46 protein-coding genes, 9 pseudogenes and 1 riboswitch (2 of these 56 only partly in view) are annotated in these 57,671 nt (G+C 57.4%); of the genes and pseudogenes, 23 read left to right on the plus strand and 32 right to left on the minus strand.

What is annotated here, in order from left to right; all coding sequences use genetic code 11:
• From CPY51_RS15700 to CPY51_RS34085, 4 genes are all read left to right on the plus strand, one after another.
• Positions 1–139: the 3' end of an electron transfer flavoprotein subunit beta/FixA family protein gene (locus CPY51_RS15700; RefSeq protein WP_111161160.1), read on the plus strand. 608 nt of this gene lie to the left of the window's left edge; only the last 139 of its 747 coding nucleotides appear in the window; the start codon falls outside the window, past its left edge; it ends in the stop codon at positions 137–139.
• 18 nt (positions 140–157) lie between these two features.
• Positions 158–1,087, plus strand: coding sequence for an electron transfer flavoprotein subunit alpha/FixB family protein (locus CPY51_RS15705; RefSeq protein WP_111161161.1), 930 nt, complete (start codon positions 158–160; stop codon positions 1,085–1,087).
• 238 nt (positions 1,088–1,325) lie between these two features.
• Entirely contained in the window at positions 1,326–2,660 is a 1,335-nt protein-coding gene (locus tag CPY51_RS15710; RefSeq protein ID WP_420820702.1) for a HAMP domain-containing protein, read from the plus strand.
• A complete protein-coding gene (locus CPY51_RS34085; protein WP_420820703.1) occupies positions 2,585–3,232 on the plus strand; it encodes a methyl-accepting chemotaxis protein in 648 nt (215 codons plus the stop codon). The genes CPY51_RS15710 and CPY51_RS34085 overlap by 76 nt, the downstream gene beginning before the upstream one ends.
• Positions 3,233–3,305: 73 nt before the next feature.
• Here the strand turns inward: CPY51_RS34085 and CPY51_RS33450 are convergent.
• The 11 genes and pseudogenes from CPY51_RS33450 to CPY51_RS15765 form a co-directional block, all read right to left on the minus strand.
• Positions 3,306–3,416, minus strand: a pseudogene (locus CPY51_RS33450) (HIT family protein); the annotation flags it as partial.
• A gap of 28 nt (positions 3,417–3,444) precedes the next feature.
• A pseudogene (locus tag CPY51_RS33455) lies at positions 3,445–3,699 on the minus strand (DUF6118 family protein).
• A gap of 76 nt (positions 3,700–3,775) precedes the next feature.
• The gene (locus CPY51_RS15720; RefSeq protein WP_111161162.1) at positions 3,776–4,693 is read right to left on the minus strand and encodes a DMT family transporter; all 918 of its coding nucleotides are present in this window, start codon (positions 4,691–4,693) and stop codon (positions 3,776–3,778) included.
• Positions 4,683–4,937: a hypothetical protein gene (locus tag CPY51_RS15725; RefSeq protein ID WP_195909539.1), complete on the minus strand. Its 255-nt coding sequence runs from the start codon at positions 4,935–4,937 to the stop codon at positions 4,683–4,685. The genes CPY51_RS15720 and CPY51_RS15725 overlap by 11 nt, the downstream gene beginning before the upstream one ends.
• 345 nt (positions 4,938–5,282) lie before the next feature.
• Positions 5,283–6,926, minus strand: coding sequence for an MFS transporter (locus tag CPY51_RS15735; protein ID WP_111161164.1), 1,644 nt, complete (start codon positions 6,924–6,926; stop codon positions 5,283–5,285).
• 201 nt (positions 6,927–7,127) lie between these two features.
• The gene (locus CPY51_RS15740) at positions 7,128–8,564 is read right to left on the minus strand and encodes an ISNCY family transposase (protein ID WP_244598691.1); all 1,437 of its coding nucleotides are present in this window, start codon (positions 8,562–8,564) and stop codon (positions 7,128–7,130) included.
• A gap of 131 nt (positions 8,565–8,695) precedes the next feature.
• The gene (locus CPY51_RS15745) at positions 8,696–9,709 is read right to left on the minus strand and encodes an IS30 family transposase (RefSeq protein ID WP_111161165.1); all 1,014 of its coding nucleotides are present in this window, start codon (positions 9,707–9,709) and stop codon (positions 8,696–8,698) included.
• A 129-nt stretch (positions 9,710–9,838) separates the two neighbouring features.
• Positions 9,839–11,467: a Na/Pi cotransporter family protein gene (locus tag CPY51_RS15750; RefSeq protein ID WP_111161166.1), complete on the minus strand. Its 1,629-nt coding sequence runs from the start codon at positions 11,465–11,467 to the stop codon at positions 9,839–9,841.
• Between the two features lie 256 nt (positions 11,468–11,723).
• On the minus strand, positions 11,724–12,425 hold the full coding sequence (locus tag CPY51_RS15755) for an HAD family hydrolase (RefSeq protein WP_111161167.1): 702 nt from the start codon (positions 12,423–12,425) through the stop codon (positions 11,724–11,726).
• An 11-nt stretch (positions 12,426–12,436) separates the two neighbouring features.
• The gene (locus CPY51_RS15760) at positions 12,437–13,279 is read right to left on the minus strand and encodes a phosphodiesterase (protein ID WP_111161168.1); all 843 of its coding nucleotides are present in this window, start codon (positions 13,277–13,279) and stop codon (positions 12,437–12,439) included.
• Between the two features lie 439 nt (positions 13,280–13,718).
• On the minus strand, positions 13,719–14,531 hold the full coding sequence (locus tag CPY51_RS15765) for a MurR/RpiR family transcriptional regulator (RefSeq protein ID WP_111161169.1): 813 nt from the start codon (positions 14,529–14,531) through the stop codon (positions 13,719–13,721).
• A gap of 461 nt (positions 14,532–14,992) precedes the next feature.
• Here CPY51_RS15765 and CPY51_RS15770 point away from each other — a divergent pair, with 461 nt between their 5' ends.
• Together CPY51_RS15770 and CPY51_RS15775 are read left to right on the plus strand one after the other, a co-directional pair.
• Positions 14,993–15,811: an SDR family NAD(P)-dependent oxidoreductase gene (locus tag CPY51_RS15770; protein WP_111161170.1), complete on the plus strand. Its 819-nt coding sequence runs from the start codon at positions 14,993–14,995 to the stop codon at positions 15,809–15,811.
• A gap of 195 nt (positions 15,812–16,006) precedes the next feature.
• Positions 16,007–17,035: pseudogene (locus CPY51_RS15775) on the plus strand (IS110 family RNA-guided transposase).
• Positions 17,036–17,423: 388 nt separating this feature from the next.
• Here the strand turns inward: CPY51_RS15775 and CPY51_RS15780 are convergent.
• Positions 17,424–17,768, minus strand: a pseudogene (locus CPY51_RS15780) (IS701 family transposase); the annotation flags it as partial.
• A gap of 144 nt (positions 17,769–17,912) precedes the next feature.
• Between CPY51_RS15780 and CPY51_RS15785 the strand changes: the two are divergent.
• Positions 17,913–18,299, plus strand: a pseudogene (locus CPY51_RS15785) (transposase); the annotation flags it as partial.
• A 183-nt stretch (positions 18,300–18,482) separates the two neighbouring features.
• Here the strand turns inward: CPY51_RS15785 and CPY51_RS15790 are convergent.
• From CPY51_RS15790 to CPY51_RS15810, 5 genes are read right to left on the minus strand one after another with little or no spacing between them, the layout of a single operon-like run.
• Positions 18,483–19,859 (minus strand): aminotransferase, encoded by a 1,377-nt coding sequence (locus CPY51_RS15790; protein ID WP_111161172.1) that lies wholly within the window; start codon positions 19,857–19,859, stop codon positions 18,483–18,485.
• Between the two features lie 26 nt (positions 19,860–19,885).
• Complete coding sequence (locus CPY51_RS15795; RefSeq protein WP_111161173.1) at positions 19,886–20,947, minus strand: ABC transporter ATP-binding protein; 1,062 nt, start codon at positions 20,945–20,947, stop codon at positions 19,886–19,888.
• A 6-nt stretch (positions 20,948–20,953) separates the two neighbouring features.
• A complete protein-coding gene (locus tag CPY51_RS15800; RefSeq protein WP_111161174.1) occupies positions 20,954–21,802 on the minus strand; it encodes a carbohydrate ABC transporter permease in 849 nt (282 codons plus the stop codon).
• Positions 21,799–22,707, minus strand: coding sequence for a carbohydrate ABC transporter permease (locus CPY51_RS15805; RefSeq protein WP_111161175.1), 909 nt, complete (start codon positions 22,705–22,707; stop codon positions 21,799–21,801). The genes CPY51_RS15800 and CPY51_RS15805 overlap by 4 nt, the downstream gene beginning before the upstream one ends.
• A gap of 9 nt (positions 22,708–22,716) precedes the next feature.
• A complete protein-coding gene (locus CPY51_RS15810; protein ID WP_111161176.1) occupies positions 22,717–24,012 on the minus strand; it encodes an extracellular solute-binding protein in 1,296 nt (431 codons plus the stop codon).
• Positions 24,013–24,144: 132 nt separating this feature from the next.
• Between CPY51_RS15810 and CPY51_RS15815 the strand changes: the two genes are divergently transcribed.
• Entirely contained in the window at positions 24,145–25,317 is a 1,173-nt protein-coding gene (locus CPY51_RS15815) for an ROK family transcriptional regulator (RefSeq protein WP_195909541.1), read from the plus strand.
• 49 nt (positions 25,318–25,366) lie between these two features.
• On the opposite strand, the pseudogene CPY51_RS15820 reads toward CPY51_RS15815, so the two are convergent.
• A pseudogene (locus CPY51_RS15820) lies at positions 25,367–25,500 on the minus strand (AAA family ATPase); the annotation flags it as partial.
• A 391-nt stretch (positions 25,501–25,891) separates the two neighbouring features.
• Between CPY51_RS15820 and CPY51_RS34090 the strand changes: the two are divergent.
• On the plus strand, positions 25,892–26,152 hold the full coding sequence (locus tag CPY51_RS34090; protein WP_111161179.1) for a hypothetical protein: 261 nt from the start codon (positions 25,892–25,894) through the stop codon (positions 26,150–26,152).
• 356 nt (positions 26,153–26,508) lie between these two features.
• On the opposite strand, the gene CPY51_RS32305 is transcribed toward CPY51_RS34090, so the two are convergent.
• Positions 26,509–26,928 carry a hypothetical protein gene (locus CPY51_RS32305; RefSeq protein ID WP_146260135.1) on the minus strand — a complete coding sequence of 140 codons (420 nt, stop codon included), beginning with the start codon at positions 26,926–26,928 and terminating at the stop codon, positions 26,509–26,511.
• A 45-nt stretch (positions 26,929–26,973) separates the two neighbouring features.
• Here CPY51_RS32305 and CPY51_RS33465 point away from each other — a divergent pair.
• Positions 26,974–27,087 (plus strand): annotated as a pseudogene (locus CPY51_RS33465) (IS30 family transposase); the annotation flags it as partial.
• A 118-nt stretch (positions 27,088–27,205) separates the two neighbouring features.
• Here CPY51_RS33465 and CPY51_RS15850 read toward each other — a convergent pair.
• The 8 genes and pseudogenes from CPY51_RS15850 to CPY51_RS15885 all read right to left on the minus strand — a co-directional run bounded on the left by CPY51_RS15850 (position 27,206) and on the right by CPY51_RS15885 (position 35,334).
• Positions 27,206–28,588, minus strand: coding sequence for an aminotransferase (locus CPY51_RS15850; RefSeq protein WP_111161182.1), 1,383 nt, complete (start codon positions 28,586–28,588; stop codon positions 27,206–27,208).
• Positions 28,589–28,629: 41 nt separating this feature from the next.
• Positions 28,630–28,914, minus strand: a pseudogene (locus CPY51_RS15855) (SDR family NAD(P)-dependent oxidoreductase); the annotation flags it as partial.
• Between the two features lie 230 nt (positions 28,915–29,144).
• A complete protein-coding gene (locus tag CPY51_RS15860; RefSeq protein ID WP_111161184.1) occupies positions 29,145–29,933 on the minus strand; it encodes an SDR family NAD(P)-dependent oxidoreductase in 789 nt (262 codons plus the stop codon).
• Between the two features lie 43 nt (positions 29,934–29,976).
• Positions 29,977–30,813: a metallophosphoesterase gene (locus CPY51_RS15865; protein ID WP_111161185.1), complete on the minus strand. Its 837-nt coding sequence runs from the start codon at positions 30,811–30,813 to the stop codon at positions 29,977–29,979.
• A 59-nt stretch (positions 30,814–30,872) separates the two neighbouring features.
• On the minus strand, positions 30,873–32,153 hold the full coding sequence (locus CPY51_RS15870) for an ABC transporter substrate-binding protein (RefSeq protein ID WP_111161186.1): 1,281 nt from the start codon (positions 32,151–32,153) through the stop codon (positions 30,873–30,875).
• A gap of 98 nt (positions 32,154–32,251) precedes the next feature.
• Positions 32,252–33,076: a carbohydrate ABC transporter permease gene (locus tag CPY51_RS15875; protein ID WP_111161412.1), complete on the minus strand. Its 825-nt coding sequence runs from the start codon at positions 33,074–33,076 to the stop codon at positions 32,252–32,254.
• Positions 33,077–33,100: 24 nt separating this feature from the next.
• Entirely contained in the window at positions 33,101–34,027 is a 927-nt protein-coding gene (locus CPY51_RS15880; protein WP_195909542.1) for a carbohydrate ABC transporter permease, read from the minus strand.
• Complete coding sequence (locus CPY51_RS15885) at positions 34,024–35,334, minus strand: ABC transporter ATP-binding protein (protein WP_244598693.1); 1,311 nt, start codon at positions 35,332–35,334, stop codon at positions 34,024–34,026. The genes CPY51_RS15880 and CPY51_RS15885 overlap by 4 nt, the downstream gene beginning before the upstream one ends.
• Positions 35,335–35,468: 134 nt before the next feature.
• Between CPY51_RS15885 and CPY51_RS15890 the strand changes: the two genes are divergently transcribed.
• The 8 genes and pseudogenes from CPY51_RS15890 to CPY51_RS15930 all read left to right on the plus strand — a co-directional run bounded on the left by CPY51_RS15890 (position 35,469) and on the right by CPY51_RS15930 (position 44,341).
• Complete coding sequence (locus tag CPY51_RS15890; protein WP_146260136.1) at positions 35,469–36,338, plus strand: MurR/RpiR family transcriptional regulator; 870 nt, start codon at positions 35,469–35,471, stop codon at positions 36,336–36,338.
• Positions 36,339–36,446: 108 nt separating this feature from the next.
• Complete coding sequence (locus CPY51_RS15895; protein ID WP_244598694.1) at positions 36,447–37,178, plus strand: HAD family hydrolase; 732 nt, start codon at positions 36,447–36,449, stop codon at positions 37,176–37,178.
• 354 nt (positions 37,179–37,532) lie between these two features.
• Positions 37,533–38,030: pseudogene (locus tag CPY51_RS15900) on the plus strand (IS110 family transposase); the annotation flags it as partial.
• A gap of 652 nt (positions 38,031–38,682) precedes the next feature.
• On the plus strand, positions 38,683–39,711 hold the full coding sequence (locus CPY51_RS15910; RefSeq protein WP_420820704.1) for an ABC transporter permease: 1,029 nt from the start codon (positions 38,683–38,685) through the stop codon (positions 39,709–39,711).
• Positions 39,712–39,721: 10 nt separating this feature from the next.
• Positions 39,722–40,555, plus strand: coding sequence for an ABC transporter permease (locus CPY51_RS15915; RefSeq protein ID WP_111161192.1), 834 nt, complete (start codon positions 39,722–39,724; stop codon positions 40,553–40,555).
• Entirely contained in the window at positions 40,552–41,550 is a 999-nt protein-coding gene (locus tag CPY51_RS15920; protein ID WP_111161193.1) for an ABC transporter ATP-binding protein, read from the plus strand. The genes CPY51_RS15915 and CPY51_RS15920 overlap by 4 nt, the downstream gene beginning before the upstream one ends.
• Entirely contained in the window at positions 41,547–42,572 is a 1,026-nt protein-coding gene (locus CPY51_RS15925) for an ABC transporter ATP-binding protein (protein ID WP_111161194.1), read from the plus strand. Before CPY51_RS15920 ends, CPY51_RS15925 begins: the two co-directional genes overlap by 4 nt.
• 191 nt (positions 42,573–42,763) lie before the next feature.
• Complete coding sequence (locus CPY51_RS15930; protein ID WP_111161414.1) at positions 42,764–44,341, plus strand: ABC transporter substrate-binding protein; 1,578 nt, start codon at positions 42,764–42,766, stop codon at positions 44,339–44,341.
• Between the two features lie 450 nt (positions 44,342–44,791).
• On the opposite strand, the gene CPY51_RS15940 is transcribed toward CPY51_RS15930, so the two are convergent.
• Entirely contained in the window at positions 44,792–46,237 is a 1,446-nt protein-coding gene (locus CPY51_RS15940; protein WP_111161068.1) for an IS1182 family transposase, read from the minus strand.
• A 63-nt stretch (positions 46,238–46,300) separates the two neighbouring features.
• Between CPY51_RS15940 and CPY51_RS15945 the strand changes: the two genes are divergently transcribed.
• Entirely contained in the window at positions 46,301–46,879 is a 579-nt protein-coding gene (locus CPY51_RS15945; RefSeq protein WP_111161069.1) for a nucleotidyltransferase family protein, read from the plus strand.
• Positions 46,880–47,405: 526 nt separating this feature from the next.
• Here CPY51_RS15945 and CPY51_RS32845 read toward each other — a convergent pair.
• Together CPY51_RS32845 and CPY51_RS32310 are read right to left on the minus strand one after the other, a co-directional pair.
• A complete protein-coding gene (locus tag CPY51_RS32845) occupies positions 47,406–47,549 on the minus strand; it encodes a hypothetical protein (protein WP_195909544.1) in 144 nt (47 codons plus the stop codon).
• 20 nt (positions 47,550–47,569) lie between these two features.
• The gene (locus CPY51_RS32310; protein ID WP_146260137.1) at positions 47,570–47,800 is read right to left on the minus strand and encodes a hypothetical protein; all 231 of its coding nucleotides are present in this window, start codon (positions 47,798–47,800) and stop codon (positions 47,570–47,572) included.
• Between CPY51_RS32310 and CPY51_RS15955 the strand changes: the two genes are divergently transcribed.
• Positions 47,784–49,247 (plus strand): cobyric acid synthase, encoded by a 1,464-nt coding sequence (locus CPY51_RS15955; protein ID WP_111161196.1) that lies wholly within the window; start codon positions 47,784–47,786, stop codon positions 49,245–49,247. The two genes, CPY51_RS32310 and CPY51_RS15955, sit on opposite strands and share 17 nt — an antisense overlap.
• A 46-nt stretch (positions 49,248–49,293) precedes the next feature.
• Here CPY51_RS15955 and CPY51_RS15960 read toward each other — a convergent pair whose 3' ends face one another.
• Complete coding sequence (locus tag CPY51_RS15960) at positions 49,294–49,680, minus strand: cupin domain-containing protein (RefSeq protein WP_111161197.1); 387 nt, start codon at positions 49,678–49,680, stop codon at positions 49,294–49,296.
• 59 nt (positions 49,681–49,739) lie between these two features.
• On the minus strand, positions 49,740–51,530 hold the full coding sequence (locus tag CPY51_RS15965) for a chloride channel protein (protein WP_111161198.1): 1,791 nt from the start codon (positions 51,528–51,530) through the stop codon (positions 49,740–49,742).
• Positions 51,531–51,728: 198 nt separating this feature from the next.
• A riboswitch (cobalamin riboswitch) is annotated at positions 51,729–51,878 on the plus strand.
• A gap of 406 nt (positions 51,879–52,284) precedes the next feature.
• On the opposite strand from CPY51_RS15965, the gene cobU reads away from it, so the two are divergent.
• The 3 genes in view from cobU to cobN are tightly spaced (at most 9 nt apart) and all read left to right on the plus strand, a layout consistent with a single transcriptional unit that may run on beyond the window.
• Positions 52,285–52,809 carry a bifunctional adenosylcobinamide kinase/adenosylcobinamide-phosphate guanylyltransferase gene (gene cobU, locus CPY51_RS15970; RefSeq protein WP_111161415.1) on the plus strand — a complete coding sequence of 175 codons (525 nt, stop codon included), beginning with the start codon at positions 52,285–52,287 and terminating at the stop codon, positions 52,807–52,809.
• A 5-nt stretch (positions 52,810–52,814) separates the two neighbouring features.
• Complete coding sequence (gene cobW, locus CPY51_RS15975; RefSeq protein WP_111161199.1) at positions 52,815–53,864, plus strand: cobalamin biosynthesis protein CobW; 1,050 nt, start codon at positions 52,815–52,817, stop codon at positions 53,862–53,864.
• A gap of 9 nt (positions 53,865–53,873) precedes the next feature.
• Positions 53,874–57,671: the 5' portion of a cobaltochelatase subunit CobN gene (gene cobN / locus CPY51_RS15980; RefSeq protein WP_111161200.1), read on the plus strand. It continues 243 nt past the right edge of the window; only the first 3,798 of its 4,041 coding nucleotides appear in the window; its start codon is at positions 53,874–53,876; its stop codon lies beyond the right edge, outside the window.

Raw genomic sequence — 57,671 nt, forward strand, 5'->3', positions numbered from 1 at the left:
GCCTGGCGATTTCGGCGTCGATGTGACTCCGCGCCTCAAGGTGCTGAAGACCGAAGAGCCGTTCGGCCGCAAGGCTGGCGTCAAGGTCGCAAGCGTCGAGGAACTGGTCGGCGCGTTGAAGACGGCCGGCGTGATCTGATTTCGAGGAGACAATATCATGGCTATTCTTCTTCTGGCGGAACACGACAATGCCAGCCTCAACGACCAGACCGCCAAGTCGCTGACTGCCGCAACCCAAATAGGCAGCGATGTTCATATTCTGGTGGCGGGATCGGGCGCCCAAGCGGCCGCCGATGCGGCGTCACAGCTTTCCGGCGTTTCCAAGGTGTTGCTGGCCGATCATGCGGCTTACGCCAACAAACTCGCCGAGCCTTTGGCGGACCTGATCGTTCAGCTTTCCTCATCCTACGATGTCATCATCGCTGCAGCCACGGCGTCGGCCAAGAATGTGCTGCCGCGCGTTGCAGCCCTTCTGGATGTCGCCCAGGTTTCGGAAATCATCGAGGTGGTTTCCGCCGATACATTCAAACGGCCGATCTATGCCGGCAACGCCATCCAGACGGTGCAGTCGAGCGACGCCAAGAAAGTGATCACCGTGCGCACCGCCTCCTTCCAGGCGACCGGCGTCGGCGGCTCGGCATCGGTAAAAAGCATCTCCGCTGCAGCGAATTCCGGCCTTTCCGCCTTCGTGTCTGATGCATTGTCCTTGTCCGAGCGTCCGGAACTGGCATCGGCCAAGATCATTATTTCGGGCGGACGCGCACTCGGTTCGTCGGAAAAGTTCCAGGAGGTCATCCTGCCTGTCGCCGACAAGCTCGGTGCGGCCGTCGGGGCAAGCCGTGCGGCCGTCGATGCGGGCTATGCCCCCAACGACTGGCAGGTCGGCCAGACCGGCAAAATGGTCGCTCCCGATCTCTACATCGCAGCCGGCATATCGGGCGCGATCCAGCATCTCGCCGGCATGAAGGACTCGAAGGTCATCGTCGCCATCAACAAGGACGGAGAGGCCCCGATTTTCCAGGTCGCAGACTACGGCCTCGTCGGTGATCTCTTCGACATCCTACCGATGTTACACGATCTTTGCTGAGCACAGCGCTGGCGTCTTCACTTCAATCGAATCGATCGGGCGAGCAGAGATCGAATATCGGTCAATCAAACTATCGCCAGCTAGGGGTTCAACTCTCTTTTCTCCTGCCCTCCCAGGCAACTTGGCTGTCGTCGAATTCGAGTTCGGCGGCAGCCATTTTTTTAAAATTCGAGACATCAAACCATCAGAACCGAACATCCGTGCGCCGTGAGTGACACCGGGCTTAGAGGAGTGGCTTGTGAAACACGTTTCCATTGTCGGCAAGTTCTTTATCATCATGGCTGTTTTTGGTGTCACGGCGCTGGGCCTGACGCTCTATCAGAGTCGGCAAATACTCAAGGTAAACGATAGCTACCAAGGGCTTCTCGACCGGGATGCATCGGCAGCGCTTCGCTTGACACAGTCGACCCGAAGTCTTGAAACAGCGCGTGCCAGCATCAGCGACTTGGTGATGACGCGGTCGAAAGAGGCGAGGGCGCGCGCAGAAGCTGGCCTGAATGACGCGCGAGAGAACTTCGTCAGGTTCACGGATCTGGCCGTCCAGGCAGTTCCAGAGCAGAGCGAACTGCCGAAGTTGAAGGCGGATGGATTCTCTGTCCTGACCGACACGTGTGGTGCAGCGATCGCTGTGGCCCGCGGCGCGACCAGTGAAGCCGAGCTTGCCATGGTGCAGCAACTCTATCTCACTTTATGTCAACCCGCTTTCGCTGCCATTTCACCGAGATTTACGTCCGTGACGGAAAAACTCGCGTCGGACGGAGAGAAAAAGCGTGCTGATGTTTTACGCGTCGTCCGTGACACGTCAGTGCTGAGTTTGGGAGCAGCTATGACGGCACTGCTCTCCGTTTCATGCTTTGGTTTCCTCGCGATTCCCTCCTGGTTGGTCAAACCGATCAAGCAGATGGTTTCGACGATGAAGGTCATTGCCGACGGCGATCTGACGTCGTCCGTTGAGGGAACGATCCGCCGTGACGAGATCGGATCGATGGCCCGCGCAGTGCAAATCTTTAAGGACAACGAGTTACGGACACGGGATCTCGAAAAGGATGTAGAGGCCAGTCGTGGCGCAAACGAGATCGAACGTGCGCGCATAGCCGAGACCGAGCGCCAGCGGGCACATGATATGGCGGAGGCCACGGCCGGGCTGGCTGAGGGCCTGAAGCAGCTCGCCGGCGGCAACCTCGTGTTCAGGCTCAACGACAATTTCGCTGAGGATTTCGAACCGTTGCGCGCAAACTTCAATGCTGCCGTTACCCAACTTGCCGAAGGTTTAAGAGCCGTGTCCAACGCCACCCGATCGATCGATGACGGCGCGCAGGAAATTAGTTTGAGCGCACAGGACCTGTCCCGGCGGACTGAGCATCAGGCAGCTCGCTGGAGCAGCCTGCTGCCGCTCTGGATCAGATCACCCAAAACATCGCCAACTCCAGCACGCGCACGGCGGAGGCTCGACACGTTGCGATCGAAGCGAACAAGTCGGCGCGTCACTCTGGGGAAGTGGTTTCCAGCGCTGTCGCGGCGATGCAGCGCATCGAGCACTCATCCTCGCAGATATCAACTATTGTCGGCGTGATCGACGAAATCGCGTTTCGGACCAATCTCCTGGCCCTCAATGCAGGCGTCGAGGCCGCACGGTCGGGCGAGGCCGGAAAAGGTTTCGCGGTCGTTGCCCACGAGGTGCGCGAGCTTGCTCAACGCTCCGCGCACGCCGCAAAGGAGATCAAGGACCTCATCCTCAATTCGGTTGACGAGGTCAGCGGTGGCGTCAAACTGGTCCGCGATACCGGCGAGACGCTCAAGATCATCGAGGAACAGATCGTGCTGATCAACACTCAGCTTGATGCCGCCACAGCGGCTTCCAACGAGCAGTCCGTAACCCTTCCCGAGGTCAACCGGACAGTCAATCAGATGGATCAGGTTACGCAGCAAAATGCTGCGATGGCCGAGGAATCCACGGCTGCAAGCGCGGAACTTGCCATCGAGGCAAAGCGGTTGCGCGGGATTGTTTCGGAGTTTCAAATTGACGCGAGTGACACGACTGACGGTCGGCAAACCGGTGATACAGATCCGGACTTAGCGTCTTCGCCAGTTCATGCGATACTAACACAGGTTGCGCAAAGACTTGGGATCGCAAGAGACGTTTAAAGGGCGGAAACGCTGTCGGTCGTGAATGCGGTACATGCGTCCACGTAGTCTTTGGGGCGTGGGCCGTCTAGTCTAGTTCATTCGTGGACGCCTTGGAGCTGACCATCAGATAACCCGGCAGTGCTGAATTGATCCGGTGATTGACAAGCCAGTGCTCTGTCTCGTGAATCCGTGAATCTGACATTCTGAGGGAATTTCCGGAAAATGTATTCCTATCGTCCCGGCGCTACCACTGTGATCGTGCATTTCTGTTCCTTGCCGGCCTTGGCTGCGGCCCCCCGGCTTGCCGCCACCTCAGCCTTGTTCGTCTCAACGAACTGATCGGCCGCCGACACCCGATGCTAGACCTCCGGACTGTCGAACGCCATCAGGTTCATACCGGCGTGCCAAGGAGAGTCCGCCATGACGAAGCTGGCGACACGCGGCGCGGCGGAAAACGGCAACAGGCTCGGCAGGAATAGACGCATGAATCCGTGTTATGGCTCCCGTCGCGAATCCGGTTTCTGCTCGAATTGAATCGCAGACTTTGGCGGCGTTCGAATCTCAGGATTTCTGCGAGAGAGCGCGGCGTTGGCCGAAGATAAATGGCCACCCGAGGTTCACGCCGAGTCCGGCGAGCAGGATCAGCGCCAAGCCAACAGCCTGCATTGCGGTGACAGAGCGATCAAAGACGAAGAAATCAGACAGCAGGGCAGCGGCAGGGTTCAGGAAGGATGCAGCGGCAATGACGGTGGTGGGCACCCTGGGATAAGCCGAATACAGCAGCACATACACGATGCCGGTATGGATAACGCCAAGCCCAATCAGCCATCCCCACACGGGGGCATAGCCGCTCTGAAGCGTCGCCACATTGAGAAACGGCAGGAAGGCGATGCATCCGATCAGGCAATGGACCGCGCTGAGCACGTCCGGCTTCACGCCCTTGACCGCGCGCGTGGTCAGCGTCGTGGCGGCGTAGAAAAGCGAGGCAACGAGCGCCAAGCCGACGCCGATCAGCCAATTCCGGTTGGTCTGCACATCCCCGAGTTTCGGCAGGATGGTGAGGACCAGGCCGAGGAACGCGAGGCATATCCACCCGATCTTGTGCCGCGAGAGCGCCTCGCCCAGAAGCAGTCCGCCGGCGAGCACGATCCAGAAGGGTTGCAGATGATAGATGATCGTTGCGAACCCTATCGAGGTTCGATGGAATGCCTCGAACAGGGTCAGCCAATTGAGCACGAGGCAGATGCCGCTCCCCAGCACGAGTGGCCACAGCTTCCGCTCAATGGAGAAAAGGCTTTTCAAGCCACCCTTCAGTGATAGCCATCCGATAAGTGCCAACGCTCCGAACAAGCAGCGGAAAAACACCACGTTGAAAGTCGGCTGGCCGGACGAGACGGAAAAAAGCCCTGCCGTTCCGGACAGAGCCATGCCTACGGAGAGCATGATTGTTGCCCGTGTCAGCCCCACTCTAGATTCCATCTTTCCTCCATTGTCGCAAATATCCCGCCGCGAGGATCGTCTTGGTGGTCAAGCCTGTACCGGCGCCGAGTTCCAGCAGTGGCAATCCGGACCTTGGGTTGACCACACTCGCCATTCGCCGCGCGGTATGGATCGATGTCGGAATGACGGCGCCGACACCCTTCTTGTCCTTCTGCCAACCCTTGAAGAACTGCATCTCTTCCTCGAACCTCTTGGCGAGGCGCTGCTTCAGTCCAAAAACCATATCTTCTCCCTACGACGGCTATTTGCCGGTATATCAGCGAGGTGATATGTGGCTGCCGTCGAAAAAGGTCCGACGACAGCCACGGTGCCTTGGGAGGCGGACGGGAAAGAAAATCTGGTTGAGCTCAGCGCTGCGTGAACGCGCGGCGAAAAAGCGGCTGCCGTTGGATCAGGGTCAACGGCAGCCGAGTGGGCCTGCGCAGCAAGGGGTACTGCCGTACGCAGGTCTGGAGCTGATGCAGGCGAAGTTTTAACGGCCTTGGTCGAGGTGATCTTCGCCAGACTTTTAGGCCCGGAAGCCCGCTGCAAGCACAGCTGTTCGTTGGGTGATGGGTTCATGTCGACATCACCTCAGGGGCCGCGAAACGACTTCGATCGGCCGAGTGCGGGCTGCGTCCGTCGTGCGCTCGATCGAAAGCACCGTCTGCGGCGGAAGCTCTCCATCATGCAGGGTCTGAAGCCGCTCGACGACGCCTTTATCCGCAGCCGTGAGCCGATGGTTCAGGCGAAGAAAGTCCATCCAGGTTGGCGTGCGGAATGTCTCCGTCCAAACAGACGGCGTTTGCAGGTTTCGCTGGAGGGTCCAGTTTCGTGCACCGGCGCGGCTTTGAACGTGCCGTCTGGCGCGCATGCAGCCCAGAAACGCCTCGATGTTGGCTTCGGATATGGAGTACTCGATCTTGACACCGATCGGGCCACTCCTGGGCTTGAGAGCGAGTGCCAGTTCGGGGGCAAGAAAATCCGAACTTTCCTGGTCCGCTTCTTCCCACGGACGCACCGGGAACAATATCCCCGCTGCTGCGACCAGCAACAACGCCCCTGCGGCGCCTTCCAAAGCTGTCGTCAGGGAGTAGTTCTGGGCGACGGTTCCCCAGACCCAGCTGCCGGCAGCCATGCCGCCAGCGCTCAAGGCGTAGTAGATCGAGAGCGTGCGACCGACAACCCATCTTGGGCTGGCCAACTGCACCGAGACGTCGATGCCCGTCCAGGTGATGAGCCAGCCCGCACCCCCGAGTGCCAGCGCAAAAGCCGCCACGGCGATCGACGATGTCAGGGCAAGGCAAAGGCAGCATGCTGCACAGGCAAGAGAGGCGACCGCCACCAGCTTGTTTTGAGACATGATCCGTCGGAGGAAGCTGTTGCTCATGCCGGCGATAAACGCCCCCGTGCCGAAGCCGGCCAACAGAATGCCGTAAACGATTGGCCCGCTGTTCAACTGATCGCGGACGACGAGAGGGAGCAGCGCCAGGATGGAAATGCTGGCCAACCCGAAAAGGGTCGCTCGGGCGACCGCTGACCTAATCTCAAAGGACATTGCCGTGAAGCGCAGCCCGTCGTGAATAGCCGTGGTCATTTTCTCACGCGGGAGAGGCGAAGCGCGAACGTGCCATTTGGTGCGCCAAATGGCACCAAGCGGCGTCAGATCGCACAGCGCGGCCAGGGCGAAAGCGGTGAGCGGTCCGAAGAAGGCCAGGATCACGCCCCCCAAAGCCGGACCAACGCTACGCACGATGTTGTATCCAACAGACGTCAGCGTCACCGCGGCCGGAATGTCGCGCTTGTGCAGGATATCGCCGATGGAAGCGTGCCAGGCTGGATCATTCAATGCAAAGCCGCAGCCGGCGAGGAAACCCAGTCCGAGGATGAGCCAGGGATCGATAAATCCCAGGTAGACAGAAATCACCAGTGTCGTTGACGCCAACGCTAACAGGCAGTGTCCCGCAAACATCACCCATCGGCGGCTGAAATTGTCGGCGATGGCACCGGCGAGGATCGACAGGAAGAACACCGGCAACGTGGACGCGGCCTGCACGAGTGCAACCATCAGATCGGACGCCGAAATGGTAGCCATCATCCAACTAATGGCCACCGTTTGCACGAGCCAACCGAGACTGGATATTTGTGAAGCCGTCCAGATCGAACGAAACACCTCGTTCCGAAGAGGCGCGAGGGTCGCTGAACTGGACCGATGGGGATCTACGTGCTGCATGTCTCTCTTACTTTCAGGCCTCCCAGCCTCGTTGCTGCGACGCAGCAGGATATCCGGCGCCGCCCGAAAAACGGCGGCGAAATGCGGTCATCTGGCGCAGGAAACCGGCATCAATCGCCAGATACTTACTGGTGGTTCTGGGCGTTACGGTATAATGTTGCAACCAAGTAGAAATGTCGCATGTTCTGCAAAGTAGAAATGTCATCCCGACAGACGCCGAGGCGCGTCGCCGGGCAGGGCGGAGACCTCAATATCGCAGCCCTGACCGGCCACTGTAGAAGGAGCACTTGCCACTTGTTCACGGGCGCGGCGATCAATCATCTGGTCAACCCAGCCCTTTCGTCCAGGTGGTTTGCGGCCACGTTTTTGATAGCCATTGACCTCACTGTTGGTCTTCACCTTGGGGGGTGGCAGAAACTGATCCTGTCGCTCCTTGATAAAGGCAAGGACATCGCCGAGTCGCTTGCTCTCGGTAATGGCAGCATGGGTGACGCGCTGCGCACTGTCGAAGAGCGTATAGGGCAGGGTAACACCCTTCCAGCGAACCTGGAAACGCCCATCCGCAAAGGCATAGAGATCAACATATTTGCCGACCAGACCCCGTGTGACCTCATTCTCCTCCAGCATGACCCGCTGGCGCTCGAAGGAGAACGTCAGTTGCTGCCCGACGTACCGTTGTTCTCGCCGGCATAGGATCTCTTGCAGGCTGTTGGGCGCAATGTTCAAGGGCCGGTGCAAATTGTCTGCCTTGATGGGCTCGATCGCAAACCTGGCGTTGAACCGCTCAATGAAGCCGGGCAGGAAGGCGTTCCCGGCGGCGATGTCGCCGATGCCGGCAAGCCGCAACTCCTTGACCAGGCGGTCCTGCAAGGTGCGATTGACGCGCTCGACGCGGCCTTTGGCCTGGCTCGAATTGGCACACAATATCTCAATGCTGAGTTCCGACAGCGCCCGGCCGAACTGGGTCATAGCTTCACCACTCTTCACGTCCGTCTTCCCAACCCGGAACACCGAATGCTTGTCGGAGTAGAACGCAACCGGACGGCCGTGTGCCTGGAGATACAACTCCAGCGCCGCAAAATAGCTAAAGGCGCTTTCCGAGCGGACAAACAGCAATTGCATCAGCCTTCCGGTGGCGTCGTCAATGAACACCAACAGCGTGCACCGATCGCCACGATCCTCGAACCAGCGATGATCGCTGCCGTCGATCTGGATCAGCTCGCCATAACATTCACGCCGCAGCCGCGGCTGGCGAAACGTCCGGCGCTGCTTTCGCGACAGCCACAAGCCGGCCTCCGCCATCCACTTGCGCAGCGTCTCGCGTGAAACGCCGAAACCATGCTCAGCCAGTTTCTCCGCCGCCAGCGTCGGACCAAAGTCCGCATAGCGCTCGCGGACCAGCTGCAGCGCGAGCTCACGCACGCCGTCGTTGATACGGTTGTTCGACCGCCGGCCGCGGCTGCGATGACGCAGCGCCGGCGCGCCTTCGAGACAGAATGTCCGCACGATCCTTTGCACCTGGCGAACACTCAGCGATAGAACAATCGCCGCCGACGCAAGCGTCCGCCGCCGCTCAAGCACTTCTGACAAAACCTCGATACGATGCAGCTCGCGTTCACTCATTAAAATCAATCCCAAATCTGCTTCCAATCCTCGTTGCAATGAACGAGAGCAGGGTTGTCACAACGACATTTCTACTTTGCAAATACCGGACATTTTAACTTTGCGGTGTGGGTTCTAATTCAAATGCAACGGCGGGGTGGGGCAGGCTATTCCGGCAGCGATACAATTTCAACAAGCTGCTCTCTGAACACTTCGGTCGGGGTTCTGTAGTCGAGACATTTTCGCGGGGTCGTGTTGAGACGCTCGCAGATTGATCGCACTGATTGCTGCGGCAGTGACAGGAGATCCGTGTCACGCGGCAGGTAGCGGCGCACTCTTTTGTTCATGTTCTCGACAGAGCCTTTCTGCCAGGGGGCTTGCGGATCGCAGAACCATGCCTTCGTCCCCATCCCGGCCTCCAGATCGCGCCAGGACACGAACTCGAAGCCCCGGTCGAAGGTGATGCTTTGTCTTGCCGAATGCGGCAGTGCTGACAGCTCATTGATCAGACGCCCCATGATCGGTTTCGATTGCCGGTCATTGTTGCGGAACAGGACGGTGTAGCGGCTCTTGCGCTCCACCAGTGTGGCAATATTCGCCTGGCCGTATTCCTTGCGAAAGATCATCAAATCACCCTCCCAATGGCCAAACTGGCCACGGTCATTGATCTGTGCGGGACGGTTGCGAATGGCCATAAAGTCCGGAAACACAAGGCTTCTCGGCCTTCTTGCATAGCGCGGCTTTCGTTTGCGCCGACGCTCGGGCAGGTGACGGGCAAGCGCCTGGGATTGGCCATCTTCAGAATAGACGTACCGGTAGATCGTCTCATGGCAGAGTCGGTGTTGAGCATCAGGCTCTCGCTTCAACCGGCCGGCGATCTGTTCGGGCGACCAGCCGGCTTTCAAACGATCGATGACGACATGACACAGCTGCGGATGCTGATGCAGCTTGCGATACGACCGCCGCCGCTGTTCATAAAGAGTTTGTGCTGTCACATGCCAATAGCCATCAGCCTGCGGGACTTCCTTGTCGTGCCACCAGTTGCGTCTGATCTCGCGGTGAACCGTGGAGCGGTGACGGCCAAGAACTGATGCAATCTGGGCCAAGCGTGCCTTGGCCTGCAGCATCTGCGAAACGATACGCCGTTCATCCATCGTCAATTGCGTGAAACTGCGGGGCATTCCATCCTCCTGAAAACAAAGAGGGTTTTGTACGTGTCGCAATTGAAAATAGAATGTGCCCGGCTACATATAACATATCGCATAAGGTATCTTATGGAACTTATGGAGATTTCAGCCTGTACCGAGCCATCATCCATGAGCTACCATTCGGCTTTCACGCAGTTCACCTTGTCGTTTCAGGATCGGATAAGCAATGGCGGCGATATGAGCGTTGATGCGCTTGAGATCGCGCAGGATATCGAGATGTAGCGAACTGGTCTGCATGCTGTCGATCATCCCGTCGCGCAGCCGTGCCATGTGATTGGCAGCCGACCGTTCCTCTAGATGGCGGATATCGACCTTGGATTCGACAAGTTGGCGGGCAAGCTGCACATCGCCGGTGACCAGAATGCTCTGGGCCAGCCGAAGGTTTTCCAGTGTCACCCGATAGAGTTCCTCGATCTCGGAAGCGCCTTCCGCCGAGAAGCTCAGCTGGTTGCGGATTTTCTTATCCACCAGGTCGCGCAGGTTTCGGTCAACGATATCGCCAATGTGCTCGAGATTTGTAGCATAGCCGATGATCTCGTTGGAGCGCTGCTCGTCCTTCTCGTCCAGTGCGGAACTGTTCAGCCTAGCTAGGTACAGCTTTACCGCGCTGTTCAGCCGATCGACCTCGTCGTCCATGGCGGCAATGCCGGATGAGCGGGCAGTGTCGTTCTTTCTGAGCGCTTCGAGGTTCGTCTGCAGCATCCTGGTGATGCAATCGCCGATGCGAAGTGTTTCGCGGGCAGCACCGGCAAGTGCAAGGGCTGGCGTGTCGAGGCTTTCAGGATCGAGATGACGCGGCCCGCCCTCGATCTCCGTGGCTTCCGGAAGGATGCGGCGCATCAGAGCAGATAGCGGCCGCAGCACCGGCAGCATGATCACGGCAAGAAGGATGTTGAAGGCGATATGGGCATCGACGACGAGTGCTTCGGGTCCGTGGCTTAACTCAGACAGAAGCCCTGCGGCTATCTCGATAAACGGCAGAACAACGACGCATCCGATCAGCCGCACCAGCATATTGCAGATGGTCACGCGACGAGCCAGCGCACCATAGTTCAGGGTTCCGAGGACAGGTGGGATGGCGCCGCCAAGATTGGCGCCGAGCACCAGCGCGATACCGAGTGCAGGCGTCACGGTTCCGCTTGCGGCCAGCGACATTGCCAGCAGCACGATTGCGAGGCTGGATGAGGCCGCGATCGCAAGCACCGCCGCGACGATCACCGCAAGCACTGGCACCGCATCAAGCGATGCCATCAGGGCGACCAGTACATGGGAATGCTGCATGGGCTCCGTCGCCTGACTGAGAAGCCGTAGTGACAACAGCATCAATCCAAGTCCGAGAACGGCGCGCGACAGGCCTTTGGCGGGCTTGGAACGGCTGAAGCCGAAAGCAAACACGCCGGCCGCGATCATCAACGGTGCCAGGAAGTGCAAATCGAATGCGAGGATGCGCGTTATCAGGCTCGTGCCGACATTGGCGCCAAGCATGATCGCCTGCGCCATCATCGAACTCATAAATCCGCTTCCGGCAAATGAGGCCGTCATCAGCGCGGTGGCCGTGCTGCTCTGCAGAGCGAGGGTCGCGAGAAGACCGACGCCAAAGGCTAGCAGCCTGTTCCGCGTGCCCGCGCCAATCCACTTGCGCAGACGCACGCCGAAAGAACGGATCACACCGGTTTTTACTAGCCGAAGACCCCATATCAGAAGTGCGACTGCACCGATAAGATCAGGCATAAGATATGACCTCCAATTTAGTCTCGGCATAGTAGGACTTCTCGTACAAGTCAGCCTAAGTGACTGCACAAAGAGATCGATCTGCGATTTACTGAAATATACGCTCTTAACTCGAACAAGCGCCGTTCATCGAGACTGGAGAGATACACATGAAATCTCCAGCCAGCCATCCTCCATGTTTTGCAAAAACGAGGACAATTTTCGATAATTATTTCACTCTCAATTCCGTCATCAAATTCCGTTAACGGATGCATAATTAAGAATTATGAACCGTCCGGCGTCGGAGGCTTGTGTTGCCAAGTTCTTCAATGAGTCTGGGGATGTCCGTCCAACTGTTGACAACCGCGTGCGCACCGAGTTCGGCAAGCCTTTCAGCGTGGCCCGCAAGGCAGTGAGCGCCGCCAGTGAAGCCAATCACGATCATCCCTGCAGCAATCCCCGCTTTTACTCCGGCTGCGCTATCCTCGACTACGCAGCACCGATCTGCCGAAACTCCCATATCAGCTGCGGCGTGTAGAAACAGATCCGGTGCTGGTTTGCCGTGCTCCACAAGTACTGAACTATAGATTGAGGGATGGAAATATTGCTTTAGTCCCGTTACGGACAATGCGAGTTCAAGCTTCTTTGGGCTGCTGCTGGATGCCACGCATTTGCGTACACCTAGCGATTCTAAAGTCGCTGCGGCATATGGCAAAGGCAGTAGGTCCGCGGCGAGTGCCTCTTCCACCCTCTGCGTCACTCGTGTGGCGAAATCGCTTCCTACCGAGCGGCCCGTTTCAAGTTCAATAGCCCTTATCATGTCGGTTTGGGAAACGCCCGCAAATCGACGAAGCACCTCGTTCAGCGTATAATCGGAGAACCCTCTGTCGGCAAGTTCCTCTGCGTCGACACGGCAAGCGAGTACTTCGCTATCAACAAGGACGCCGTCACAATCGCAGATCAGCAGTTCAAATGGCATTCTTCGTTCCTTTACGAATGGCTGTTTCTGAAAATTTCGATGGCTCCGGCCCCTCCGTCACCGTCTGCATCTTCCTTGGCAATGATGTCGGCAGACAGCGCTGTCTGCATCGGATGCACGATGATCCGACGTCCCTCCACCAGCAGGACGTCGTAGCTAGGCGGACGGTCCACATACGTCGCGGTCATGCCGCGAAGCGTCGTGCGAATTGGATGGCACGTACCGCGAGATGCCGAGAAAGAGCGCAAACCCGATTGTCCGAAGACTGGAAAGTGGACATGCCCGAACGTGACGTGAGAAACGCTGCTGTGTTGATCGAGAAGTCGCTCCAAGTCTCCGCCATTTCTCAGCAGCATCGCGTCGAAGTACTCGACGCCCAACGGGAACGGAGGATGGTGAAGAAAGATTAGTGTTGGAGCTTCGGGGTTATTCTGAAGCTCATTTTCTAACCAGTTCAGACGTTTTTCGCAGAGAAATCCTGCGCTTGGTTGATCCTCGTCAAGTGTATCAAGCATTACAAGCCTGCCGCCGGCGAAGTCGATCGCTCCTTGGACGAAACCATTGCCGTCATCAAAGGCATCATCAAATACTGCCCGAAATGCCGCCCGTTTGTCGTGATTTCCCAGCATCAAATGGGTCGGTACGGATATAGCGGTCAGTATTTCTTTTAATCGGCGATAAGAGGTCTCATCTCCCGCATCAGTTAAGTCACCGCTTACGATGCAGAGATCCGAATTCGAATGCTCAGTATTAATTATGTCGATTACAGAAAGCAGGCGCGCTGCTGGATCAAAGCCTATAACGCGCTCGCCAACTGGACACATGTGGATATCTGAAAGATGAATGATTTTCATCGTAATACTCAGTTTCTAGACGGGGGAACTTGGCTGGGCGCGATCTCCAGTAAGTGAGCCGTTTGGTTTTCCTGGCACTCGTACTAGACGGCGATCGCCGAAGTGACTTTTGCGCGTGATATGATGACGGATTGGCTTAAACCTCGCCCCTCCGGACAATGTCAGCCGCGTAATTTGTCTAATGAAGCATCCACCTACTACAAGCCAATCCGGATCGGTCGCTTCAGGTCGGAGAATGTGGAATTGTAAGGCGCGGCTGGAAAAAAATCCCAGACAATTTGAATTCATCGGATCCCTAAAGAGGTCTTTCGCTTACAAACAAGCATCGCGAATTTATGCTCTATTCGGATAGTGGGCTTATATTCATGCATTCGATTCGGATTGGCATATCGAATGACGTGGAGCATTACTTCATTCAATCGGACATGTAAATGGATTGTTACTCCACTATGTCCGATTGGGGCGAAATGAGCGCTGCAAGCGCTTCCGCGAGATAAACGGCCCTCGGAACCGAGTTTATGAAACCGCCGTAAGCAGGAATGTTCAGCTTGGCCATCAGCAGAACGGCGTCCGCGTGCTTTGCCAAAGGACTGCGGGCTTGGCAGGTGACCGCCACAGTGAAAGCGCCCGCTGATCGCGCCACCCTTAGGAAATCGAGAGTGTTTGCTGTTACTCCTGATTCTGAAATCGCGATGGCAGCAGATGTTGGACCGAGGCCGTTGGCAACTTCGTGCGCCAATGTGATATCCCTGATCGCGTGGGCATTTAAACCGGCACGCAGGAGCCTATAGGAAAATAACTCTGCTATGATTCCAGATACGCCCGATCCAAAAAGGTCGATTCGATTGACCAATACGAGTCGAGAGGCGATCTTCTGAAGGACGGATTGCTCAGTTAATTCAACCGTCGCAACGATGGAGCGCGCCAGTTCGTGGCCTAATTTTGATAGGCTGTCACCATCGCCCGTATTATGAATATCCGGCTGTCTTTGCCTGACCGCCAATTCCGCTGCAAGTGCCAGCTTGAAATCGGAAAATCCGCTGAATCCTGCCAATTGGCAAAGCCTGACAATACTCGCTTCGCCTGCCTTGGAAAACTTGCTCAGATCCTTTAGCGAGAAGCGAACTACTTTATCGGCATTTTCGACGATGTAAATCGCGGCTCGGGCAGTAGCCGTTGGCAGATCGGGGATGCTAGCCTCAAGATAAGCGAGCGCGCCAGGGTCATTCCTCTTTGCCTTCACGTTAGCCACTAGAACACCTTCCCCACCATATCGCCAATTTTCCGTCGCGTCCGCTCGACTTCCACCAGCGATGTGTGATGGACAAACAACGATTATGAAGCAAGCTTATACGGAAATGTGGAGTTTTACACCAGTGACACGCGGTGTTGATTAGCGTATGCTTGCTCGAACCCCGAACCCATATCTCGCGAACAGCAAAATGAAATCGGTTACGGAACACCTTTTGTTTATGTCGCGCATAAGCCAGAGCGTCGGTTAAGACGTGATGCGAGCTAACCAACACGTCGTCTAAGCTGAATGTTACTCTGACTGTTTACTAAAATTGGTTAGATATATTCGGGTTTAGCTGATTAGATCTCATTGCTTTACTTCTTGCGGTGCAACTGTGTACCTAGGTGTAGTGAAGCCAGTAAGTTCGCACGAACGTAATAATAGCGCTTTGAGGGCGCAAATCAGGAAACGGTTGGCAGATGACGTTATTGAATAAGACGGCGGTGGTCACGGGTTCAAGCCGTGGCATCGGTTTTGGGATTGCAAAAATCCTCTTGGAGCGAAATATGAATGTGGTGCTGAACGGGCGTGACATTGACACCTTATCCAGTGCGCATGCCAATCTTGGAGCCTTGCGTGGCAAAGCAACTGTTTTCGCGGGAGATGTTTCCGATCCTGGAAAAGCTGAGGAACTTGTAGCTCACGCAGTTGAGCATCACGGCGGTATTGACCTTCTGGTTAATAATGCTGGTTGGCCGGATCCGGTAGCCCATTTTCTTGAAATGACAGATGAGCATTGGGATGCGGTTATGAAGGTCAATCTTAAAGGCGTGTTTCTGTGCTCGAGAGCTGCGGCCCGTGTAATGGCGGAGTCTGGAGCGGGCTCAATTGTGCACATCTCCTCTATGGCCGCCCTACAGGCGCATCGTAGTATGGCCGCTTACGATGTCAGCAAAGCCGCGGTTGAGGGACTCACACGGTCGATGGCGCTGGATCTCGCGCCCTTCGGGATAAGGGTCAATGCTGTGAGCCCAGGACCGGTTCACGTGGGAGACGCTCCAGAAAAAGACGACCGTGCACCCCTTGTACCACTTGGAAGAGTTGGGCTTCCCTCGGATATTGGAAAGGCGGTAGCATTCGTCGGATCCGACGAGGCCTCATTTATAACCGGCGAAACAATATATGTTGATGGCGGCTTTCTGAAGCAACTGCGGCCACCTCAATTGGATCTCGCATGGCCTGAAGGTATTGAATCTCGATTGTCTACTATCGGTGATGTTAGAAGGAGCCAACAGTAGCTGGTTGTTATTAATATCTGGGTACGAATATTCAGAAATAATTCAAAGCTGGGACCTGCGATAATAAATAAGTCCTGATGCCGTAATGGGCCGGCGCTTCGGAGACTGTAGCCAGATTGGTGGCTGTCCCTCAGAGTGACGATGTTGAGACGGGGTCCGAGCTGGTCGACCCCAAACATCAAGCGAGGAACAGCCATGGACTACTATGCTGGAATTGATGTTTCTTTGGAAGCAAGCAGTGTGTGTTTGGTTGATGCTGCGGGCAAAATTATCCGTGAGACGAAGGTAGCGAGCCAACCGGACGCGCTGATCGAACACTTTGTTTCGTTGGAGTTTGCTGCAAAGCGGGTCGGCCTTGAAGCAGGTCCCTTGTCTCAATGGCTGCATGAGGGCCTGACGAAGGCTGGCTTTGATGTCGTTCTGCTGGAAACCCGCCATGTGAAGGCTGCCCTGTCGGCGATGATCATCAAGACCGATCGGAAAGATGCACGTGGCATCGCGCAATTGTTACGGATGGGATGGTATCGCACTGTACATTCGAAATCGCCAAGCTCTCAGGATGTCCGGGCGCTTCTGACCGGTCGCAAACTGCTGCAAGCCAAATTGCGGACGTCGGGTTGAGCATTCGGGGCATTTTGCGTGGCTACGGCCTGAAGGTTGGCGAAGTGAGCCGTGGCCGGATCGAAGCGCGAATATCGGAGCTCGTCGACGGGCATTCGGTGTTGAAGACGATCATTGGTGCTATGTTGCAGGCCCGTCATGCGCTTTGGACAGAGTTCACCAAAATGCATCGTGAGATGTTGAAGATTGTCCGCCAGGATCGGGTCTGCCAACGGCTGATGACCACGCCCGGTGTTGGTGCACTTGTGGCGATTACCTATCGTTCGGCGATCGACGACCCAAGCAGATTTGCAAAATCTCAAACCGTCGGCGCGTACTTCGGGTTGACGCCGAAGAAGTACCAATCAGGCGAGACGGATCTGTAAGGTGGCATCAGCCGGGTTGGTGATACGATGGTGCGCCGCCCTTTACGAGGCGGCTCACATTATGCTGACCCGTGCCACCAGGTTCTCTGCGCTGAAACGATGGGCAGTCGATGTGGCAAAACGGCGTGGCATGAAGCGCGCCAAGGTGGCGCTTGCCCGCAAGCTTGCGACCATCCTTCATCGTATGTGGGTAGACGAGAGCGAATTCCGCGGGAGCAAAGAAGCCTCAGCGGCATAGATAAGACGGTATCGAGACGAAGCCGTGTAAGGTCTCGTCTCCCAAGGTCCCGTTACCGGGACGAGAGCCTGGCAAGGTCGTAAGTAGTGCTGTGATGCTTTGGCAATCACGCCGCCTAGTTGACCTGCCGGTTCTGATCTTATGGCATGGTGTGGCGACCTTCGTGTTGACCACGGACAGAAGCATGATCCTGGTGACGAGATTTTGGTGCTGAGGGACTTGACGAACAAAGGCCCATTACAGAAGCACTACAGTTGCAATTTGGAAATCAGATGAGCTCGTTGAGCCGCCGCCTGATGGGCGCGTCTCCAGCATGACCAAGCGAGGTTTATGCGACGCTGGGCGAGCCTGATGGCGATGCGCCGGACTTCCTGGATAGACCAGTGGATCAGATCCTGATGGTCGGCATCCGCGGTCTTTTCTGGGCCGTCACGTCATTGGCGCGGTACCTGATCACCGTCATCATGGCGAAGGCGAGCATGACGAGGGAGACGTGGCGATGCCAGCCATGCCATGACCGGGTTTCGTTGTGGTCGAGGCCGAGCTCGTTCTTTGCGGTCTCGAAACTGTCTTCGATCGCCCAGCGATGGCCTTCGACGGAAACCAGTGTCTGGATACCAGTCCCGGCCGGGCACCATGTGGTGAAGAATGCGAGATCGCCGTCGCTGATATTACGCCGGATCAGGAGGCCACGGGTCCAAAGCCCCGATTTCGTCTCGTTATATTCGTCGGCAGTATCACGTGCCGACGTCCCTGATGGCACAAGGCATGCTCGAAATGTTGCATCAACCCGCCTCGTGGGACGGACGACACCAACGATGAAAATGGCTGCCGCCGAAGAGTATATTCGGCGACAGCCAAACGCCCTGGGAGGCTGGGAGCGATCTGCCCGAAGAAGGGCAAAGGTGCCGGTCTGGTGCTGCCCTATTGTGATACCGAAGCCATGCAGGATCATCTCGCAGAGATCAGCCAGGCCGTCGATGATGGCGCGCATGCTCTACTCCATCCTCAACAGGCCGGATGGCACGTGACGCCGAAGAAAGTGCCCGACAACATCACCCTGATGTTCTTGCCGCCGCGCTCACCAGAACCGAACCCCGTCGAGAACGTCTGGCAATATATGCGCGACAACTGGCTATCGAACCGCATCTTCAAAGATTACGACGATATCGTCGAACATTGCTGCGCTGCCTGGAACAAGCTCGTCGATCAGCCCTGGAATATTATGTCGATCGGTCACCGAGAATGGGCGCGTCGGTCATGATTGCCGCTCGTTGGTGTAACAACCGTCATTCCATGGACCGGCGCGAGCTGCAATGAGCTTGTCGTGCGGACAGTGGATTGCTCAACGAAATAGTCAGCAGACACCTTTTCCATTCAGACGCTATGATTTGCATCGGCTTGGACCGCATGTCGCTGACCTGACCGCAGCGCACAGGTGTCAAAGTCAGACCCCAAGCTCCCCCTCAAGTTCCTTCAAGCTCTTATCGAAGATGTCAGCCAGTTCATCCGCCTCTTCCTCTGTGAGAATGAGCGGCGGCGCGAAGCCAAGCACGTCTCCCATGCAGCGGGCAATCAGGCCATTCTTGTACGCGATCCTGTCGAACATAGCGCCAACCTGCTTGCTTGCGGGGAAAGGCTCGCGTGTCGTTTTGTCCTTCACGATTTCGATGCCAAGCATCAGACCAGCACCGCGAACCTCGCCGACGATAAGTGAAGTTTCCGCAGTCTTCTCGAAGCGCGCCCGCAGATGCTTTCCGACCTTCTTGACGTGGTCGGGCATTCCGAGTTCCTCGTAGATCTTTATCGCTTCGGAAGCCACTGCCACACCGACCGGATGGCCGGAGTTCGTGAAGCCGTGGCCAAAGGCTCCGCCCTGGTTGTTGAATTCCGCCACCGCCCCATAGATTTTCGGCGACAGGACAACGGCGGAAATCGGGAAATATGACGAGGACAAGCCCTTTGCCAGGGCCATCATATCAGGCTTCATTCCGACCAGGTCTTTCCCGAACCATTCTCCCGTGCGCCCAAATCCGCAGACGATTTCGTCGTCCAGGCAAAGAATGTCGTACTTGTTCAGCACGTCCTGGATCCGCGGGAAGTAGCCACTCGGCGGCACGATTATTCCGCCGCCCGCGTAGACCGGTTCCGCGATAAAGGCGGCAACCGTATCCGGTCCTTCGCTGAGGATAAGCTGCTCGAGTTCTTCAGCCAGTCTCTCGACATAGGCCCCTTCGTCTTCACCTTCGCACATTTCACGATACGGGTAAGGCGCCAACGTATGAAGGAAGCCCGGCAGCGGGAGACCAAACTCCCGGTGCATGAACTCCAGACCGCACATCGACGCGGCTGCGATCGTCGAACCGTGAAAACCGCGGTTGCGAGCGATCACTTTCCGCTTTGCAGGCTTGCCGTGGACGGTGTGGTAAATCCAGGCCAGCTTGACCATCGTCTCGTTTGCTTCCGAGCCAGAGGTAGCGAAATAGGTTTTGCCGCCTTCCATACCAGTTAGCTCAACCAGCTTCTCCGACAGGTCGGTTGCGCCCGGGCCGGTTCTCTGGAAGAACGTGTGATAGTACGCAATCTCATGGTACTGCGCGTTGGCAGCAGCGATCAGCCGTTCATTTGAGAACCCAAGGGTCGCACACCAAAGGCCGGCCATCCCCTCGATGTAAGCTTTTCCAGCGCTGTCAAAGACGCGCACTCCCTCTCCCCGTGTAACGACGAGCGGCCCCTGCTCCTCGAAGCGGCGCGGATTGGTCTGAGAGTGGAGCTGGAACTTGATGTCGCGTTGGGCGATAGAATTAGATAGAGTCTGTGTCATGGAGTTGCCTCACGGTTTTGGTGGCGTCAGATGCGCTGACCGGTTGCCTGATCGAAAATGAAGAGGTGGTTCGGATTGATGTCGATGCCGATGGAACCGCCTGGCGAGAGGCGGATAAAGCCTGGTACGGACGCGGTGATTTTCCCGCCTGCCCAGCGCAGGGCGACGTGGGTCGAGGGGCCGACAGGCTGGACGAAGAGAACTTCCGCCCTCTCGGGAAAGTCGCCAATTCTAACGTGTTCCGGGCGAATCCCAACCTCGACCGATCGACGTCCTTTCGGCAAATCGGAGCGCTCGAGCCCAAGCTCGCAGCTACCTAGCCGGATCTTCGCTACATCGGCCGTGACGTCGAGTTTTCCAGCCATTAATTCGATCTGCGGATTGCCGATGAATGTCGCGACGTAACGCGTGCGTGGCCGTAAATAAATCTCATCGGGCGAACCGAACTGCTCGACCTCACCCTTGTACATCACGGCGATGCGGTCGGAAATCGAGAGGGCCTCCTCCTGGTCGTGCGTCACAAAGACCGACGTGACGCCAAGCTTTTTGTGAAGTTCCTTGATCTCGACCCTGGTTTTCACCCGCAACGATGCGTCCAGGTTCGAGAACGGCTCATCAAAGAGGAAGAGGCGCGGCTCGCGCACGATGGCGCGCCCGATTGCCACTCTCTGCTGCTGCCCGCCGCTGAGCTGGCCCGGGAGCCGGCCGATCACATGCGATAGCTCAAGCGATGTGGCTACGGCTCGCACACGACTGTCGATCTCTGAGCGGGCCACGCCGCGCATTTTGAGTGTGAAACCGATGTTCTGTGCAACAGTCATATGCGGATAAAGCGCATAGTTCTGAAAGACCATGGCTGCGTCGCGCTGAACGGGCGACAGCTCGTTGATGCGCTTGCCGTCGAGGAGGATGTCGCCAGACGTGCAGTCTTCCAATCCGGCAATCATGTTGAGCGTCGTGGTCTTGCCGCATCCGGAAGATCCAAGCAGCGTAATGAACTCACCCTTCTCAATCGAGAGATTGATGTCTCTGCAGACGTTGACGCTTCCGAAAGACTTGGAGACATTCTTGAGCACTATGTGAGACATGAAGAATTATCCTTTTGCCATGCCATCGGCAAAGCCACGTATGATCTTGTTGCGAAAAACGATCGCGAGCAGCACGACGGGCAGGACGCTGACGGCGGCTGCCGCCATCATCTGACCGAAAACGGTCTGGTATTGGCCGGCGAAATTCGCGATCACCAGTGGAAGCGTCTGGGCGCTTTGACGGGTAAGGATCAACGCGAAGAAGAACTCGTTCCATGCTTCCACGAATGCGAAGACTGCGGCAGCGGTAAGCGGAGGCACGGAGATCGGCAGGATGACGTACCAGAATGTCTGGATCACTCCCGCGCCGTCGATCGCGGCGGCACGTTCGATACTGGGAGGGATCGCCTGGAAGAAGCCCCGGAGAATCCAGATCACGATGGGCAGGTTGAACGAAAGATAGACGACACCCAGCGTCAGAACGTTATCGATCAGTCCGAGCTTGCTGATCAGAAGAAAAAGCGGGATCGCGATCGCAATTCCCGGCAGCATCTGAGTCGCCAGAACGATGAAGGCGATCGTGTTGCCATGCGGGACAGATAGCCGAGCCAGTGCGTAGGCTGCGGGTGCGCCAAGCGCGATCGCAATGGCGGTCGAGAATGCCGAGACGACAAGCGAATTGAAAATACCTCGTCCCATCAACGCTGCCGAATTCATAACGGCCAGGAAATTTTCGAGCGTCAGGTTCGACAGCGAAAGGTCGATCGGGCGCGCTATCAACGCCTGCTGCTTCATCACGCTGGAGATGATCATCCAAAGGATCGGGGCGGCCGACCAGATGACGAACAGCACGAGGCAGGCGCAGATAAAGAGGCGAAACAGCGGACCACCGGTTCTATGGCTCTGAAAGCTCATCGGACGGCTCCTCCGCGTTTAGTCGAGACCAGCAGTACGTAAACCACGGCAAGAGCGAACGTGGCCACGAAGATGAGATTGGCGATCGCCGCCCCCATTCCGATCTGAAGGAAGTTGAAGGTGGTGCGATAGGCGAGGAAGTTCAGAAGGACTGTGCCGTCGGCCGGACCACCGCGGGTCAGAACGAACACGATGTCGAACACGCGCAGCGACCAAATGGTCTGGAGCACGACGGCGATCGCTATTGCACCTTTCATTGAGGGCATGGTCACGGCGAGGAAGGTCTGCACCCTGTTTGCGCCATCCATATAAGCGGCCTTGTACAGCGTTTGCGGAACCCGCTGCAAACCGGCGAGAAGCAAGAGTGCGATGAAGGGCACTGATTTCCAGACATCGGCAAGAAGGAGGAAGTTCAGCGCCGATCCCGGCGTACCCAGCCAAACATGGGTCCTGTCGATGACCCCGGCACCCTGCAAAATCGTGTTCAGAATTCCGTAGTTGGAATTGAGGATCCACTTCCACAAAACGGCATTGGCAACCGGGGCAATAGCCCAAGGAACGATCAGGAGAATGCGGAAGAAGCCGCCCTTCCCGAGAGGGTGCTGTAGCAGAACCGCGATTGACATCGAGATCGCGATGACAAGCACCACCTCCATGAAAGTGAAGTAGGCGGTGTTGGCAAGCGCCTTGAGGAAAGTGCCGTCCTGAAACATCGCCACGTAATTATCGAAGCCGACCGGGGTCTTCTCCAGCGCGCCGGCTGCAAGCCGGACGCGCTGGAATCCGAGAACGAACGACTCCAGGATCGGATATCCCAGAATGGCGGCCAGCACCAAAAGCGCAGGCGCGATGAAGAGGACGCCGGCGAGAAGCCGGTGCTGCTCAAAAGTTCGAAAATGTGTCATCGTACTGGCTCAGCCGCGCTGCTTCACGATCGCAGCGACGAGGTCGCTTGCTGAATTGATCGCCTCGGCGGCAGTCGCGTTGCCTTGCAAGGCCTTCTGAATTTCGGTTCCGAGCGCTTGGGTCACCTGGGTGTAGTCCGGGGTGACAAAGCTATTATAAGGGTGCTTTGACTGCTCCAGAACTGTCCCTGCGATGGGGAGCGCATGCTGCACCTCGGGGTCATTCAGCACCGAGAGCCGGATTGGGAGCCAACCGGTATCGAGCGCTTGGCGTTTTTGCACTTCCTTGTCGAGGTAGAACTCAACGAGCTTTTGCGCTTTCGGAATATTGGCGCTGCTCTTGGCTATCACCCACGCGTCCGTGCCGTCGATCGAGGCGCTTCCGGCCGGTCCCGCGGGAAGGATCGAGCTACCGACTTTCCCAACGATAGTCGATTGCTTCGGATCTTCCGCGGCCTTCCACATGAACGGCCAGTTCATCATCATCGATGCACGACCGGACATGAGCACGTTGCTTGCGTCATTGATGCCGACATAGGATATCGAACCGGGGTCGGTTCCTGCGGCATTGAGGTCCATCATCATCTGAAGGGCCGCGATGCCTTCGTCGCTTTTGAAGATCGGCATCCCGGCTTCGTCGTACATCTTTCCTCCCGCCTGCTGGAGGAACGCCATCCAGTACGATGCCGTGCCGCCGATGCCGGCAGGATCACCGTAATTTGCCACAAACCCGTATCTTTCGTCGCGGGTCAGTTCCTTGGTGAGGCGCTTGAAATCGTCCCAGTCCTTCGGCGGTTCCTTGATGCCGGCTTGCTCGAAATGCTCCTTGTTGTAGAAGAGCGTCAGGAGCGACAACGTGAATACAGCGCCATAACGCTTGCCTTTCCAGGCCACTGTTTCAAAGCTGGACGGGGGCATGTCTTCGACCAGTTCCTGCGGGAGACTATCCGCAAACGGCTCAAGAAACGATGCAAACTCCGGAACCCATCCGGACATATAGAGGATGTCCCAAGGGGCTGAGCCGGATGCAAAAGCTGTTGCCATCCGGTCATGCAATTGGGCCCAAGCCAAAAGATCGTAAGCAACGTCCGATCCGTTCGCCGCTTTCCAGGCCTCAAAGGCCTGAAGCGCAAATTGCGCCGCGCCAGGCGGTGCGGGATCAGGCGGCAAAGGACCGAAGACATTCAGAGCGCCAACCTGTGCCTCTGCAATTGATGAGCCGGCAGCATGCATGGCGAGAAACGAACCGGCGGCGATGGCGGATCCCAGGAGCCGCCGACGTGTCAATGGAAATTGCCTTGTCATTTTTGTTTCCCTCTGGTGTTTGACATACGGAATGTGGCAGAAGGAAAATCGACCGTCAATAATTATTCTGTCAACTTGACATATTAAAGGTGACACATGGTATTATCCGCAACTAACGCATTGAAATCAAAGATGATAAATTTGTGGGTGGTGTTCGACGAGGTGCGTAGAAGCGGGCCACTTCCGAGGATCAGAATTTCGGACGCGACCGGGCTGTCGCGGCAAGCCACCTCCGACATTGTCGAGGAACTTATCGCTCAAGGCTTCCTTCGCGAGGAAAAGAGTGCGGAACGCAGGGTGGGTAAACCTCCCGTTCCGATCGCGCTCAACCCGAAGGGCGCGTTTGCCTTCGGCTTCCACGTCGACGAAGGTCGGCTCGCATGCGTGGAGCAAAACCTCCGCGGTCAAGTCACCAGGAGTGCGGAAGTCGCGCTGGTGAAGATGGAAATCGAACTTATCGCGGGAGCGATCAAGGAGAGAACGGAAGAATGGCTGCAGGACACACGTTTTCCAAAGTCTAAATTTCTCGGAATCGGACTTGCGACACCAGGACCCTTTGGTGCGAACGTGATACGCCCGCCCCATCTCGGGAACTGGGACGGGGCCCTGCTGCGGGACCGCCTCGAGACAATGCTCGAACAGCCCGTAGTCCTTGCCAATGAAGGTCAATGTGCAATAACCGCCGAGGGCTACTTCGGAGAGGCGACTGCCCAACTTACCGATTTTCTTTATATCTCGCTCGGAAAAGGCCTTGGCAGTGCGGCCATGATTGAGCACATGGCATTCGGCGGAGCCTTCGGCAACGCGGGCGAATTCGGACATACCATCGTCATCCCAAACGGCAACGCTTGCGTCTGCGGCAAGAAAGGCTGCCTTGAAACATATGCTTCGTTGACGTCGCTGCGGCGTTTCCTGAATGAAAAGGATCAGAAAGTCCGATCGTTCGACGAAATCGAAACGCAAATGACAGCTGAGGATGTGCTCGTGAAGGACTGGATTTGCGAGGCCATCGAACCGCTCCGAAACGGCCTCAGCACACTCGAAAACCTCTTCGAGCCGGAAACCATGATGTTCGGCGGAGACGCGCCGAACTGGCTTCTCGATGCGCTGTTCGACGCGGTACAGCCCTTGTATCCCTCCTTGCGCCCAACCGAAACTCCTCGGCCTCGGCTGATCCGGTCCCAGTTCGGTGCTGACGCGATGCCGCGGGGTGCGGCTTTCCTGCCAGTCCTCTCGGCGCTCAATCCACGATTCCAAACCTCCGTCCATCGTGCGGGCTTGTTTTCGAAGAGCAGCTCGAATTGAGTGCCTATGGAGCTTGGCCGCGACAGGCCCTGGTTGATCTTCTCCGGACCCAGTCGTCAAGTAATGAGCCGGTCGGTTATGGCCAGCGCCTTGAGGATCTTCGGATATCGGCCTTCGCCGCGCGCCAGGGCAAGTGTGGCGAACAGCCTTGGGGGGGCGATGACAGGCGACAGAGAAGTTTTCGCTGGCGAGCCGAGCCCATACAGTTTCAAGGTTATCTCCGGCGCGAAGAGGTCAAGAAAGCCATCACAGCAATGAAAGACGAAGGCCATTCACTGAAGGAGATTGTTTGACGATCCGGTATTAGCCGCGGAACAGTGCGCAAGATTGCCCGTGGCATTCAGAACGATGTGTTCCGTGTTCGGGAAAGCTCCCTTGAAGCTTATTTGCCAATCCTTGACGCCCTCTGGATTGAGGGCTGTCACAACGGCGCGGAGCTGTGGCGACGTCTGAAAGCGAGAGGCTTCAGAGGGTCGCTGAGGGTGGTGACGAAGGGACGACCCGTCGCCGGCGTGCTGATCGCCTCTGCCTAACCGACCTTCAACGCGTCCCTTCGGCCCGTAAAATTGCTCGCATGATGACAACCAGCCAGAACAACTTGACGAAAACTGATGCCGTGATCGTCGCAAATATCGAGAAGAGCGTCCCAGCACTGGCTACGGCGAGAATTTTGCTCGACGGGTTCCAAACCATGATCCGCAAAAGTAATATATCTGACTTGCGCCCCTGGATCAGCGATACCAGATCAAGCCTGATTGCCTCCTTTGGGAATGGCGTTTCCAAAGACATCGATGCCATTCGCAATGCTATCGAACAGCCATGGTCAAGCGGCTAGGTCGAAGGCCAGATCAACAAACTGAAAATGGTGAAGCGGCAGATGTACGGCCGGGCGAAAATCGATCTCCTTCAGGCCCGCCTTGTCGGACCATCATGATCAAACGTCATCGAAAGTGCGTCTGACCCAATATTCCACGCCGAAACACAATGGCCCATGTTGCTTCCGCCCGCGCCTGCTGAAGACCCCGTACACGGAAGCGCCGGAGGCCCAGCTTTTCCTTCAGCCAGGCATTCACGAATTCTGCCACCCGTGCCCGTTCACGCATCAGACCCACGCGCCTCGGGCGTCGTCTGACGTTCTGGAAAAGAACTGACGACTGGGTCTTCCTGCGTGACGACGATTGATCGTCCGTATCACTTGTTACTCGAACAGCATTGTTGTCGGCTGGGGCAGGACCAGCAATCGTTTTGGTTTACTTGGTAGCGGGTCATCTTTCTGCCGGGACGTGCGGAATGGCTGTGGCGCGCCGTGAGGTGTTTTCCTTCTGGACATACATAAATGTCGGCGCTCGGATCGTACCGGAACTGCTCGGGCAAGAAGGCTTCTGCAACGCCGGCGCGCTGGAACCGCTGCTTCACCCGACCATCGGTTTGAACCCAAGGTCCGGCAAGCTCCACATTCATGTCATGCGCGACCAGAACGTTCTGTCGACTTGTATAACCTGCATTCACCAACAATCTGTCAGGCAATTCGCCCAAGCGCTCTTCAATCTGCCGCATCGCAGCCGGTAGGTATTCGTAGTCAGGTGCTTTTTGCCCGATATCCAATGCCAAAATCGATCCAGCTTGACGCCGGAAGATTGAGGGATGCATCATGCGGGCATGGCTGTCGACACGATCGCGGAGAAGCTGGGCCGTCACCGTTCGACGACTTTCCGCAACAGGTTCGAAGATCATGAGATGCCGGACCTGAGCGGCTACTTCTGCGTCACGGAAAAATCGGCCGGCTGTGAAACCGGCCAATCGCTATAGGAAATCGACACCGACCTCCTATAGCATCCGTGCTAGGCGGAAAGGGGATCACCATCAGCGATCGCCGCGAAGCTCATCTTCACCCCTCGCTCAAGTCTTTCTCCAACGCGCGCAAGCTAACCTCACAACGATTGGCGATCTCGTCGACATCCGCTTCGTCGATGATGAGTGGGGGGGAAAAGCCTAGCGTGTCGCCCATGCAGCGAGCCACGAGCCCGTTGCTGTAGGCAATTCGGTCAAAAGTGGCACCCACGAGACGAGCCGGCGCAAAAGGTTGACGCGTCGCTTTGTCAGCGACCAGTTCAATGCCTAGCATCAGACCAGACCCACGCACTTCGCCTACGATGGGCGATGTCTCGGCAATGGCTTCGAATCGATCTCGCAGAAGCCTTCCCATCCGGCGTACGTGATCTACGATATTGGATTCTTCGTAGATTGCGATTGCCTCCAGCGCCACGGCAACGCCAACAGGATGGCCCGAGTTTGTGAAGCCATGCCCGAAGGACCCGCCGTTTTTGTTGAAGCTACGGACGGCGTCGTAGATCTCCGGTTTCATCACCACAGCCGATATTGGGAAATAGGAGGATGAGAGTCCCTTAGCGAGGGCCATCATGTCGGGCTTCAGATTGACCGTCTCTTTGCCGAACCAGTTTCCGGTGCGGCCAAATCCACAGACGATCTCATCGTCGAGGCAAAGCACATCGTACTTATCGAGCACCTCCTGAATGCGCGCGAAATACCCCGCCGGCGGTACGATGATCCCGCCGCCGGCGAAAATCGGCTCAGCGATGAACCCGGCGATCGTGTCCGGCCCTTCACGCAGGATCATCCGTTCGAGTTCGGAACCCAGACGGTCGACATAAGCGGCTTCGTCCTCCCCTTCGAGCATACCACGATATGGATATGGCGCCTCAGTGTGTAGAAAGCCCGGCAGAGGTAACCCAAATTCGCGATGCATGAACTCCAGACCGCACATCGATGCTGCTGCGATAGTGGAGCCGTGAAACGCACGATTGCGGGCAATGATTTTGCGCTTTGTCGGCTTTCCCCGGACGGTATGGTAGACCCAGGCTAGTTTAACCATAGTCTCGTTTGCCTCCGACCCAGACGTCGCAAAATAGGCCTTGCCGCCTTCCATCCCGGTCAATTCGACAAGCTTTTCGGCGAGCGCGGTCGCGCCCTCCCCGGTTCGCTGGAAAAATGTATGGTAGAAGCCAAGCTTGTCGTACTGGCGAGCGGCGGCAGCGGCGAGGCGGTCGTTGGTAAAGCCGAGCGAAGCGCACCAAAGGCCCGCCATGGCGTCGATATATTCTTTGCCGTTGGAGTCCTTGATCCATGCCCCTTTGCCGGAGCTGATGATTTGCGGCCCGCGTGCTTCGAATGCGTCCGGGTTGGTCTGGGAGTGCAGGTGGAACGTGACATCTCGATGAGCGACCGAGTTAGACTTAAATGGATGCGTCATTTCTGGCTCCTTGAATTTGCCATTGATCTATTTCGGTTGCCCAGAGCAGCAAGGTCGAATATCGCCGCATTGTTCACGAGAATGTCTATGAAGCCATACTCTGCAATGACCTTGCTTACTGCGTCGTCGATTGATTTCTGACTACAGACATCCAGATGGACCGCAATGGCCCGTTCACCTAAATCTTCCGCAGTCTTGGCAGCGCGCCCAAAGTCGATATCAGCAATTGCCACTTTGGCCCCTTCTGCGATGTATGCGCGGGCGAACTCCTTGCCGATGCCTTGACCAGCACCGGTAATCAACGCCGTCTTTTCTGAAAGCCGCATGCTAACACCATCTAATTGCGATAAACCGAGAGGACGTCATCGGGATGCCGATAACGTCCTCTCTCGTGAGCAACAGCCTCACTAGGCCTACCCACGCTCCCTGGGAGGAGAGACCGCTCGTTACCGCAAATTTCGCTGGACAAAATTCCCACAATGAGCGGACTACTGGAGTTTCTTACCAAAAACAGATATTGTCAACGGATTATTACTCCATTTTTGGTACAGCAAAGCTAAATGGTTTTCAGCATTCCACCATCAATGAAGTATGTGCCGCCGACACAATATGACGCCCTATCCGAGCATAGGAAGACGAATAGGTTGGCAATCTCTTCCGCGTTTGCGAAACGCTTGATAGGGGCATGCTCATCCGCGACGCCGTCGAGATAGTCCTGCCACCCATTCGGTGTCTGTTCGGTCAGCTGCTTGGCCGTCTTTATCCAGTCCGGCGTGAGTACGAGACCGGGGTTTACACAATTGACCCTGATGTTGCTGGGAATAAGCTCCGTCGATAGCGACTTCGAGAAAGCCATCAAGGCGCTCTTAGTGACATTGTAGATTGGTTCGTACCACAGCGGCTGCACTGCGCAGATCGAGGCATTGTTCAGGATAACGCCTCCGCCGCGGGCTTTCATCTGCGGCACAAGACCCCTTGAGAGCCTTACCGCCGCCATGACGTGGAGGTCCCAGTAGAACTGCCACTTTTCGTCCGGCGCTTCCATGACGGTTTCGTTGGAGCCGGTGCCGGCGTTGTTGATCAAGATATCGACACCCCCAAACTTCGCGGCAGCGTCCACGATCTCATCAATGCCCTCCGGTTTGGTGACATCCCGTGCCAGCGGCAAGACCTTAATCCGGTGTTTGGCCCGTAACTCCCGACTTACGGTTTCGAGCCTCGTCTCATCGCGCGCGACAAGAATGAGATTGCCGCCCTCAGCAGCGATCGCATCTGCTACCGCCAGGCCGATGCCCACGCTCCCGCCCGTTATCACGGCGCATTTGTCCCGCAGACCCATATCCATCGCTGTTCCTCTCACGGTGTTGTTCTAAGCGTACAGGCGAGTTCTATATATCGCCCGCGTTGACCAGTTTCCCTTTGCCGTCTTCGGTGGGATATTCTCGCGCCAGTATCGCGCTTCGATCGACTGGAGACGAGTTGTGAACGACAATCCCGCCTTCATCGACAATTAGGACGTCATAGGACGGCGGGCCTTCGTAGAACTCGCAATAGTTGGTCGCCGTATTCAGCAAGATGTGATGGCAGGTACCGCGGTTGGAGCTGAACGACGTGTCACCCCATCTGCCGGTCGAGGCGAGGTGAGTGTGTCCGAACGCAATGTGCTCGGCGCCACCTGCGGAACGCAAGCAGTCCCAGAATGCCTCCGGATGCTCCAGCAGCATCTGATCGAACCACTTAACGTTCACGCTTTTCGGCGGGTGATGCATGAAGATTATCTTCTGCTTCAGAGATTGTTCTCCGAGACGACTACGAAGCCAGCTCAGGCGATCCCGGCATAGTCGTCCGCGGTCAGCTCGCACGTCGTTCAGTGTGTCCAGCACGAGAATGCAGACATCTCCGATCGAGGTCGAGTTCTGGATATGACCGCTGTGGTCCAGCCACTCCCGTCCAAAGACGTCGACGAACGCACTCCTATTGTCGTGGTTTCCTAAAGTCAGGGTATAGGGCACTCTCAGACCGTCGAGAAGATCGGCGAAGAGTCGGTAAGACTCGATGTCCCCTTTGTCCGTAAGATCGCCTGAAAAGACAGCGAAGTCTGCGTCAGCATGGTCTTTGTTGACAGATGCGATGACCGACTCAAGCCTAGCGGCGGGGTCCAGGCCCATCAGCTTTTCTGATTTGGGCAGGATATGCGTGTCGGTAATGTGGATGATCTTGACCACAGGCTACTCCAACATTAGGAGCCGACGCATTCGCGTCGGCTCCGTGGAAATCCCTCAATTCATTCGTCGATCAGCGTCTGTGTAGCCTTGACGAGTTGTTCCAAACCGGCCTTCGGGTCGGTGCCTCCATCGGCAATGGAATTCAGGATCGGGCTTTGTTCGCGCCAGATTTTGACTCCCTTGGACCCAGGATATCCGAACCAGACCGTGGCGAGTGGCCACTGTTTCATACTCGTGGTCCAGTTCGGACGGTCTGCATAGAAGTTGCCGAGATATTCGGGTTCAGTCGTCTTCAAGTTCGTCGGCATATAGCCGGAGCCAAGCACCACGAGCTTTTGTCCAGCCGGGCTCGTGGAGTACTTGATGTACTCCCAGGCAGCCTTCTGCTTGGCAGGATCGGCAGTCAAAATAACGGCCGCGTTACCGCCGGAAGGGAGCCGTCCCTTATCCTTGTCCCCAAGCGGGAACGCTCCGGTCTTGACCTCGAATTTCCCTTTTACGGCGTCATCCATAGTCCGGACTTCGGCGGTCGAACCGAAGAACATTCCCATCTTGCCCGCGACAAACTGCTGGATGCCCTGCTCCTCGTTGAGTAGCGGCATGCTTGCCTCTTTTCCCAACCTCTGAATGAGGGTCACGGCCGCCAGGCCGGCTTCGTCACCGAAAGTGACCGTCTTCTTTTCGGCATCCATGAATTGGCCGCCATAACCCATGAGGATCGCCTGCCATTGCCAATCGTCATCAAGCGAAAGGTTGACGGTTAGGCCATCCACGCCGTCGCCGAGGGCATGGATCTTCTTGGCGAGATCCAGAATGCCGTCCCAATCAGTGGGCAGATTGGTCGGGTCTCCGCCCGCCTTTTTCACAAGATCGAGATTGTAGTAGACGATCGGCGTCGAGGCTGCGAACGGCATCCCCCATTGTGCGCCGCGAACCTGCCCAAGCTCAAGAACGTTCGGAGCGTAGTTTTCCTTGACCCACGCTGCGCCCTCCGCATCGAGCATCGGGGAGAGATTGACGATCTGGTCGCGCTTTTCAAGCGTGTCGACAAGTTCGCCGAGCAGGTTGTAGCCCGAGAACCAAACATCCGGGAGTTCGTTGGTCAGCGCCTGGCGAACGACAGTCAGGTGGCCCTCGTTGTAGTTCTGCGCTTCTGCCCGGAAGGTGATCTTTACGTCGGGGTGCAGCTTCATGAATTCATCGGCAATTGGCTCATAGAAGCGCTTGGAGTGCGAGCCGAAGGGGTGAAAAACATTGAGCGTGACATCTTCCGCCGCGGCACTGCCGAGCGTTAAGGAGGTCCCTGCGAGAAGCGTGAGTATCGTTATTGTACTGCGCATGATGTTGTCCTTTCCAGTGTTGATGGGCAAGAAGGGTCGGCCGGCCGTGGATCGCGACCGTTTTGGGCAGGCTTGGATAGGTTTGTCCGGGTCGGCTGCTACTTCACGCCGCTCATTGTAACCCCCTGAACGAATTGTCTTTGTGCCGAGAGGAAGAGCAGGAGCAGGGGCGCGGTCACGATCGCCGCACCGGCCATGAGCGCTCCGTAATTGGTGCCGGTTTCCGCGTCCCTGAAAAACATCATTCCAAGCGGAGGCGTCATGTAGTCCGGGCTGTTGATGACGATCAGCGGCCAGTACAAATCGTTCCAGTGAGCGGTAATCGAAAAGACGCTGAAGGCTGCTATAGCCGGCATGGCACTTGGGACGATCAGCTTGATGAGTATTTCAAACTCCGTGAAGCCCTCAAGCCTGGCAGCACTCAATATCTCGTCCGGAAAAGACTTGAAGAATTGCCTGAACAGGAAAATCGCGAATGCCGACAGAAACCACGGGAACATGAGGGAGAAATAACCACCGAGCAGGTGCAGTTTCGCCAGGCCTAGATAAATGGGCAGGGCCGGCACTTGCACCGGAATACACAGTGAGAGAATTACCGCCGTCAGGAGAAGAGACTTTCCCCTGAACTCCATTTTCGCCAAAGCATAGCCACAGAGAAGCGACGTCGATATCTGGACGGCCAGAATGCCGATGACTACGATCACGCCATTCAACATGAACCGCAGCATGGGCACCGATGTAAACGCTGTACTGACGTTCTGGATACCCGTGCTCAGACTCAGTTTCATCTGCAACGGGTTATCGAAAATCTCCGTCGGGCTTCGGAAGATGGTCAGCGTCATCCAGAGGAATGGCAGCAGGATGAACAACGCGCCGATGGCGAGGGTCATGTGCGCCGCGATCTTGCCGTAGGTACTCTTCATCGCCGGTCCCCTAATACCAAGCATTCAGTAGTGAACTTTGCCGTCAAAGTATCTCAGTTGCAGAAGCGAGAACGCTAGTATGACCGCCAGGAATACGACGGTGATACTCGCGCCATAGCCGATCTCAAAATATTGAAAGCTTTCCAGGTACATCTGATAAAGTACTACGTCGGTCGACCCTTGAGGCCCGCCTTTGGTCAGAACGGCCACCGGCTCGAATACTTGGAATGCTGAAATCGAGCTGGTTATCGCCACGAACATTGTGGTCGGACCGAGCATCGGCCAGGTGATCCTGAGCAAACGATCAAGACCGCCATCCATGCCATCGATCGATGCCGCTTCGTATATATCCGCCGGTATGGATGAGAGCCCAGCCAGGTAGAGGATTACGTTGAAACCGATTAGCTTCCAGACTCCGACAACAGCGAGCGATATCAAAGCGACTTCGGGATCGGTCAGGAAGCCGACGCGATCGTATCCCAGCAGCGCGAGAAACTGATTCAACGGGCCTATCCGACTGTGGAAGAGGAACTCCCAGACAATCGCCATCGCCACGAAGGTACTGGTGACTGGCAGAAAATAGACGACCTCGTAGAACCGCTTTGTTCTGATCCTCTGATTTATGCAAATCGCAACGATGAGGGCCAGGAAAACTGAGGTGGGGACAACGATCGCTACGTACAAAAGCGTGTTCCGCAACGACCTCACAAAGACCTTGTCTGAAAAGAGGTCTTGATAGTTGTCCAGGGAGGCAAAAGACCAGTCGAGCGACCCAAGCGTGTAGTCTGTAAAACTGAGCGCTATCACCAGCACGATCGGCGCCAGGATGATTATGAAAAGCAGGACGGTCGCCGGCAGCACGAAAGCATAGGGCGTCAGGTTCAGAGCAGTTGATAGGGGCTTGCGCGTGATGAACGTTCCGACTGGTGTCGGCCTGGATCCATATCTCATGAGGGGCGTCCGATCTCGGCACATGAGCGGACAGGCTCAGTCTGGAAGTTCAGGCGTTTCCCGCGCGCGTCGAACAGGAATATGCGCGCCTCCGTAAATTCCACGGCGACACGCTGTCCGGATGCATTGCCTTCGACAATTTCCGCCAGATCGCGTTTGGCCACGCGGACGGCCACCAGATCGACGGAAGCATTCTCCACTTCGCAGTAGACGATCGCTTCGTTTCCCAGATTCTCGATGTGACGTATCTTTGAAGGAAGCTTGAGCAAACCTCCAACCGTCTCGACCTTGAACGGTTTGATCGTCACGTCTTCCGGCCGCACGGCGATCGATATCTCGCGCGAGGGGGAGCCACCGATCCTCATCGACAGACGCCGCGCGAGTAAATTCACCCACCCCTCTTCGTCGACCGAACCGGGCAGAACGTTTATCGGTGTGTTGCCGATAAACTGGGCCGCCCGGAGGTCACACGGATTTTCGTAGATCTCGTTCGGAGTACCAAGTTGGACTATTTCGCCGCCGATCATCAGCGCGATGCGATCCGACATCGTCATCGCCTCGACCTGGTCGTGGGTGACGTAGACGAAGGTCGCTCCAAGCGTGCGATGAAGGCTCGCGAGCTCCGACCGCATCTGAACCCGCAATTGAGCATCAAGGTTAGAAAGCGGCTCATCCATAAGGAAAAGCTCCGGCTTCCGGATCATCGCGCGGCCGAGTGCGACGCGCTGGCGTTGCCCGCCCGACAACTGACCCGGCTTGCGATGAAGCAGCATATCGATGTTTAGCTGTTTGGCGGTTGAATGGATCTCCGCCTCGATCCCCTTCCGAAGATGCTTACGCCCGGGGCTGAGGGCGCCGACAAGCGGCATCCTTTGGAAAAACGACAACCGCTGCATCACCAATGGTGACGCCAGGTTCTCGAACACCGTCATATGCGGATAGAGCGCATAACTTTGGAACACCATCGCCAGTTCGCGCTTCTTGGGCGGCAAATCATCAACGACGCGACCGGCCAGTGACACCGTTCCAGCGTCCTGCTTCTCGAGGCCAGAGATAATGCGGAGTAGCGTCGACTTCCCGCATCCGGACGGTCCCACCAAGGTCAGGAATTCGCCGGGTTGAATGTCCAGGTCGACGGACCGGAGCACGGGGGTCTGTCCAAACCCTTTCGAGAGACTTTTAATGTTCACTGAGCAGCCCGACATTGCACTCCCCTCATTGCTTTTCGTCATATTGGAGTAATATTGGAGTATTTTATCAGTTTTGTGAAGCCATATAGAGTTTTTTTCCGAAAATTTGCAATCCATTGTTTTCTCGGGGCATTTTCAATGCGTGCACTCCCCAAGGAACATATGGAGTGCGCTCATCACTCGCTTGAGCACTGAACACAGACTAAGCAAAAAGGCTGGGCAGCGCCCTACAAACCGATGTTATAAGCGTCGTGTATGCCAATGTGGCGATCGAGACGGAAAGACGGTCAAATATGAAAAAGGTAAACGCAGACGACCCCAGCACTCAGAGTCGAAACGGCGTCAGTTTACTGGTCCGGCTCGAGTCAGCATTGGACTATCCAAATGCGCTATCCCGCGCTGCCCAGTACATCCTTGAATATCCTCAAAACGTAGTCCATCAACCTCTTGCCGAGACAAGCGAAGCGTCCAAAGCAGGTCAGGCAACGATATTCAGGCTTTGTCGCGAATTAGGATTCAAGGGGTTCACAGACTTCAAGCTTGCGCTTGCCGCCGAATTGGCGCGCCGACCACAAAATTCGACTGATAGTTACGATGCCGCCGACGATAACCCCGATCATCTGGAGGTCGCCATCTCGAAGGCGCTGTCCAGCACGCGTCAGTTGATGTCGGCGATCGATGTCACTGAGATCGCCCAATTGCTGGTCGAGACAAGGCAGATTGTGCTCTACGGCTCGGGGACGTCAGCCACGGCCGCTCAGGCCTTCTCATTTCATATGCTGGGTCTGGGCGTCAACGCGCACAACGTGCCAAATGCGAACATTGCCGCCGAATGCGCCCTCGCGTTGCGGGAAGGCGCGGTTGCGATTGCCATCTCTCAGTCCGGCGTATCGCCCGACACAGTACAATTTTTGAAGTCCGCAAAAGGGTCAGGCGCCCGGACCATAGCCATCACCGCGCATCCCAAAGCGTCCATTTCAAAATATGCCGACGTTATCATCCAGATGTCCAGGATCCATCACATCGGACGGTCTGGCTCGTCGGTCGGTCTGATCCAGGCCGTCTACGTTGCTGAAATCCTATCGACCGCTGTTGCCAGCTTGCCGCACAAATCACGATAGGAGTAAAAATCCACTAAAATAATTGTTTGTGGAATATATCTCCTCTATGGTGATTCCGCGTTGATGCACTCGGCGGCGTGCCGCGTGAACGCGCGACAGGAGACAGATTTGCGTAATAGAGGTTTTCTTCCGAAACTCGTTATTTTTGACTGTGACGGAGTCTTGATTGACAGCGAGATTATCGTCAGTGCCACAGAAGCCGACGAGTTATCGCTGCTGGGTTATAAAATCTCCTTGGAGGACGCGGTGTTTCGCTTCGCTGGAGTTCCCGCCATGGAAATGCGCAGAACTATCGAAGCAGAGATGGGAAGGGCGCTGCCTTCCGATTTTTCAGAGCGTGTCGAAAACAGAGTTGTCTCTGCCTACCAGTCCACCCTGAAGCCCATTGCCGGGGTCGAAGCGGCACTCAAAGATCTGGATATTCCGGTTTGTGTCGCGTCCAGCTCATCACCGAGCAGATTGGCGCTCGGCCTTATTCACACAAAGCTTTTCGATCATTTCTATCCGAGTATCTTCTCTACCGCGCTGGTCGCCAACGGCAAGCCGTCTCCAGACATTTTCCTGTTCGCCGCCACGCAAATGGGTGCGGCTCCAGCAGATTGCCTTGTGGTTGAAGACAGCGTCGCGGGTGTGAAGGCTGCGGTCGCCGCTGGGATGGTCGCTATTGGCTTTGTCGGAGGAAGTCATGGCTCGAATACACTTAAGACAAAGCTCTATGAGGCGGGCGCTACCTTTGTCATGGAAAAATTCAAGGAGCTCGGGACCGTGATAGAACAACTTGGCGATCGCCTCCTTGGGGCTACCACCCAAGCGAGCAATCTTGTGCCGGCCCCGCGTTAATGCGCACGGGCTCGGTCGCCGTTCCAAGCCAGCCAGACACCAGCCGGTCCTCCCAGTTGCAAGGTGGATAGTGATGTAGTGAAACGGAGTCAACCGCGCCTGCGGGGTGACGCCATGACGAAATCGACCACTTGAGCAACGCCGATCGGGTACTCACTGGAGTCGGAAGGAAATACAACCGTCTCGCGCGACATTTCCATTTGCTTCACTTCAAGACCCTGTCCAACGTCTAGGCTCAGATGGGTATTCGGCTTGAGCCCATCTTTAAGATTCGGATAGGGGTGCTGCGCTTCGGGCTGAAGATAAACGTGGTCTGTTCTGCAACATCCACAAACATCAGAAGGGAAGCGAAGCATGCGATATTATGCGGGTTTGGACGTCTCTCTGAAAGAGACCTCTGTATGCATTCTGGATGAAGCGGGCACGGTTCTGCGGGAGCTGAAAGTCCCAAGCCATCCTGAAGATCTTATACGGATATTGAAGGATCCTGCCTTGCCCCTCGTTCGGATCGGTCTCGAGGCCGGTCCACTTTCACAATGGCTATTCAGCGGAATGGTGGAGGCTGGGCTGCCCGCCATCTGCATCGAGACGCGCCACGCCAAAGCCTTTCTGAAGGCCCAGATTAACAAGACGGACCGCAACGATGCGCGCGGCATCGCACAAATGATGCGAGTCAATTTGTTTCGTCCTGTCCATGTGAAGACGCTGACCAGCCAGAAGCGGCGGGCGTTGCTGACAGCCCGCAAGCTTTTGCAGGAAAAGGCCATTGCCATAGAGAACGACATGCGGGGGATGCTGCGCAACTTCGGACTCAAAGTCGGCATTGTCAGCACCGCCGGCTTCGAGGGACGGGGGATCCCAGCTTCTGCTAGCACAGAGGTCATTGGGATGTCTATTTCTTAAGCGATTGGCCGGTTGTCACGCCAGCCAATTTTTCCTGGTGGCGGAGCAATCTAGCGACGACTTTGCGGCCTGTTGCCGAGCCCGCGTATCAGCGTACCGTCGGATATTTCAGCTGGAAAGGCCAAACTCTTCAGGTCCAAATTTCCGACAGATGGAACCCCGGAACTCGGGCTGAAACGCTCCGTCGCAGAGGAAAAGCCCCTTCATGCAGTCGTCCCGTAAGAGGGAGGCGGACGGCGCAATATGAGCGCCGGCCAAAGTACCCTGTGAAAACAATTGCGCTGACGTCAACGCCGTCCTCAGAGCGCCCTCAGCTGTGCTTAGAATAACATCGACGGTATCGTTCTGGCGGCCGGATAATTCGGAAGACGCCCGCGGAAATCCCGTCGAGCAGGTCTCCATGCTCACCGGTCGCCGCATCGTCCACCACGGCCGACGCGTGCTCGGATGCAGCCCGCTTGCCGACGTTCATGGAGTATATCTTCATTTTAGTTGACAGCAGAGGAAAACTTCATTTATGTTTATGTCGGTCCTGCGATTGTGAGTGACCTTCGATAAGCCGCACGCGCCCTGAGGCGGGCAAGAAGGCGGCTTCTTCAGAATGGAAGGATACCCGGTGACCCGTCACATATTGCGGCGTCTTGTCGCGATGCCATTCCTTGTACTCGGTGTCGTAACGATTGCCTTCTTCCTCACTGCCGTGACCAAGGGGGACCCCTTAACGGCGATCGTTTCGGAACGGCAGATGAATAATCCCGAAGTTGTTGCGGCTGCAAAGGCGCGCTGGGGACTGGATAGAAGTCTGCCCGAAAGGTACTTGATCTACGTGGGCAACTTGCTGCGCGGCGACCTTGGAACCTCATTCAACACTAGGCGGCCGGTGGCCCAGGATGTGGTCCATCGTCTGCCTGCAACGATGGAACTCGTCATCACGGCTATGATCGTTGGAGCAACCGTTGGTATCGCTCTAGGCATGCTGGCTGCTTACTTCCGAAACACTGCAATAGATCACCTATCGCGATTGCTCGCCCTATTCGGTTCGTCGATACCAGTGTTCTGGATGGGACTTGCGATGCTGTATCTCTTCTCGGTGAAGTGGGGGGTTCTCCCTGGACCCGGTCGTATCGATCCTCGATCCGAACTCCCTCCATTCGTAACCGGTTTTGTAACTATTGACTCGCTCGCCGCAGGAAATTTACCGCTCTTCTTCGATGCACTTAAGCACCTAATATTACCCGCCGCCGTGTTGGGATGGTCCGTAGCCGGCACAATCTCGCGCTTGGTACGAGCCAACATGATCGAGATATTGGATCGTGAGTTCATTCTCACTGCCCGGGCAAAAGGAGCGGGGGAACTGCGTGTCGTCGTTCGGCACGCGCTCCGGAATACACTAGTTCCGACCCTCACGATAATCGGTTACTCGTTTGCCTATCTCTTAACCGGCGCAGTTCTCACCGAGACGGTATTCTCTTGGCCTGGAATGGGCTCCTATGCTGTCGATGCCGCCCGGGCACTCGATTTTCCGGCAGTCATTGGCGTAACAATCGTGGGTGCCATTGTCTTTCTTCTGACTAACCTCATCACAGATGTTGCGTATGTAATAGCCAATCCGCGCGTTCGGTTGGCATAGGATAATGATTATGTCAGTGATGCTGCTATCATTTCGACGCCCGTATTGGTTTTCTTTTCCATTAGTCGTCGGTACTGCAATAGTTGTTTTTTGGTTAAGTGTAACTCTACTGGCGCCGGTCATCTCGCCGTACGAGCCACTTGATATGGTCGGGCGGAGACTTCAGGAGCCGAGCTGGACGCATTGGCTAGGTACCGACGCGCTTGGACGCGATGTGTTGTCTCGCACGCTTCACGGCGCGAAGCACTCGTTGCCAATCGCCATTGTCGTAGTCGCACTTTCAGTTGCGATTGGAGTGTGCCTCGGGGCAATCTCTGGCTTTGCTGGCGGCCTCGTCGGCTCCACAATCATGCGACTTGTGGACGTGACACTGTCCTTCCCTCCGATGGTTCTCGCGATGGCTGTCGCAGCATCTCTGGGGCCGAGCCTCGAGAATGCTGCGGTCGCGATGGTTATCGTATGGTGGCCGGTCTATGCACGCTTGATGAGGGCGCAAGTGCTCGAGGTTCGCGAGCGCGAGCATGTAGAGGCTGCTGTTGTTGCCGGTGCGAGCAGTTCGCGTGTCCTCTTCAAACACATCCTTCCGTTGTGTTGGACGCCGGTTCTCGTCAGCGCAACAATGGATCTGGGGCAGGTCATTCTGTTAGCCGCCTCCCTCAGCTTTATCGGTCTCGGTGCAACGCCTCCGACACCTGAATGGGGGTCCATGATCTCTCAAGGCGCGACGCAATTTTATTCCTGGTGGATCGCATTCGGCCCAGGCCTGGCAATCCTGACGATTGTGCTTGGCTTCAACTTCATCGGAGATGGCCTGCACGACTACTTTGATCCGCGATCGAAATGAGGTCCGCCATGCATCAAGAATCGCTTTTTTCTGTCGAGAATTTACATGTTTCTTTTGCCCGAAATGGTGCGTCTTTTGATGCTGTCCGCGGAATGAGCCTTCGCGTGGAGCACGGGGAAGTATTGGGCATCGTCGGCGAGTCGGGCTCAGGCAAGTCCGTGGGCATGCTGTCCGCGCTCGGCTTGCAAGCGAAAACTGCTCGGGTACGGGGATCCGCTAGGTTCAAGGGACATGAACTGATCGGCATGCCTGCCCGCGAACTGCGCAAGCTTCGTGGCTCACGCATCGCCATGATCTTTCAAGACCCTCTTTCATCGTTAAATCCGATGATGACTGTGGGCGCGCAGATCGCTGAAACCATACTTTTGCACAACAATCAGATGTCGAAGAAGGCAGCTCTGGACCGCGTGGTGGAACTGCTCTCACTGGTTGCGATCCCACAAGCTGATCGCCGCATACATCAGTTTCCGCATGAGTTCTCGGGCGGCATGCGGCAACGGGTGATAATAGCGATGGCAGTGGCGAACGATCCAGACCTGCTTATTGCGGATGAACCGACTACGGCGCTTGATGTAACCGTGCAGGCTCAGATCATGGACGTCCTAGCAGATCTCCGAAGGAGGCTGAACCTGGGGCTCATTTTAGTCACTCATGACCTTGGAGTTCTTGCGGGTCACGCAGACCGAGTCGCCGTTGTTTATTCTGGAGAGATTGTCGAGCATGCAAGCGTCAAAGATCTCTTCGAGCGACCCGACCATCCCTACACGCGCGGATTGATCGCTTCTATCCCGAACATGGCGGAGGAGAAGGAACGCCTATTCTCGATTGATGGCGCACCACCTCCGCTCGGCAAGCTGCCAAGTGGGTGCAGCTTCCATCCGCGCTGTCCCGAGGCGCAAGCTATCTGCAAGGTCGAGGCGCCGAAAAACCGAAGCTTAGACGGTCGCTCTGCCGCCTGCCATTTCGCCGCGTTAACGGCCGGGGGCGCTGTATGACTACAAAGGAACCCATTCTTTCCGTTCGCAATCTTTCCAAGCGGTTCATCGTAACAGGCGGTATAATTTTTGAACGCGAGCTTGGTCAAGTCAATGCTGTGACGAACGTCTCCTTCGACGTGGCGGACGGTGAGACCTTGGGCTTGGTCGGCGAGTCAGGTTGCGGAAAGTCCACGCTCGGCCGATGTATTCTTCGTCTTGTGCAACCAACGAGCGGTCAAACTCTCTTTCAAGGTCGCGATATTAATTTAGCCACGCCGTCCGAAATGCGCAGCCTGCGCAAGAAAATCCAGCTTGTTTTTCAAGACCCCTACGCTTCACTTCACCCGCGAATGCGCGTGTCCGAGAACATCGCCGAGCCGCTTCGCATAAGCGACCTCTGTTCCGCTGACCGAAAGGCGCGTGCGAACGAAATGTTGGAACTCGTTCGCCTTGGCCGCGAGCATGGCGAACGATACCCGCACGAGCTTTCCGGTGGTCAGCGGCAACGAGTGGCTATCGCTCGTGCGCTTGCACTTAAGCCTGACCTTCTTGTGCTGGATGAGCCGGTCTCGGCGCTCGACGTTTCCGTACAAGCCGGTGTGCTCAACTTACTTAAGGATATACAGCGCGACCACGGCACGGCATTTGTGTTCATTGCTCACGATCTCTCGGTAGTACAGCATATCTCCCACCGAGTTGCTGTGATGTATCTTGGAAAGATTGTCGAAATCGCCCCGAAAAAACAACTCTACCGCGCTCCGATGCACCCCTACACGCAAGCGCTCATGTCCGCCGTCCCGCTTGCCGACCCGGTGCGAGAGCGCACGCGCGCACGCATCATACTAAAAGGAGATTTGCCAAGCCCCCTCAACCCGCCGTCCGGATGCCATTTTCGCACTCGTTGTCCAATTTCGACGCCCCTTTGCGCTGAGGTTGAGCCCGTATTGACTTCACGCGAGAGCAGTCATGCCATCGCATGTCATTTCCCGAATGCGATCGACACCGGATTGTTAGCCGCGCCCGCGCCGGCGGCCCGTTGACGACTACGAGGTAGGCAATTTTGTGAGACCGAAAAACAATCGAGGCGGCGACCCACGCACTTGAGTCGCCTCGGATGTGTAGGAAATACTTTATTCCATTCAATTGAGATAAGAACCAACAACTTCGGAGAAGAGCAATGATGACAACTCCACAATATTACCGTACCCTTAACTGCGTTCTATACCGGACGATGCAACTGGCAGTCGTAGTGGTACTGGGTGCGTCGGCGATCCTCGCCAAACCATCCAGCGGCAGAACTGAGGAAGCCCCCGTCGTTATTGCCGCAAGTATGGACGTTAACTCTCTTGATCCGCACCGCGGATCCTGTGACATTTGCCAGATTTATAATACCAGTACCTATGAAACATTGGTTTCACTCGATGTAAACAACAAGATTGCACCGCTCCTAGCTGAACACTGGGAAGTAGACCACACGCAGACGAAATTCACCTTTCATATTTCTCCAGACGCGAAATTTTCCGACGGCTCGCCTGTCGAGGCCAAAGATGTGAAATGGTCCTTAGAGAGGCTGCGGAACCTCAGCGGGGGCATGTCGTACCTTCTGAGTAACCTTGCCACTGTTGAGACACCCGATTCGAAGACTGTTGTCGCGACAACAAAAACACCGAGCTCAGAATTTCTCGGTGTCTTAGCGGCGCCATATTGCGTTATCGTCAACAGCGATGTTGCCTCCGCGAACGGCGCCAAGGCAGGCTCAGACGCCGCGACATCAGACAATGCTGAGGCTTGGTTTCTGAGCCATTCAGCGGGGTCCGGCCCGTACAAATTGGTTTCGTATGAGCCGAACAGCGAGCTTAGACTCGCCCGCAACGAGGCATACTGGAGAAAGCCCCCTGCAGTGGGCGAGTTCGTCCTCCGCGAGGTGAAGGACGCTGTCGTACAGGCTCAAATGCTTAGGAGCGGCGGCGCGGATATCGCGTTGCAGATCGATCCCGATACCGCAAAAGCGTTAGATGCGGATCCGTCGGTCACAGTATCTAGCAAACCATCCTATAACTTCATCTACATCGCGTTCTCGCCAAGAGCGAAATCCAACAAGGTATCTCTAACCAAGGAAATCCGCTCTGCATTGATGCTTGGCATTGATCAAGCTGGTATAATTGACCTCACGCTCGGCGGAGCCGGACGCCCAATGTCCACACCAATTCCACTTGGTTTTCCTGGCGCGGATGGGTTCGAAGCTCGACGGTACGATCCCATGGAGGCGAAAAGGCAGCTAGCGGCAGCTGGAGCAGCAGACGGTTTCACCTTGGATTCAGTCTACCCGAATGTCAACGCGTACGGCGTCGACACCAACATGATGATGCAAAAGGTTCAGCAGGATCTGTTAAAAATAGGAGTTGGTGTCGACTTGCATCCGGTGCCTATCGCGACTTGGCGTGAGAAGGTCAACGGCGAGGAGGGCGTAGCACTCACTGCCGGCCTCTTCGCGCCGGATTTCTTTGGTACTTCACAATACGCTGACTTCTTTATGATGATACCCGACACGACTTGGGGCAAGCGCGCTGGTGTCAACCTAGATCCCTCCATGGTCAACAATTCCGAGCCGGAACTTCTGAAGAGAGCGCTCGAGGCAAGAGGTGATGAGGCCGACATACTCTGGCATAAGCTTGGTCAAGAGCTAATTGATGACGGTATTATAATGCCGATAGTATCGCCAAACGTCATCTTCGCTCATCGCGCCGATATCAAGGGCGTGCGAAACAGCGCTTGCTGCAATATGCCGCTAGCAGAGATAAGCCGGTAACTATGTCACCGATCTCTGGCGGCGGTCACTTCGACGACGCAGCCAAAAGGATACGATGACATGGGTGCGGATGAAGAAGCTGGCTGATGACTGGCTCCCAAAACCGCTCATCCGTCATCCTAGGCCCAGCGATCGCTTCGCCGTCAAACACCGGAGGTAGGAGCCGTATGCGGGAATTCCGCACGTACGGATCTGTGCGGGGGGCGCTCAGTAATGGGCGTCCCTACCGCGTTCAGAAATTTCTCTGAAAAACCAGCGGTTCCGATTTCGTTGCGAGTTTCAGGCAGACCGTCCAAAAACTCTTTGAAGGAATGATGGCATGCACTTTTCAATGCCGAAACTCGGTGGGCGACGAGATTTTCCGGATTTCGATGCCCAACGAGCTCGATAAGGCACTGCTGAGCACTTTGACACCGTATTGGGATCGGAAGGTCCGCACAGAGAGGGCTGTCATGGCCTGACGGCGGCGATCAGGCCGGGAACGCCGACAAGGGTAATGGCTCTTTTGATGTTGTAGGCCAGCGCCGTCAGGCTGAACTCCCCGCGCACGTTTTCCAACCTGCGCATCAGGAACGCGCCCTGATACATCCATTGTTTTATGGTGCCGAACGGATGTTCGACGCTTTCGCGCCGTTGGTCCAGAATGTCGGGCCGGGCGGCAAGACGCACCGCCATACGGTCGAGCACCGCCTCGTTCTCAAGGCGGGAGACGCGACGGAAGCTTCTGGTGCAGCGTTCACGCAGGTGGCATGCCTTGCAGGCGTCGCGGTTGACATAGTCGATCTTCACATTGTCGCGCGACTTGCCAAAGTGACGGGGTGAGAGCACCTGGTCTGCGGGGCAGATGTAGACATCCGCCTCAGCGTTGTAGCGGAATTGCTCCTTGGAGAAGAAGCCCTCGGCCACGGCCGGACCGCGGATCGGCTTGGGAACATAGGCGGTAATGCCGGCCTTCTCGCAAGCCTCGATATCCTCGATCTTGAAGTAGCCCCGGTCTGCCACCGCCTCGATCCTGTCGACACCGAGCGTGTCCATCGCCGCCTCGACCGTCGGCGCAAGAAGCCCCATGTCGAGGACCTGATTGCAGACCTCCTGCTCGGCGATCAGCTTGTGCTTCACATCAACGGCAAGCTGGATGTTGTAGCCGACGCCGACCTTGGTCATGCGCGCCATGGCGCGAGCATCCGGATCGGTCAGCGAGATCTGGTCCTCGCCGGTGCGATCCAACTCGTCCAGCAGCGCCTTGTGGCGATCCCGCTTGCCTTTGATCGCCGCAATCTTTTCCGCGAGTTTGTCATCGCCGCGGCCGCAATCGCCGCCATTGCTTCTGGCTTTCTCCTCTTGCGCATCGCCCTCATCGAGCCGCTTCATGTAGTCAGCCAGTTTCTCATCGGCCTCGTTGATGAACTTGGTCAACGCTCCCCGTGTGAAGTTGCGATCTTTGTTGTTCACCGCCTTGATGCGCGTGCCATCGACCGCCAGCAGTTCCCGTCCGAACAGATCGAGCTGCCGGCACAGGATGACAAACTCACGGAACACCTGCTTGAAGGCCGATCGGTTCACACGGCGGAAATCGGCGATGGTGCGGAAGTCAGGCTTCAAGTGCCGCAGTAGCCAGATTACCTCGATATTGCGATGGGCCTCCGCCTCCAGCCGCCGGCTGGATCGCACCCGGTTGACGTAGCCATACACGTAGAGCTTCAGTAAATCGGCTGGATCGTAACCTGGACGGCCGGTCTCTTTCGCGGCCACGCGCACGAAGCCTGCGGCAGCAAGATCGAGGCCATCCACGAAAGCCTCGATGAAGCGGACCGGGTTGTCCGGGCCGACGTAATCATCAACCGCTTCCGGCAGAAGCAGCAATTGCGTGCGATCTGTTCCTGAAAGGTGTGCCATGGCAGAATCTAGCGCAAGAGAGTGCTATTTGGAATCAGCCAAGCCGTTTAAAGGAAAATTTATGTGAGCGACGAAATACATTCGGAATTACAAGCGATCGTCTCCAAGAGCCCCCTGCTTTCTTCGGTCCTTGGCAACTGGGATGAGATTGCCCTGCCTGATTCCTGGCTTGTGGCTGGTGCTATCGCCCAAACGGTTTGGAACCACGTTTTTGGTTTCCCGCCCGCTTATGGCATCCAAGACATCGATATTGTTTATTTCGATCCCGATGATCTTTCCGAGGACTCGGAAGCCGAACACTCGGCTCGCATCCGAGCAGCACTCTCTGGATTGCCAGTCTGGATAGATGTGAAAAACCAGGCCAGAGTACACTCTTGGTACGAGGCTAAGTTCGGGTATCCAATTAATCCGTATACCTCGACAGCCGAGGCCATAACCACTTTTCCGACAACTGCGGCAGCCGTGGGGCTACGCCCTGGCCACGCGAACCTGGAGCTGTGCACTCCATATGGACTTTCCGACTTGCTTGGTGCTGTCGTCCGCCCAAACAAAAAGCAGATCACACGCGAAATATACGAAAAGAAGATCGATCGCTGGATCAAATTGTGGCCCGAGCTCACGATCGTCGGCTGGGATCAATAATTGCGGCAAGCAGAGTTTTTGGACGGTCTGCAACAGTTAAGCGGCGGCAAGGGCTGCCGAGCTTTGTCCGAAAGCCTCAATAACCGCTTGAATTAGCCTAATTTCTACTATGCGTGGCTGTAAATTAAGCAGCACGCCCCGGCTTGATGGGTTGCTTACGGGCAGGGAGCGAAAAATGGGAGAATGTCACGCCTTGCAAAAGACGTTTAGTGTCCAATTCACGCCGTTTTCCATGGCTTGGAGTGAATCTCAAAAAAAATCGAAAAAAAGTGAAATTCATTCTAATTTAAGGCTTCAATAACACTCCGGTAAGGATGTCAGTCTATTTCTTGTGAGGTGGCGGGGGACAACCGCTGCTTCTCCGGATCAGGTTTTGCGTCCCGGAGAAAGCGAGCCTTGCAGCGTAAGTGCAAGTCGTCTGCGTTTTCTGGCAAACCGCGCGTAGCTTTCCGGCTCGCGCGGTTTTCGCATTTATGACCGGGGGCTCCCGGCCTCGGGAAACCGGCGAGGCGGGATTGACTGGAGATCAGCCGGCGTTATTGGTGCGGATGAGACCCACGGTGCCGACGCGGACATCGAGCTGCTGGGTGCGCGTTTCCGGTTTTGTCGCGGGGACCTTGGAATCCCAGGCGATCTGGATGGAATTCTTGTTGTTGAAGATGAACAGCATCGGGGTATCCTCGGGCCGCGTCAGCCGATTGTTGGACGCGTATTTGAGCGCGGAGATAATCCTGTTTCCGACATGGGGCAACGGATGAAATCGTCATCCGATGTCGCAAATAGAGCGCAAGAACCGATGATGTATTTTTGCTGCAAGGGCCGCGCCGCGGCCGAGGTGGAAAGAGGCTGAAATGGGGCAAAATGGAGCATTTCCAGTGGCATTCTGGCCAATGGTTCTTCGTCGATGACGAAGGCGATCATGCTGCAGGGAACCGGGTCTGATGTCGGAAAAACGGTATTGGTGGCGGGGCTTTGCCGACTTGCCGCAAACAGGGGACTGAAGGTCCGCCCCTTCAAGCCGCAGAACATGTCGAACAATGCCGCCGTGGCCGAGGACGGCGGCGAAATCGGGCGGGCCCAATGGCTGCAGTCGCTGGCCGCGCGCGCGCCGTCCTCCGTGCATATGAACCCGGTGTTGCTCAAGCCGCAGTCGGAAAACGGCAGCCAGATCATTGTGCAGGGAAAGGTCTGGGGCCAGGCGAAGGCGCGCGACTACCAGGGGCTCAAGCCGCAGCTGCTTGGCGCGGTGCTCGAGAGCTTTGCGACAGTGTCCGATGGCGCCGATCTGGTCATCGTGGAGGGTGCTGGATCGCCTGCTGAAATCAACCTCCGGCCCGGCGACATCGCCAATATGGGCTTTGCCACGCGCGCCAACGTGCCGGTGGTGCTCGTCGGCGATATCGATCGCGGGGGGGTGATCGCCTCGCTTGTCGGCACACATGCCATCTTGCCGGAGGAAGACCGGCGGATGATCCAGGGCTACATCATCAACAAGTTTCGCGGTGACGTGTCGCTTTTCGACGACGGCATCAAATCGGTGGGAACGTTCACGGGCTGGCCCTGTTTCGGCGTCGTGCCATGGCTCAAAGCTGCAGGTCGGCTGCCGGCCGAGGACAGCGTCGTGCTGGAGCGGCTTGCAAAGGGCACCGTGGGCGCGCTGAAGATCGCCGTGCCGGTCTTGTCCCGTATCGCCAATTTCGACGATCTTGACCCTTTGCGGGCAGAGCCGGATGTCGATCTGGTGTTCGTGCGCGCCGGGGAGGCGCTACCGGTGGACGCGTCGCTGGTTGTTATCCCAGGCTCCAAATCGACCATAGGCGACCTTCAGGATTTTCGAGCTCAGGGATGGGACCGCGATTTGGCCGCGCATGTCCGACGCGGGGGCAGGGTCATCGGCGTCTGCGGTGGTTACCAGATGCTCGGGCGGCTTGTGCGCGACCCACTTGGCATCGAAGGCGCGATGACTGAAATTCCCGGCCTCGGCCTTCTCGAGGTCGAGACCGAGATGGCACCCGAAAAGACGGTGCGCAACAGCAGCGCCTGGTCGACCGAGCACGATGTTGCGCTGTCAGGTTATGAAATCCATCTGGGCATTACCCACGGCCCCGATTGCGAACGGCCGTCGTCGGTGATCGATGGTCGAGCCGATGGCGCCATCTCTGTTGACGGACATGTCATGGGCACCTACCTGCACGGCTTGTTCGGGAGCGACGCCTATCGCGCCGCGTTGCTGCGGAGCTTCGGCTTGACCGGGGAGCGAATGAATTATCGGCAGAGCGTGGATCGCGCGCTTGACGACGTCGCCGGCGAATTGGAGGCGTCGCTCGACCAGCGCTGGCTCGACGACTTGCTCGGTTTGCGGACCTAGGCCTGCCGATCGACAATTGGGCAGCCATTGTTGTCTGGCTCTTCGTTCAGGGGCGGCTATCCAGCAAGATGACCACGGCTTCGAATGGGACTGAGGTTGCCACCTCGCTCCAATGACCTTTGCCGCTGACGTCTTCCATCTGCCACATCGATCCAGCCTCGACGAGGCGAACTTCGCCATCGCTTGCCGTGACTTTCAACGCACCCGACAAGCAGAACAGGATTTGACGATGAGGCGACTGGTGCATCTCGCCGGCCCAGCCAACCGGTATATGGATGGCGACATAGCCCTTGGCCGGCATCGTCGGAGAGACAAGGAACGGCTGAGCGGGAGGCGCGAATGCGATCTCGTGCAAGGGCAAGTCGAACTCGCGGAAATCGCTTTCCCCCGTTGCATCCTCTGTCAGATGCAGCACCTTGAATGCGTTACCCATCGACGCACCTCCATGGCTTCAAACTCTAGCACAAAGCTGATCTCGATTCCATGAACTGACTAGATCTCACCTGAGACTTCGCGTCGCCTGCGGTCGAGTTCTTCCGAATAGCGGCGCAGCGTATAGCTCTCCGAGAGCTGGCCGACGACCTTGCGTTCGATCAGATTGTTGACCACAGCCAGCGCTTCGCTTTCGGTCTTGTCGAAGATCGCTGCCGCCTGTTTGGCATTCATCTGCGGCTGCAGGAAGTCGTTTTTGTAGCGGATGAAATCGCCGAGGCTGCGGCTTTCTTCGTCCTGCTCGACGGGGCTTGCATAGATGTCGGGGACGAGCACCATGCCTGCATATTTCTCGGAATCGTCGAGCAGGATCACCCGCTGGGTCGAGCCGATCGGAAAGTCATGGCGGAAGTCCCCGACTGTCATGTTGACGTTGGCAGTGCGGACGTCGGGACGCATCATCCGGTTGACCGTAAGGTTGCGGATCCAGCCGACATCATGGGCGCTGCGTATGCTCTCGCCGCGCAGGTGGAAACGCCATGTTGCGAACGAGTAGCCGAACGTGGTGCGGACCACCATCGACGAGGTGATGACGGCGGCAAGGACGAGGACGGTGATCGGGAAGTCGCCGGTAATCTCAAGTGCCAGGAACGTCATCGTCAAGGGGCCGCCGATGACGGCGACGGCCAGCGAACTCATGCCGACGACGGCGTAGATGACCGGCGTCAAGGTCGCATGGTCGAAATAGGGGGCGGAATAGGCGAAGATCTTGCCGATGAGCGCACCCATGAACAACGAGGCGAAGAAGAGGCCGCCGCGGAAGCCCGAGCCGATCGAAACTGCCGATGCCAGCGATTTCAGTAAAAGGATGCCCAGCAGCGCCGGGATCGCCAGGTCGCGGGCTAGGTTTAGATGCAGCGCGCCATGCCCGGCGGAAAGCACTTGCGGCGAGACGATTGCCAGCAATCCGACGACGATGCCGCCGAGGGCCGGGCGGAACGGCAGCGCAATCGCGCTTTTGCGAGCCAGTTCCTCGACGAAGGAGACGCCCTGCATGAGCAGGATGCCCAATCCGGCGCAGAGCGCGCCAAGCAACAGGGCCGGGATATAATCGGCCGGGACGACGCTGCCGAACTCGCCGACATCGATCATGACATTGCCGCTGGCGAGCAGCCTTGCGACGATGGTCGATACCAGCGCGGAGACGACGACCGGAGTCAGCGTGACGATGGTGTAGGTGCCGATGATCAGCTCGAAAGCGTAGAAAGCGCCGGTCAGGGGCGCGTTGAAGGCGGCGGCGATGGCGCCGGCGGCGCCGCAGCCGACCAGTGTTCGAAGGTCCGAGCGGCGCAGCTGGAGCTTGTAGCCGAGCTTCGAGGCTATGCCGGCGGCAATCTGGGTATAACCGGCCTCGAGGCCGACCGAAGCGCCGAAGCCGTTGGAGATCAGGTTCTGCGCGGCGACCAGGATGCTGTCGGTCAGCGACATCCGGCCGCCATGCAGCGCGTTGGCCTCGATCGGGTCGACCATCGGCTTCTTGCGGGTCTTGGCGAGGATGAACATCATCAGCCCGAGCAGGATGCCTCCGGCGACAGGAGCTCCGAGCAACAGCAACTTGTTTTCGATATTGGAGGAACTCAGCCGATCGGCGTCGTCTATGCCGAAGATCAGGCTGTGCATCTCCTGCGATATCAGGCTCATTGCCGTCACCGCACATCCGGATGAGACGCCGACGGCGATGCCGGCAAACAGCAGACCGAGCTCGCTGCGTCGGAGCGCTGCTCTCAGCCGACCAAAATCGAATAGCAGACGGAAGGCGCCGAAACGACGCGCGTGGAATCTTTGAAGCATGGAAATACGACTTGAATATTGAAGCGAGGCGGCTGCTTGCAACCTTATAGACCTCTTAGGTCAAAGAATTGCGGCAAAAGACCGGCATTGCTGAGCTTTTTCAGGCCCCTTCAGGAGTGACTTTCGACTGCAGGAGCGTCGGGGTGCGCCTGATGCTCGAACTCCGGGACATTGACTTCAAACTGGCGTTTGCCTAACCATGAGGCAATAGCGAATGGTTCCCAGGCGGCGGCGTGCCGCAGGGGATGAAAAGGGAATGTGAAGGGGCGGACCCATATCGGGCGCTTTCATCACAGCCGACCCCGCGACTGTAGAGCGGTCAGGGTCTTCCATTCGGTTTTGAGGGCTATTTGGCCGGCAGTCCGCAATGGTGCGGGCGGGCGAGATTACCTTCAAGATCGGAAAAGCCACTGGCATGGCATCGTGATCTACCAAGGCTGGACGCCTCCTCATCTACGAATCGTCCGCCTTTTCACGATGACCGCCGGGAAGGCGAGGGAGATCCGCAGGCCCGCGACCAGTGGATACCGGCTTCCGGTCCACTGATCGCGGCGCCGCAACCGCGAGCCAGGAGACCTGCCAATCGTGCCGGGCGAGGAGCCCATCCAAGGGGACGCATGTCCCGCTGCCAGCACGGAGGTTGTCATGGCTGAAGCACTGATTTTGCACGCACCTGTTACGCGTGTTCCATTGATCCGGACGGCCGTATCGAGCCGCAATGCGCGACGCGGCGCGTGAGGATCGGAACCCGCTGATGTCCTTCGTTTCCCCCGGAACCATCCTCGTGCTCGGCGGCGCGCGCTCGGGCAAATCCCGCTTTGCGGAGAAGCTCGTCGCGGATTGCGGTCTTGAGCGGCACTACGTCGCGACCGGACGCGCCTGGGACGAGGAGATGCGCGACCGTATTGCGCAGCATCGGGCGGATCGCGGCGACCTGTGGACGACGCATGAGGAGCCGCTTGACCTCGTCGACTGCCTTTCATCCATCGACAGCGAAGGCCGGGCTATCCTCGTCGATTGCCTCACCCTCTGGGTAACCAATCTGATGATGGAGGAGCTAGATATGGCGGCGGAATTTGCCGCCCTGGCTGAATTTTTGGCCGGAGCGAAGGCGCGGATCGTGCTGGTCTCCAACGAGGTCGGCCTTGGTATCGTGCCGGAAAACCGGATGGCGCGCGATTTTCGCGACCACGCCGGCAGGCTCCACCAAATGATCGCGGCAACTGCCGCTGAAGTTTATTTCGTAGCGGCCGGACTGCCGCTGAAGATGAAGGGTTGACTCGTATGAACCAGCAGAAAATCCCCGCCACCGTCATCACCGGCTTCCTTGGAGCCGGCAAGACGACGATGATCCGCAACCTGTTGCAGAACGCCGGGGGCAAGAAGATCGCGCTGATCATCAACGAGTTCGGCGACCTCGGTGTTGACGGCGACGTGCTGAAGGGCTGCGGCGCGGAAAATTGCACGGAGGACGACATCATCGAGCTCACCAACGGCTGCATCTGCTGCACCGTCGCGGATGATTTCATCCCGACGATGACGAAGCTCCTGGAGCGCGATGTTCGCCCTGATCACATCATCATCGAGACCTCCGGCCTCGCGTTGCCGCAGCCGCTGGTCGCCGCCTTCAATTGGCCAGACATACGCACCCAGGTGACGGTCGACGGCGTCATTACCGTTGTCGACAGCGCAGCCGTTGCGGCCGGGCGTTTTGCCGACGACCACGACGCGGTCGATGCCGCTCGCGCCGAGGACGCGTCGCTCGACCACGACAATCCGATCGAGGAGCTTTTCGAGGATCAGCTGACCTGTGCCGATCTGATCATTCTCAACAAGACCGACCTGCTCGATGCGGCCGGGATCGCCGGCGTCCGCGCCGAGGTTCTGTCGCGTACGCACCGCAAGCCGACGATGATCGAAGCCCGCAATGGCGAAGTGTCCGCAGCCGTGCTGCTCGGCCTCGGCGTCGGGACGGAAGGCGACATCGGCAACCGTCAGTCACACCACGAACTTGAGCATGCTGATGGTACGCCGCACGACCACGACGAATTCGATAGTTTCGTCATCGAACTCGGCGGCATTGCCGATCCGCTGACATTTGTCGAGCGCCTGAAGACGGTCATCGGCACGCACGATGTCCTGCGTCTCAAGGGTTTCGTCGATGTGCCGGGCAAGCCGATGCGCCTGCAATTGCAAGCGGTCGGCAGCCGCGTCGATCATTATTTCGACCGGGCCTGGTTGCCGGGAGAGGCGCGCGCCACGCGGCTGGTGGTCATCGGGTTGCATGACATGGACCAAAATGTGGTTCGCGAGGCGATCGCAGCTTTGGTATAAGACAAAGCCATGCATCTCCTTCTAGCCCAGAAAGGAACGATCGCCGACGGCGAGGAGGCGATCGACCTTGGTCAATCGCCTGGGGATATCCTGTTCCTGTCGGCTGCCGACACCGAGCTCGCGGCAATAGCTGCTGCGCATGGGCAAGGGGTGCCCTCGCATTCGCTGAGGCTCGCGAGCCTGATGAGCCTCAAGCATCCGATGTCGGTCGATACCTATGTCGAGCGCACGGCACGCCATGCGAAACTGATCATCGTTCGTGCGCTCGGCGGGGCCAGCTATTTTCACTATGCGCTGGAGGCGCTGCATGCCGTTGCCGCGCGTCAGGGGGCGCTGATCGCGGTACTGCCGGGTGATTCCAAGGCTGATCCGGGTTTGACGCCATTCTCGAACGTTGCGCTCGACGACCTGAACGCGCTCTGGGCGTATCTGATCGAGGGCGGGGACGCGAATTCTCGACTGTTCCTGGCCTATGCCGGTGCGATGCTCTCCGGAGCCGAGAAGCCCCAATTGGCCTCGCCGTTGATGAAGGCGGGGATTTGGTGGCCGGGGTTGGGTGTTGTTGGGGTTGAGGAGTGGCGGCGGGTGAGTTCTCCATCTGCCGCTTCACCCCCCTCTGTCGGCCCGGCCGACATCTCCCCCACAAGGGGGGAGATTAATGTGACGCAACCCTCGGCTCCGGCAATCTCCCCCCTTGTGGGGGAGATGCCCGATAGGGCAGAGGGGGGTGCGTCTCCAAGCGCTCCGACAGTCGCCATCAGCTTCTACCGCGCCCTCGTGCAAAGCGGTGAAACCAGGCCGGTCGAGGCAATGATAGAGGCTTTGATCGGGCAGGGGATGCGGCCGCTGCCGGTCTTCGCCTACAGCCTCAAGGATACTGTCTCCAAGGGCATCCTCGAAAGCGTCTTTGCCGAGCTGATGCCGGATGTCGTTATCAACACGACAGGTTTTGCCGTGTCCGCTCCCGGCGCCGATCGGCAGCCGACGGTGCTGGAATCCAGCGATGCCGTCGTCATTCAGGCGATCTTCTCGGCGTCCTCCAGGGAGGCCTGGGCCGCATCCGCGCAAGGGCTTTCCGCCCGCGATCTCGGCATGAACGTGGCGCTACCCGAAGTCGATGGGCGGGTGCTTTCGCGCGCTGTATCGTTCAAGGCAGCGGCCCGCTATGACGAGCGGGTCGAGGCCAATATCGTCGGCAGCGAGCCAGAGGAAGAGCGCATGCGCTATACAGCGCGGCTGGCGGCGAACTGGGCGCGGCTGCGGCGGACCAGGCCCGCAGATCGCCGCGTCGCGCTGATCATGGCGAACTATCCGAACCGTGACGGGCGCCTCGGCAACGGCGTGGGGCTCGATACGCCGGCCGGGACGATAGAGGTGCTGCGGGCGATGGCGGATGCGAGCTATCCGGTCTCTGGAATTCCTGCCGACGGCGATGCGCTGATCCGGCATCTGATGGAGGGGCCGACCAATTCCGGCCACGACGGAAAGGTCATTCGCGAAACGTTTTCCTTGAGTCGTTACATCGAGTTCTTCGCATCGCTTCCCAATCAGATTCAGGACGAGGTGACGACGCGTTGGGGGGCGCCCGAGACCGACCCCTATTTCGTCGACGGTGCCTTCGCCTTGTCGCTGAGCCGCTTCGGCGAGCTTCTGGTCGGCATCCAGCCGGCGCGCGGATATAATATCGACCCGAAGGAAAGCTATCATTCGCCGGATCTCGTCCCGCCGCACGGCTATCTCGCGTTTTACGCCTTCCTGCGGGCCGAGTTCGGCGCGCATGCGGTCATACACATGGGCAAGCACGGCAATCTCGAATGGCTGCCCGGCAAGGCGCTGGCGCTTTCGGAGACATGTTATCCCGAGGCCATCCTCGGGCCGATGCCGCACCTCTATCCGTTCATCGTCAATGATCCCGGCGAAGGAACCCAAGCCAAGCGTCGCACCAGCGCCGTCATCATCGACCATCTGACGCCTCCTCTGACGCGCGCAGAGAGCTACGGGCCGTTGAAGGACCTGGAGGCGCTGGTTGACGAATATTACGAAGCCTCGGGCGTCGATCCGCGCCGCATCAAGCTCTTGCGAAAGCAGATATTGGACCTCGTGCAGGATATCGGGCTCGATCAGGACGCCGGCATCGCCAAGGGGGAGAGCGAAGACAGCGCGCTGCAGAAGCTCGACGCCTATCTCTGCGACCTCAAGGAAATGCAGATACGGGACGGGCTGCACGTCTTCGGGGTTTCGCCGGAGGGGCGGTTGCTGACGGATTTGACCGTCGCTCTGGCGCGCGTGCCGCGGGGGTTGGGCGAGGGCGGCGATCAGAGTTTGCAGCGGGCGATTGCTTTGGATGCTGGGCTGAGTAATTCGGAGGGTGCGGCACCCCCCTCTGTCGGCCGGGCCGACATCTCCCCCACAAGGGGGGAGACCAATGTGAGGCGAGAGCTTGCTCCAGCAATCTCCCCCATTGTGGGGGAGATGTCCGACGGGACAGAGGGGGGTGAACTCCCCTCCGCAAAGAAGTTCGATCCATTAGATTGCGACATGGCCGCCGCGTGGACCGGCTCTCGGCCGACAATTCTGGCCGACATATCGGATGAGCCTTGGCGTATTCATGGGGATACCGTGGAACGCATCGAGTTGTTGGCTGCGGCATTCGTCCAGGGTGACCTCGCCTGCCCGGGTGCCTGGCCACGAACCATGGATGTCCTCGACGAGATCGAGAGTCGGCTCAAGCCGTCAATCCTCGAGTGCGGCGAAGCCGAAATCGCGGGCCTTCTGCGCGGTCTTGATGGGCGCTTTGTGCCTCCCGGTCCGTCCGGGGCGCCGACGCGCGGGCGGCCCGACGTGTTGCCGACGGGGCGGAATTTCTATTCCGTCGATAGTCGCGCGGTGCCGACGCCTGCCGCTTACGAACTTGGCAAGAAGTCGGCCGAGCTGCTTGTTCGGCGCTATGTGCAGGACCACGGCGAGTGGCCGGTATCCTTCGGGCTTACGGCCTGGGGCACCTCGAACATGCGCACCGGCGGCGATGATATCGCCCAGGCGCTGGCGCTGATCGGCGTCAAGCCGATCTGGGACATGTCGTCGCGTCGTGTCACCGGCTACGAGATCATCCCACCTGCCATGCTGCGTCGGCCGAGGGTCGATGTGACGCTACGGATTTCCGGTTTCTTTCGCGATGCCTTTCCCGAGCAGATCGCCCTGTTCGACAAGGCAGTCCGCGCAGTCGGCGCCCTCGAGGAAGATAGTGCCGACAATCCGATTGCCGAGCGCATGCGAGGGGAAACCCTCAGGCTCGCAGCCGCGGGCCTCGACGAAGCCACCGCGAAGCGGCGGGCAGGCTATCGCGTTTTCGGCTCGAAGCCGGGTGCCTATGGTGCAGGTCTCCAGGCGCTGATCGATGAGAAGGGCTGGGAGCGGCGGGCGGACCTTGCGGAGGCCTATCTGGTCTGGGGAAGCTATGCCTATGGCGCAGGCGAAGAGGGGCGCGCCGAGCGGGGTGTGTTTGAGGAACGACTGAGGTCGATCCAGGCAGTCGTCCAGAACCAGGACAATCGTGAACACGACCTTCTCGACAGCGACGACTACTACCAGTTCGAAGGCGGCATGGCGGCGGCGACCGAACAGCTCGCCGGCAGTCGTCCTTCAATCTATCACAACGATCATTCCCGGCCGGAAAAGCCAGTTATCCGGTCGTTGGAGGAGGAAATCGGGCGCGTCGTCCGCGGTCGCGTCGTCAATCCGAAGTGGATCGCCGGGGTGATGCGCCATGGCTACAAGGGTGCCGCCGAGATCGCGGCGACGGTCGAT

It is taken from the genome of Arminella tubonensis, assembly GCF_003240585.1.
GTDB classification, from domain to species: Bacteria; Pseudomonadota; Alphaproteobacteria; order Rhizobiales; family Rhizobiaceae; genus Rhizobium; species Rhizobium tubonense.

Bases quoted from the DNA above. Each gene is read 5' to 3' on its own strand.
- CPY51_RS15705 (WP_111161161.1), top strand. From the start codon at position 158: ATGGCTATTCTTCTTCTGGCGGAACACGACAATGCCAGCCTCAACGAC.
- CPY51_RS15720 (WP_111161162.1), bottom strand. From the start codon at position 4,693: ATGGAATCTAGAGTGGGGCTGACACGGGCAACAATCATGCTCTCCGTA.
- CPY51_RS15725 (WP_195909539.1), bottom strand. From the start codon at position 4,937: ATGGTTTTTGGACTGAAGCAGCGCCTCGCCAAGAGGTTCGAGGAAGAG.
- CPY51_RS15735 (WP_111161164.1), bottom strand. From the start codon at position 6,926: ATGCAGCACGTAGATCCCCATCGGTCCAGTTCAGCGACCCTCGCGCCT.
- CPY51_RS15745 (WP_111161165.1), bottom strand. From the start codon at position 9,709: ATGCCCCGCAGTTTCACGCAATTGACGATGGATGAACGGCGTATCGTT.
- CPY51_RS15750 (WP_111161166.1), bottom strand. From the start codon at position 11,467: ATGCCTGATCTTATCGGTGCAGTCGCACTTCTGATATGGGGTCTTCGG.
- CPY51_RS15755 (WP_111161167.1), bottom strand. From the start codon at position 12,425: ATGCCATTTGAACTGCTGATCTGCGATTGTGACGGCGTCCTTGTTGAT.
- CPY51_RS15760 (WP_111161168.1), bottom strand. From the start codon at position 13,279: ATGAAAATCATTCATCTTTCAGATATCCACATGTGTCCAGTTGGCGAG.
- CPY51_RS15770 (WP_111161170.1), top strand. From the start codon at position 14,993: ATGACGTTATTGAATAAGACGGCGGTGGTCACGGGTTCAAGCCGTGGC.
- CPY51_RS15790 (WP_111161172.1), bottom strand. From the start codon at position 19,859: ATGACACAGACTCTATCTAATTCTATCGCCCAACGCGACATCAAGTTC.
- CPY51_RS15795 (WP_111161173.1), bottom strand. From the start codon at position 20,947: ATGTCTCACATAGTGCTCAAGAATGTCTCCAAGTCTTTCGGAAGCGTC.
- CPY51_RS15800 (WP_111161174.1), bottom strand. From the start codon at position 21,802: ATGAGCTTTCAGAGCCATAGAACCGGTGGTCCGCTGTTTCGCCTCTTT.
- CPY51_RS15805 (WP_111161175.1), bottom strand. From the start codon at position 22,707: ATGACACATTTTCGAACTTTTGAGCAGCACCGGCTTCTCGCCGGCGTC.
- CPY51_RS15810 (WP_111161176.1), bottom strand. From the start codon at position 24,012: ATGACAAGGCAATTTCCATTGACACGTCGGCGGCTCCTGGGATCCGCC.
- CPY51_RS15815 (WP_195909541.1), top strand. From the start codon at position 24,145: ATGATAAATTTGTGGGTGGTGTTCGACGAGGTGCGTAGAAGCGGGCCA.
- CPY51_RS34090 (WP_111161179.1), top strand. From the start codon at position 25,892: ATGATGACAACCAGCCAGAACAACTTGACGAAAACTGATGCCGTGATC.
- CPY51_RS15850 (WP_111161182.1), bottom strand. From the start codon at position 28,588: ATGACGCATCCATTTAAGTCTAACTCGGTCGCTCATCGAGATGTCACG.
- CPY51_RS15860 (WP_111161184.1), bottom strand. From the start codon at position 29,933: ATGGATATGGGTCTGCGGGACAAATGCGCCGTGATAACGGGCGGGAGC.
- CPY51_RS15870 (WP_111161186.1), bottom strand. From the start codon at position 32,153: ATGCGCAGTACAATAACGATACTCACGCTTCTCGCAGGGACCTCCTTA.
- CPY51_RS15875 (WP_111161412.1), bottom strand. From the start codon at position 33,076: ATGAAGAGTACCTACGGCAAGATCGCGGCGCACATGACCCTCGCCATC.
- CPY51_RS15880 (WP_195909542.1), bottom strand. From the start codon at position 34,027: ATGAGATATGGATCCAGGCCGACACCAGTCGGAACGTTCATCACGCGC.
- CPY51_RS15885 (WP_244598693.1), bottom strand. From the start codon at position 35,334: ATGGATTGCAAATTTTCGGAAAAAAACTCTATATGGCTTCACAAAACT.
- CPY51_RS15910 (WP_420820704.1), top strand. From the start codon at position 38,683: ATGGAAGGATACCCGGTGACCCGTCACATATTGCGGCGTCTTGTCGCG.
- CPY51_RS15915 (WP_111161192.1), top strand. From the start codon at position 39,722: ATGTCAGTGATGCTGCTATCATTTCGACGCCCGTATTGGTTTTCTTTT.
- CPY51_RS15920 (WP_111161193.1), top strand. From the start codon at position 40,552: ATGAGGTCCGCCATGCATCAAGAATCGCTTTTTTCTGTCGAGAATTTA.
- CPY51_RS15925 (WP_111161194.1), top strand. From the start codon at position 41,547: ATGACTACAAAGGAACCCATTCTTTCCGTTCGCAATCTTTCCAAGCGG.
- CPY51_RS15930 (WP_111161414.1), top strand. From the start codon at position 42,764: ATGCAACTGGCAGTCGTAGTGGTACTGGGTGCGTCGGCGATCCTCGCC.
- CPY51_RS15940 (WP_111161068.1), bottom strand. From the start codon at position 46,237: ATGGCACACCTTTCAGGAACAGATCGCACGCAATTGCTGCTTCTGCCG.
- CPY51_RS32845 (WP_195909544.1), bottom strand. From the start codon at position 47,549: ATGCTGTTCATCTTCAACAACAAGAATTCCATCCAGATCGCCTGGGAT.
- CPY51_RS15955 (WP_111161196.1), top strand. From the start codon at position 47,784: ATGACGAAGGCGATCATGCTGCAGGGAACCGGGTCTGATGTCGGAAAA.
- CPY51_RS32310 (WP_146260137.1), bottom strand. From the start codon at position 47,800: ATGATCGCCTTCGTCATCGACGAAGAACCATTGGCCAGAATGCCACTG.
- CPY51_RS15960 (WP_111161197.1), bottom strand. From the start codon at position 49,680: ATGGGTAACGCATTCAAGGTGCTGCATCTGACAGAGGATGCAACGGGG.
- CPY51_RS15965 (WP_111161198.1), bottom strand. From the start codon at position 51,530: ATGCTTCAAAGATTCCACGCGCGTCGTTTCGGCGCCTTCCGTCTGCTA.
- cobU (WP_111161415.1), top strand. From the start codon at position 52,285: ATGTCCTTCGTTTCCCCCGGAACCATCCTCGTGCTCGGCGGCGCGCGC.
- cobW (WP_111161199.1), top strand. From the start codon at position 52,815: ATGAACCAGCAGAAAATCCCCGCCACCGTCATCACCGGCTTCCTTGGA.